Raw genomic sequence first — 56522 nt, forward strand, 5'->3', positions numbered from 1 at the left:
CGCATGGCGGGATCAAAGATCATCGTCTTACGAACCGTCGGCTCGAACGGCGCATTTTCGTGCTGCGCGCCCATAGCGCTGCAAATTTCACCGCGTTCATCACATACAAGCGGCGTTTTTATCGAGGTGTTGAACAATTCGCCCACTTCTGCGAGCCAATTGATGTTGGTGTTCAATCCGCACGGGGTGATACCCAGAACCTGCGCACCACGTTCCTCGAATTCTCCGCGCTGCATTTCCATTCCGACCAGCTCTGTATCGCTCACGCCCGCGCGCTTCAGCGGATAGCTACAGACGACAGTCCACATCCCTTCTGCCCATGTGTGAAAGTCGATACGCCCGTGGGTCGACTGGCAAGTGATGTTTGGTGCGATATCGCCCAGTTTTGGACTCCAGCTTACTGTTTTGCGATAGCTCTTTGGCAGATCGATAACATTGCTGGCGTCATCAGAAGTGTTGTCTTGCGGCATAAAGAGTTCCTGCAAACTCATGATTTCTACCCCTTTTATACCCGATTGCATTTTTTGGGAGACGTTGCACCCATTGGTTGCATCTTGACACGTTCATTGGGGCGAAATTAGGGCAAGTAAACAATTCTGTTCAAAAATCGAAACAATCTTCTCGATTGGCCTACGTCAGTTTGCCACTGGCCAATCGACCCTGCGCTCTGGCATACTCAAACCAACCAAAAAAGCCATGAGCAGCCACATGAACGATCTACTGTCCGCGCAACCGGATCCAAGCGACTACGACGCCTCCTCGATTCAGGTTCTGGAGGATATGGAGCATGTGCGCCTGCGCCCCGGCATGTATATCGGCGGCAAGGATGATCGGGCCCTGCACCATATGGTTGCTGAAATCATCGATAACTCAATGGACGAGGCCGTGGCAGGCCATGCGACGTGGATCGAGGTCGAGCTGCACGAAAACGGGCATGTTTCGGTGCGCGACAACGGTCGCGGCATCCCCACAGGACCGCACCCCAAGGATCCTGAGAAATCGGCACTCGAAATCATCTTTTGCACGCTGAACGCGGGTGGAAAATTCTCTGGTGACAGCTATCAGACCTCCGGCGGGCTGCATGGCGTCGGCTCATCCGTCGTCAATGCGCTGTCGGATCATCTGCGCGTTGAGGTTGCACGCAACAAGGAACTCTTTGCGATGGAGTTCTCGCGCGGCATCCCCCAAGGTAAGCTGACCAAGATCGGCGCAGCCCCCAATCGGCGCGGCACAGCGGTCACGTTCCATCCCGACGCCGAAATCTTTGGCTCGCTCAAGCTGAAGCCCGCTCGCCTGTTCAAGATGGCGCGGTCCAAGGCGTATCTGTTTTCTGGTGTCGAAATCCGCTGGAAAACCGCCATCAACGATGGCGAAACACCACAGCAGGCAACATTCCATTTTCCCGGCGGTCTGTCCGATTACCTGACCGAGGCGATGGGCGGGGCCACCACCTATGCGGACAGTCCGTTTGCAGGCACCGTCAGCTTTGACAAGTTCAAGGTGCCGGGCAAGGTCGAATGGGCAATCAATTGGACCCCCGCGCGCGACGGATTCATCCAGTCCTATTGCAACACTGTCCCCACGCCCGAGGGCGGCACGCACGAGGCCGGGTTCTGGGCCGCGATCCTCAAGGGCATCAAGGCCTATGGTGAGTTGGTCAGCAACAAGAAAGCCGCGACCATTACCCGCGAGGACCTGACGACCGGCGCGGGCGCGCTGGTGTCGTGCTTTATCCGCGAACCGGAATTCGTCGGCCAGACCAAGGATCGGCTGGCCACCGTCGAGGCGCAGCGCATGGTCGAAAATTCAGTGCGCGATCACTTTGACAACTGGCTGGCGGCGGACACGAAATCCGCTGGTGCGATCCTCGATTTCCTCGTGCTGCGCGCCGAAGAGCGCCTGCGCCGCCGGCAGGAAAAAGAAACCCAACGCAAGACCGCGACCAAGAAACTGCGCCTACCCGGCAAACTGGTCGATTGTTCCTCCAACACCCGCGACGGCACCGAACTGTTCATCGTCGAGGGCGACAGCGCCGGTGGATCCGCCAAGATGGCACGCAACCGGGTCAATCAGGCGCTGCTGCCCCTGCGCGGCAAAATCCTGAACGTACTGGGCGCGGCGTCGTCCAAGCTGGGCACCAACGCCGAAATCAGCGACCTGACACAAGCGCTGGGTGTGGGGCTGGGCAGTAGGTTCAACTTGGACGATCTGCGCTACGACAAGATCATCATTATGACTGACGCCGACGTGGACGGTGCGCATATCGCGTCCCTCTTGATGACGTTCTTCTTTACCCAGATGCGGCCAATGATCGACGCCGGGCACCTCTATCTGGCCTGTCCGCCCCTGTACCGGCTGAGCCAAGGGGCAAAGCGGGTGTATTGCACGGACGAGGCAGAGCGCGATGTCTGGCTGGAAAAGGGCATCGGCGGCAAGGGCAAGATCGACGTCAGCCGGTTCAAAGGTCTGGGCGAGATGGATGCGAAAGACCTGAAAGAAACAACTATGGACCCCAAGTCACGGAAACTGATCCGGGTGACGATCGACGAGGACGAACCGGGCGAGACCGGCGATCTGGTCGAACGTCTGATGGGTAAAAAACCCGAACTGCGGTTCCAGTACATTCAGGAGAACGCGAGGTTCGTGGAGGAGTTGGACGTTTGAGGGATTAACTATATGTTGATCTAATGCTCCGAATTTGTTCTACATGCGGGACACCGGTATGAAAGCAGATATGGCACACGAAGCTTCACAAGATCTAAGCGAGTTTCTGGATAGCCAAAAATTTGCGACCATCATGGCCGATCCGCCTTGGCGATTCACGAATCGGACGGGTAAAGTTGCGCCCGAGCACAAGCGACTATCGCGCTATCCAACCATGAACCTGGACGATATCTGTGCGTTGCCGGTCGCCGATCACGTCGAGGACACCGCACATTGCTATCTCTGGGTACCCAATGCCCTTTTGCCTGATGGGCTCGCTGTTTTATCGGCGTGGGGGTTTCAATACAAATCCAACATCATCTGGCACAAGGTGCGCAAGGACGGCGGATCTGACGGGCGGGGCGTTGGTTTCTATTTTCGTAACGTAACCGAAATTCTGCTCTTTGGCGTTCGGGGCAAAAACGCTCGCACCCTTGCCCCCGGTCGTCGGCAGGTCAATCTCTTTGGTACCCGCAAACGCGAACATTCGCGCAAACCCGACGAGCAATACGATATTATCGAATCGTGTAGCTGGGGGCCGTACCTCGAACTTTTCGGGCGTGGCAAACGCAAGGACTGGACCGTTTGGGGCAATCAGGCCGATGACGATTACAAGCCGACCTGGGATACCTACAAATACAATTCCGGCGTCGCGGCGGAATAATCCGTGGACAGCCCAGAAGAAGGCATATCAAGCGGGATTGTCGCAGACAGCCGTTCCGTTTTGGATTTGGCCCTTCCTGCGGACATCCTCGAAAAATACGAAGTGTTCAGCTACCGCAATGCTGCTGGCATTCTGAAATCCAGCTTTCCGGACCAATATGATCAGCTTCTCTCGGCGCTCAGAAAGTTCGAGATCACAACCACGATGATCAAGAGCCCCGGGGGCAGCAAGAGCGATATTGCGTTCTATGTCGATACCTTGCTCGACGAGCAGTGGAACGAAACCCGCATCACCGCTGATTTACACGTCAAGCTCCTACATGCGAAACAGAAGAACCGTGTTCTGTCAGAGTACACTCGCGCCGGGTTCCTCGATGGGCACAGAATAGACTTTGTGAATGGCAAGGTCGCCTTCGATTTCGAATGGAACAGCAAAGACCAGACATACGACCGTGATCTGTACGCATTTTCAGCGTTCTACGAGGCCGGTGCGATTGATATTGGCGTAATACTGACGCGAGGTAGCAGCCTCGACAATCAGTTCTTCCGAAGCATGGGCAAGGTTCTGAAAAAAGATGGCAGCACTGGAATGGAAGATGTTTACAAAAAATACGGCGCGTCGACAACGTGGATGGGGAAGCTGCTCTATCGTCTTGACGCAGGACGCAATGGCGGTTGCCCCGTGTTGGCAATCGGAATTACGCCGGAATGCGTCACAGACCGTTGAGGGAATGAAACGAATTCAACCCACGCCATAAACCTATACATGACCGCCCACCCTTTCACCCTCGCCGGTGCGCAACTGGCCGCCCTGCCCTCTGGTGCGCTACATTGGCCGGATCAGAACCTGCTGGTTGTCTCTGACCTCCACTTGGGAAAATCCGAACGCCAAGCGCGACTCGAGGGGCGTACGCTGCCACCGTACGAAACGTACGATACCCTGACCCGGCTAGAGGCTGACCTGAAGGCGACACAGGCCACCTCCGTCATCTGTCTTGGCGACAGTTTCGATGACAGCGCGGCGGCAGGTGCTCTTGGCGAGGATAACACTCTTTGGATCAAGACACTGCAAGCCGGGCGGCGCTGGGTCTGGATCGAGGGCAACCATGATCCCGGCCCGCTCGATCTTGGGGGTACGCATTTGGCCGAACTGCCGATCCCGCCGCTGACGTTTCGCCATATCGCACGGGCGCGTGCGAGTGGCGAAATCTCGGGGCATTACCACCCGAAGGCAACGCTGCGCGCGCGTGGCCGCAGCGTGACGCGCCCGGCGTTCCTGATCGACAGTGACCGGGTGATCCTGCCCGCCTATGGTACCTATACCGGGGGGTTGCGCGCCACCGATACCGCCCTGCAATCACTGATGCGCAAAGAGGCGATTGCGGTTCTCACAGGTCGTTCTGCGCGCGCCATCCCGATGCCGCGTTAGCTGATCAGCCCTGCTGCCTCCAGCTCTGGTCGATATTTGCGGCTGACAGGCACGGTTTCCTCGTTGGCCAGCACCAATACCACCTTGTGCGGGGTTTCGCGCTTTACGTCTTGGATCGCTGCCTCTGCTACCCAATGCGACCGATGCGTGCAATGCCCGCGAACGGGGTCCGTCTCTGCAATGGCGTCGGACAGACGCAGACGTAGGGTCATGGTGCCGCGTGACGTCGTCACTTCGGTGAAATGCCCGTTGGCCGAGAGGCGGATCAGGTCGCCATGCAATTCGGTCGGCAAGCGGCGCATCAGGCGCGGCTGGGGCGGGGTTTCTTTAGGTTTCGGCACTGTGCTGTGGCGCTGCCGTTCGAACCCTGGAATCAACCTCCGCAAGGCAAAGATCGGCCCGGCGATGACCAACACATAAAGTGCGATGCGCGGCAACGACGGCACGGGCGCGCCGTATTGTGTCTCGATACCGGCTCCGACAATCAGCACCACGGGGGAAAAGACCAAGACAGTTACCCCGATGGCCACAAGATCGAACAACCAAGGTCGATCATACTCGACTGCAATCGCTGCAATCGCCCGTGCCGTATATCCGATCAGGACCGCGCTCGTGACGATCACCAACCAAAAAAAAGTCCGTACTCCAATCGGCATGCTCTCGAACGTTCCGAACGGACCAGCAACCGATCCAATCAACCACCCCGCCGCCCAAACAAACAACGTCAGCGGTGAGGTCAATTTTTCTACGGTTTCCGACAGAACCGATTTCAATTTCGGAGGGAGTTGCATTCTATTCCGGTTTTATTCTCTCGCGTAAGTATACTCACGGTCATTGCAGCTTGACCAACCATTCCACGATTGGTTGATAGTTTCCACAAACGCGAAAATGACGCTGCGTAACATGGGAAAGGTGCCCGATATGTCCCCGGAGACAGAGCAGAAAATCCAACGCAGCTTTGCCGCACAGGCAATGATGGAAACACTCGGCGCACAGATTACCCATATTTCAAAGGGGACCGTGCAGATCGAGGCCCCGATCCTGCCCGGCAGCCTACAACAGCACGGCTTCGCCCATGCCGGTCTGACCTTTGCCATAGGGGACAGTGCAGCGGGTTATGCGGCGCTCAGTATCATGCCCGACGATCACGAAGTTTTGACCTCGGAGATGAAAATTCATCTGCTGGCACCCGCAAAAGGCGATCTGCTGGTGGCAAAAGGGCGGGTGATCAAGCCGGGGCGGCGGCTCGTGATCGTGCAGGCCGATGTCTACGCACGCACAGGCGCGCAAGAGGTGCATATCGCGTTGCTGACCGGCACAATGATTCCCGTGCCGATCGCATAGTTCAAACCTGTCAGGCGGTCAGCCCTTCGGGCTCTGCCAGACCATTGGCGCGCGCACAGGCCGTCACCGTATTGGCCAGCAGACAGGCAATGGTCATCGGACCGACGCCGCCCGGCACTGGGGTAATGGCCCCCGCGACACCACTGACACTGGCATAGTCCACGTCACCCACCAGCTTGTTCTTACCGTCGCGCTCGATCCGGTTGATGCCCACGTCAATCACAGTTGCACCCGGCTTGATCCAATCGCCCGGCACCATCTCGGGGCGACCGACAGCCGCAACGACGATATCGGCGCGGCGCACCACGTCTTCGATATCCTTGGTACGGCTGTGGGCGATGGTCACGGTGCAGCTGTCACCCAGCAAAAGCTGCGCCATCGGCTTGCCCACGATGTTACTGCGTCCGATCACAACGGCATCCAGCCCGCTGAGGTTGCCGTGATGGTCGCGCAGCATCATCAGACACCCCAAAGGCGTGCAGGGCACCATACTCTTCTGGCCTGTGCTCAATAGCCCGACATTCGAGATATGAAACCCGTCCACATCCTTGGCCGGGTTGATCGAATTGATCACCAGATCCTCGTCCAGATGCTTTGGCAGCGGCAATTGCACCAGAATACCGTGAATCTCGTCATCATTGTTCAGCTGATCAATCAACGCTAGAAGGTCGGATTCCGAAGTTTCCGCGTCCAGTTTGTGTTCGACCGACTTCATCCCGACCTCAACGGTCTGTTTGCCCTTGGAACGTACATAGACCTGGCTGGCCGGATCTTCGCCGACCAGAACCACGGCGAGGCCGGGGGTAATCCCATGCTCTTCCTTCAAGCGTGCGACATGGCCCGCCACTTTTTCGCGGACATTAGCGGCAAAGGCTTTGCCATCGATAATCTGTGCCGTCATTGGCCTAATTCCTTCCGATAATCAGTGACCGCGTCAAACGTCTCGGCGAAGCCCGCCAAGGGTACGGTCAATTGTCCTGTGCCCCAATCCCAGACCAACGTTTGCCCAGATTGCATCTGTTCCACGAGTACATCCACGACAATCGGCTCGCCGATCGAAATCATTCGAACCGCACCGTCGGGTTGATCCCAAATAGCAAAGTAATCGCTTTCAGGCACGGCGATAACCGCGTCGTCTATCGTCATCGACTGTTGTCCGGTAATCTGATCGGGTGCATTTGTTGCAAAAAAGGTAAATGAGTAACCTTCGTCGCCCCATGGTTGCCACAAGAGGTTTATTTGGCCCGGGCCTGCGTCGTCACGCGCTCCGATGGTGGCGACCGCCGTGCAGGCATAGGGTTCTACCTCTTGGCAGGTGCCGGTCCAATCCGCCGAGAAATAGGTGCTTTGTTCTGGCGTCAGCGCAAACCAATCCTCTGCCATCGCTGGGATGGCAGAGGCAAAGATCATTGCCACGGCAATTCTGAACATCAGAACAGCCCTTCGATCGCACCCTCGTCGTTCAGGCGGATCGATTCTGCCGCCGGCGCGCGTGGCAGGCCCGGCATGGTCATTATTTCACCACAGACCACAACGACGAACCCGGCTCCGGCGCTCAGGCGCACTTCGCGGATCGGAACAGAATGGCCAGTTGGAGCGCCGCGCAGCGTCGGGTCGGTAGAGAAGCTGTACTGCGTTTTCGCCATACAGATTGGCAGCTTGCCATATCCTTGCTCTTCCCACAGTTTCAGCTGGTCGCGCACCTTGCTGTCGGCCAAAACCTCGTCAGCGTGATAGATCGACTTGGCGATGCGGTTGATCTTGTCCCAAAGGCTCATGTCGTCAGGATAGATCGGCGAGAATTGCGAACGACCGCTATCGGCAATCTCGGCAACGCGGGTGGCCAATGCTTCTGACCCTTCGCTGCCCAGTTCCCAGTGGCGGCTGAGGATGGCTTCTGACCCTTGGGTTTCCACGTAATCCTTGACCGCCTGCACTTCTGCATCGGTATCAGTGACAAAGTGGTTGATCGCAACCACCACCGGCACACCAAAGGATTTGAGGTTGCCAATATGGCGCCCAAGGTTGGCACAACCATCTTTGACTGCATCGACATTCTCTGCGCCCAGATCGGCCTTGGCGACGCCGCCATTCATCTTCATTGCGCGCACCGTGGCCACCAGCACCACGCAATCGGGTGCGAGGCCCGCCTTACGGCATTTGATGTTCATAAATTTCTCAGCGCCGAGGTCAGCACCAAAGCCCGCCTCGGTCACAACGTAATCAGCAATCTTCAGCGCTGTCGTCGTCGCAGTGACAGAATTGCAGCCATGCGCGATGTTAGCGAATGGCCCGCCATGTACGAATGCAGGGTTGTTTTCCAGCGTTTGCACTAGGTTCGGCTGCATTGCGTCCTTTAGCAGAACGGTCATTGCGCCTTCGGCCTGAATGTCGCGGCAGAAGACCGGGCTGCGGTCACGACGATACGCCACGATCATGTCACCCAGACGTTTTTCCAAATCTTTCAGGCCACTGGCAAGGCACAGGATCGCCATGACCTCGGACGCCACGGTGATGTCAAACCCGTCTTCGCGGGCGAAGCCGTTGGATACGCCACCCAACGACGATGTGATCTGACGCAGCGAACGGTCATTCATGTCCACGACGCGCCGCCAGACGACACGACGGGTGTCGATGCCCAGATCATTGCCCCAGTAGATATGGTTGTCGATCATTGCGCTCAGCAGGCTGTGGGCCGATGTAATCGCGTGGAAATCGCCCGTGAAGTGCAGGTTCATGTCCTCCATCGGCACGACCTGAGCGTAGCCACCGCCGGCCGCGCCGCCCTTCATCCCGAAGTTCGGGCCGAGCGATGCCTCGCGGATGCAGACCGCGGCCTTCTTGCCAATGCGGTTCAGACCATCGCCAAGACCCACGGTCGTGGTTGTTTTACCCTCACCGGCGGGTGTCGGATTGATCGCTGTCACGAGAATCAGCTTGCCCGATTTATTGCTCTGAACCGAGTTGATGAATTCTTGGCTTACCTTGGCCTTGTCATGGCCGTAGGGCAGCAGATGCTCTGTCGGGATGCCCAACTTGTCACCGATTTCCTGAATCGGTTTCTTTTTGGCTTCGCGTGCGATTTCGATGTCGGTTTTATAGCCCATGATATCTCTCCCCGAGGCGGCGGCCACAATAAATCTTGGACGGTGATAGCTTGTCGGCCACGGTATACGGCAAGTGAATCCGACATTTCCGACGTGTGATGCGTCTCGGGACGCAGGCAAAGTTTCGGATCGGAAACTCGGATTGTCACATATTGGGCGTGGTATCAGCCCGCAGCCTGCAACGCTTTCATCTCTGGCTGCCATGCCCGTTGATCCGGCGTATGCAGGCGAAGCGTATCACCAATCCGCAACGATCCCTCGCGCTGAACCCAGCCGGTCACCCCGCGCCGGTTCTTGGCCGCAGACAGAAACGCGCGGCCAAATCCGGGCCGTTCCTCCTCGATCACCTTCCCGGGATAGATGCAGGGCCGATTTTCCATATCGATCACCAATGTCACCCCGTCTGGTCCTTGCAGTCGTGAGCCGGGTGGAACATAGGTGAAATCCGGGATACCTTTGATCACGAGGGACGCGCCCAGCCAACTTGGGTTTAACGCATCCAGCCCCATATCCGCCGCCACCAATGCCAGTTCTTCTGCCGATAGGATTGACAGCTGTCGCTCGTTGCGAATCTCGGTGCCCTCGGCGTGCTGCGCGCTGACGCGGCTGCACGCCGGGCGCGTCAATCCACCATGAGATTCACCGGGAACGCCCGCATAGGTCAGTTGAACGGCCTCGCGGGCCACAGCGCGCAGACTGGTCTCACGATCATTCACACAACCGAGCCATGTAACGACGGCGGTATAGTCTGTGGGTTTGAGGGCAGGCATGAGGGCGGCTCCGTATCCAGCTAGGGTTGCCACGCACTCTCGCGGTTGCGGGGCTATGCTGTCAAACCGCAATCCGTGAACACATCCATCAAGGGACGTGGCCGGGTTACACTGTCAAAGTAAAAAAGAGACGCCGAAACGGAAACAGGACAGATCCATCAGCACGCACCGGATATGCGCTGTGCATAACCTCTTCGTAGCGTTTGATCAGTGTCGCACGCCGCTTGGAATCAAGCGCCGTAAGAATCGGTCGCGCATAAGTGCTTTCCGTATAGCGGCGCACCGGGTGACTACCGGTTTCGGCTGTCAGGCGTTGGTAGTATTCCGTTTCCCACATCCGAAACCGCCCCTTGGACGCAAGCAACTCATCATACTCGATCGGTGTCAGGACACTCGGCGTACCATGTTGCTCGGCAGATTGTTCAGGAAACAGTTCTTCTGCCAGCGTTAGCCAGACCCGGTGCGAGGGCGCATTGTTCTGATGCGGCAACTGCACCGCAAGTGTTCCGCCCTTGCCCAGCATCGCCACCAGACGCGGCATCAGCTTCGTATGATCTCCCAACCAGTGCAATGCTGCATTTGAATAGATCAGACCGGGTGCGCGACGTGGGTGCCAGTCACGAATATCGGCCTGCTGCAGACTGTCGTACCCTTTGGCTTGACGCGCTTTATCCAACATAGCAGGCGACGCATCAACGCCAATCAGTTGACGACCCGCCGCACGGGCCGCAAGCGCTCCGGCCATCTGCCCATTGCCGCACCCCAGATCGATGATATCCCCGGCGCCCATCTGGCCGACAGCATTGAGTAGGTCCATTGCCGGTCTCAGGCGCAGGTCGCGAAACCTGTTGTAGGCGCCGGGACTCCAATCGGGTGTCTTTACTGTCGTCACGTCGAGGGTTCCGGCTCCATCCCGCCATCTCCGGCGCGCGGCGCCTTGGGCTTGGTTTTCGGGATCGCCGTAACCGAGGGCGCGCTGCCTTCGTCCGACCCATCTGCATCGTCGTCCATCTGGGGTGGATCTCCACGTGCCACGCGGATGATTTCTTCGCCCGTCAGCGTTTCGTATTCCAGCAAGCCTTGCGCCAGACGCTCCCAATCTTCTTTCTTCTCGGTCAGGATCTTGAACGCCGAGTTATACGCTTCGTCGATCAGGCGTTTTACTTCGTCTTCAATCAGTTCCTTGGTCGCCGCCGAAATAGAAAAGCCGCCAGCCCCGTTACCCATGTAACCTTCATGGGCCTGCTCGTAGTCGATATTGCCGACCTTATCGGACATGCCCCACCGCAGAACCATCGCGCGGGCCAGCCCACTGGCCTGCTGAATATCACCCGCCGGTCCATTGCTCACATCGTCGGGACCGTATTTGATGATTTCCGCAGCCTTGCCCGCCATGGTCATCGCCAGCTTCTGCTCGCATTCCGATTTGTGCCAGTTCAGGCGATCAATCTCGGGCAGGCTGACCACCATACCCAGTGCGCCGCCGCGCGGGATGATCGTCGCCTTGTACACCGGATCACATTTCGGCAGTGCCAGTCCGACGATTGCGTGCCCAGCCTCGTGATAGGCAGTTTTTTCTTTCTGATCTTGCGTCAAGACCATGCTGCGGCGCTCGGCGCCCATCATGACCTTGTCCTTGGCCGTCTCGAAATCTTCCATCGCCACGAAGCGGCGGCCAATCCGCGCAGCCATCAGCGCCGCTTCATTCACGAGGTTGGCCAGATCGGCACCAGAAAAACCCGGTGTGCCGCGCGCAATGATACGCAAATCCACATCCGGACCCAGCGGCGTTTTGCGCGCGTGTACAGCGAGGATCTTCTCACGACCCTTGATATCAGGGTTCGGCACCGTAACCTGCCGGTCAAAGCGACCCGGACGCAGCAGCGCGGGGTCCAGAACATCCTTGCGGTTCGTGGCGGCGACGATGATCACACCTTCATTCGCCTCAAACCCGTCCATTTCGACCAGCAATTGGTTCAACGTCTGTTCGCGTTCGTCATTGCCACCGCCATAGCCAGCACCACGATGGCGCCCGACGGCGTCGATCTCGTCGATGAACACGATGCAGGGGGCGTTTTTCTTGGCCTGTTCGAACATATCGCGCACCCGGCTTGCACCGACACCAACGAACATCTCGACAAAATCAGAACCCGAGATGGTAAAGAACGGCACCCCGGCCTCGCCCGCGATCGCCCGCGCCAACAGCGTTTTACCGGTACCCGGAGGGCCAACCAGCAGCGCGCCTTTGGGGATCTGACCGCCCAGACGGCTGAACTTCTGCGGGTTACGCAGGAATTCGACGATCTCTTCCAGTTCCTCCTTGGCCTCGTCGATGCCCGCGACATCGTCAAAGGTCACCCGGCCATGCTTTTCGGTCAGCATCTTGGCCTTGGATTTGCCAAATCCCATCGCGCCGCCCTTACCGCCGCCCTGCATGCGGTTCATAAAGTAGATCCACACACCGATCAGCAGAAGGAAGGGCAGCAGCGATACTAGGAACGTCTGGAAGCCCGATTGCTCCTGACTTTCGGCGGTCACTGGAATGCCTTCGTCAATCAGGATTTGCGTGATCTCTGCATCCTCTGGCTTGACCGTGACATAGTCCTGACCGTCAGAGCCGCGGAATCGCACGCTCTCTCCATCCAGGGTCACATTTGTCACTTTGTCATCCTTAACGGCGACAACAAACTCGGAATAGCTGACCGGTTTGCTCTGTAGCGTGCTGCCAGAGCCGCTGAACAGGTTAAACAGCGCCAGTATCAGCAGGAACAGAACCAGCCAGAAGGCGATGTTGCGTGCGTTGCCCAAGGAAACTCTCCTAATTCAGTCGATCCCGCATCTATCACAGGGATCACCTGTCATAAATAGAGATCATGTCTCTTACTTCAATGCGATAATAGACCGCTGTGAAAATCATCCGGTGTCCGACACAGTTCTGCCGTCCAGCCGTTCGCGGCCCCGGCCAGCGGCGCAGCGATCAGCGTGTCACGCTGCCAGACCCCTGGACCGGCCTCGATCGAGCCGCGCGGCAATCCTGTCTCGCGCCAATCCGGGCAAGCGATCCGCCCTTCGGAACCGAGCGCGCGGATTTCGGCACCCGGCAGATCAGGGCCAGTTAACCGCCAGCGACCGTCCCACAATGCGCCCGGCGTGGCCTGCAGGGATTTCACAGCCTCCAGCTCGCGAATGATCCGCACCTGATTGCTGCCCGCCATGATAACACAGCCATAGAGCGTGGTTTGCTGCCCCGCGTTGATGGCTTGCAACGCGGTGTCGATTTCGCGACCGCGCGCCCCATAACCGGGCCCCGCGACCCAGCCCAATGCCGCGCTCAGAATGCGGCGCGCAATATCGGGTCGTAGCGCAGCCATGCGCGCCCTGTCCAAAAGAACATCGCCGCTGTGGAAGTCCACTGCGTTGCGCGCCTCAATCGCCGCGTAATATGCGAGGGTCGCGCGAGCTTCTGCCAGATGATGTGCCGATTGGGTCAGCCCCTCGGCGGTCAGGCCCAGAGGCACCAGAACCTCAAGCGCCCGGCGCGCACGTACTCGTCGATAGGCACCGTCAGCATTGCTAGGATCATCAATCCAGCTAACGCCACGCTGCGTCAAATCTGCCCGCAACGCCGCCCGCGTCATCCGCAGCATGGGCCGGTGGAACGTCACCCTGTCCATCACACGGCGCGACGCCATTGCGGCCAAACCATCAATACCGGCGCGACGCGCCAATCGCATCAGCAGGGTTTCGGCTTGATCATCTGCCGTGTGACCCAATGCGATGTCATCTATCCCATTGTTCCGGGCCCATTCGGCCATCAGACAGTAACGAGCCTGCCGCGCCCGGTCCGGCAAATTGCCCTGCCCGTCCCAGCCATCCCAGTGCAGCGTATCATGGCGCACCCCGAGTGTTTCACAAACCTCGGCAACCTGCTGTGCTTCGGTCGCAGCTTCAGGGCGCAACCCATGATCGACGGTTACAACGCGCAGCGATGCGCCCCGCCACGATGCCAGTAAATGCAACAAAGCCAGCGAGTCACTGCCGCCGGAGACGGCAACGCCTAGCGTGTCGGGGACGTGGGGTAGAAAGTGACCTGCGATCCGGTCCTGCAATGACAGCCCGTCTTGCGTCACTGGCATCCCAAATTCTGCATTGCACTGTTTGCGTCAGCGACCGCCGTCGCAGAGGGGTAGCGCACCTCGACTTCTGCCAAAGTCAGACAGGCCTCTTCGGTTTGACCCAACCTGCCCAGCGCACGGCCCAGCCGGAACAGTGCGTCTGCCGCCAACGGTCCCTGTGGTGCGGCCGAGAACAGGTCAAGATAGGCGCGCGCCGCATCGGCCAGTTCTCCGGCACCCTCCAGTGCTTCGCCGCGTTTCAGCCCGGCATCATCCGACAGCGGTCCGCCGGGATAATTCTCGCGGAAGGTCGCAAACAGGGTTGCGGCCTCGGCATAATTGCCCGCCGTCAGGGCAGCGGCGGCGGCATCGTAGTCAGCTTTTTCCCCTACGGCCATCTCGGCTGTATCGCTCTGTTCGGGTGATGTCGTACCGGGCACAGCGGAAACGGCACTGCCTTCGGGCAGTGCGCCGCCGCCCAATGTGCTGGTTTCTCCCAACGTGCTGACATCGCCACCTTCCAGCTCGACCAGCCGGAACTCCAGATCGCCCAACCGATTGGTGCCATCCGACACGATCCGGTTAACGCGCAGTTCCAGTTCTTCGGTCTTGGCCGTCAGACGTTGCAGCTCGCTTTCAATCGACGCCACACGATCCAGCACCGAGCCAGATGTCGAAATCCCCCCGGCACCGCCCGTTGTGCTTAACTCGCGCTTCAGCTTTTGCACCTCGACATACAACACTGTCATCTCCTGACGGATATCGGCCAAGGTTTCGGCCCGTGTTTGGGCCAAGGATGGGCTTGCCATGGCGAGCAAGCATGCGGTTACCAGAGGCAGATAATGGCGCATTCAGGGCTCCTGTCAGGTCAGCGTATCAGCTTGTCGGGCCAACCGAGATCACGGTAACGGCACGGCGGTTCTGAGCATAGCAGCTTTCTTCGCTGCAAATCTCGATAGGGCGTTCCTTGCCATAGCTGACGGTGCGCAAACGCGCGGCCGGTACACCTCGGCTTAGCAGATACTCCTGAACCGAGTTGGCGCGACGTGCGCCCAGTGCCAGGTTGTATTCCCTTGTGCCCTGCTCGTCGGCGTGACCTTCGATCACTGCGTTATAGTCCGTGTTGGTCATCAGCCAGTCCGCCTGTCCATCCAACGTGACGCGCGCCTGCGGTGTCAGCGTATACTGGTCAACAACGAACAGCACGCGGTCGCCCACGGCCTGCTGAAAATAGGCAGGCGACGATGGGTCGCTGGCAGATCCGGCAATGCCGCCATTTCCGCCATTCAGGTCGACGGTATTCGTATCATCGAACCGCCCCGGATCGGTACAGGCGGCCAGCGCGAGACCCGCGCACAATATCAAAAGTCTGGTCAGGTTGGTCATTGGTTTGCCCCGCTCAATTTGCTCAATATGTCGTGTTCACTGCTTTTTTCAACACTTCTACCACAGGCACCGCGTCAAGGGAAACGCCGCCTTACTTACTGTAAGGGCGACCATGACGGATCACTGGCCCCGGTTGACGTCGACACCCGGCGCAGGTTCCGCCCGGTGATATCCACCGAATAGAGGCTCGCCGCACCCTGCGCGCCCTGCGTTTCGCGGGTGAACATGATCACCCGTCCGTTGGGGGACCACGTCGGTCCCTCGTCCAGAAAAGAGGCGGTCAGCAACCGCTCTTCGCTACCATCGGTGCGCATCACTCCTATGTGGAACCGGCCCTTTGATTGTTTTGTAAACGCGATCAGATCGCCGCGTGGGGACCAGACCGGCGTGCCGTACTGACCCGTTCCGCTGCTGATGCGCTGCGCCTCGCCGCCGCTGGCATTCATAACATAGATCTGGTTCGATCCGCTGCGGTCGCTCTCAAAAACGATCTGCTGCCCATCCGGGCTAAAGCTTGGGGCGGTCTCGATGGAGGGCGCATTGGTTAGCTGAGTCCCACGCCCGCTGCCGACATCCATTCGGAAAAGATCGGTGTTGCCGCCCCGGCTGAGTGAATAAACGACTGTATTACCATCCGGCCCAAAGCGCGGCGCAAAACTCATCGTGCCGTCCTGACTTTCCAGTACCCGGCGGCGGACGCTGGCCACGTCCAGAACATAGATGCGCGGGAAGCCCGTCTCGTAACTGGTGTAGAGAATGCGATCACCGGTGGGTGAAAACCGCGGTGCCAGAACGATCGACGAACTGTCCGTCAGATAGGTCACGTTCGCACCGTCATAATCCATGATCGCCAGTCGTTTGGCCCGCTTGTCCTTGGGACCGCTTTCGGCAACAAACACAACCCGGCTGTCGAAATATCCGCCCTCACCCGTGATGCGGCTATAGACTTGATCGGCGACCTTGTGTGCGATCCGCCGCCAGCCGTCCTGCGTTCCGACCAGTTGCAATCCACTGCCCAGTTCTTGGCCCGCGAACACATCCCAGATGCGAAACCTGACGACCAGCTTGCCGCTGGCATCGACACTGACAGCCCCTGTCACAAGTGCCTGAGCATTGACCGCCTTCCAGTCAGCGAACTGCACCGGACTATTAAAGCTGGTGATCCGGCTGATAAACGCTTTGGCCGGGATCTCGCGAAACAGCCCCGTTCCCGTGAGATCAGCCGCGATCACACCCGCGATGTTGCGCGCCGCCTCTTCGCCGGCGGCGTTATCGGCGACGAATGCGGGCACCGCAAATGGCATCGGCTCGATCACGCCTTCGGTGATCTCGATCCGGAGCGGTCCGTCCTGCGCCACAGCGGGTTGCATGACCACCGTAGTCAGAAGGACGGTCAGAAGGGTCAGGAAACGATGCATCATTTGATCCTCATTTTCTCTGGATTGAATGTCATTTCAATATCGCGCCAAGCGCCATACTTCTCGGCTGGCAGGTTAAATCCTCGTGACCCACACCGGATGATCGCGCGCCGCGCGGCCTCGTAGGCCTGTTTTGCTGCACCGGACGAGCCGCCCGACGCGCTGATCATGCGTATCGAACCGGCAACAGGTTTGGCGTCTTCTGTCATCTGAACTGCGACGATCACAGTGGTATTCAAGGCCTCTGAGCTAAGAGAACCCACATTCCAGCATTGCTGGACCGCCACACGAAGCGCGTCTTTCTCTCCCGCATTAAGCGGTGGACCACTGGCGGCGGGCGCTGGTTTCGGCTCTGTCGTTTCTGCCGGTGCCTCTGTCGCGCCACCCAGCGCGGCGGCCAACGCCGCCTCAACGCCCGTGGGCTCGTCCGGTGTCTCTGCCGTCTGGATCGGCTCTGACGGAGGTTCGGGTGCGCGGGTGGGTCGGGCTTTGGGACGCACTGATTTCGAAGGCGCGGCCTGCTCCGCCTCGGTCACAATCTCGGTTGCAGCCTCTTCGGGCGCTGTCGCTTCGCTCTCTTCTGCGGGAGTTTCCGCAGCTTCATCAGGTCGCACCTCGTCGCGCTGGACATCATCCACAGCAGTGTCCGGCTCCGGCGGCGCAACCTGTTCGGGCGCGACGCGCTCTACCGGGCGTGGTTTGGGTCTCAGGGTCGTCTCCGGCAACAGTGCCGCCATGTCCTCTTGTGGCGGCTCCAGCACGGGTGGTTCATCCGTGACCTCAGCCGGGGTCGGCGGTGCGGTTTGCGTCAGTTCCGGTGTTGCGTCAGGATCGGCGGATTGTGCGGCATCCGGCGCAGGCTGATCTGGGGCTGCATCCACCTGACTGCTAAGTTCAGGCGCCTCTTGCGGCACGTCCGGGGTCTCTGGCGCCGCGATTTCTGCAGCCGTGTTCGGCGGACGCTGTGTCGCCATTACGGCGGCAAATTCCTCTTCGGTAATGGCGGTCACTTCGGTCACCTCGAACGGAATCGGATCAGACGCCAGAACGTTGCCGAACAGCGCCCAGGCGATCAGACCGAAATGCCCCGCCCCCGATATGATCTGACCGGTATTCACGCCCGCAGTGCCGTCAGCCGTCCGGCGCGTCCAGCGCCGGACCGCCCGTATCCGTCACAAGGCCAATATTGTCGAACCCGCCCCGATTGAGCGCACCCATCACCTGCACCACATCGGCATATGGCACAGCCCCATCCGCGCGCAGATAGACACGACGGCTCTCACGCTCGGCCGCAATCGCACGCAGCTTGTTCACCAGTTCGGCGCGGGGTACTTCGGTCGTTTGGATCATTACCGTACCGCTTGCCGTGATGGTAATCGCCAGCGGCTCCTCGGGCTCGCCGGGCAGCGCGTTAGCTGCCGTTTTCGGTAATTCCACCGGCACACCGACCGTCATCAGTGGCGCCGCCACCATGAAGATGATCAAGAGCACCAGCATGACATCCACGAACGGAGTCACGTTGATCTCGGACATCGGCCGCGACCGACCCCGCCCGCGCCTGCGCCGACTGCCATCACCGGACTTTTGAACAACCCCGCCGCCCATCTAGATCACGCCTCGCTCTGCAAGGACAATTATGCGCGCCCGGTCCGAAACAACGATTGCATCGCAATCGCGTTCGGGCCGGATGCGCGATGCAATATTGCGAAGCATGATCAACTATCCAACTGACGGCTGAGAATCGTCGCGAACTCATCTGCGAACGCCTCGTAGCTGGCGACGAGCCGATCCGCGTCCGCGCTCAGCTTGTTATAGAAAATCACCGCCGGGATGGCGGCCAACAGGCCCAATCCGGTCGCCAAAAGTGCCTCGGCAATCCCAGGGGCCACAACCGCGAGGTTGGTATTCTGCTCTTCTGCGATACCGATAAAGGCATGCATGATGCCCCAAACCGTCCCGAACAGCCCCACGAAGGGCGCAGTCGAACCAACCGTCGCCAGCACCGACAGGCCCCGTTGCAGGTCTTCTGATTCCTTCGCGATCGCCACATCCATGCTGCGATCAATCCGCGCGGTGGCCCCGGCGATCATACCGCCGTCCCCCTTGTGGCTGCGCCGCCATTCCATCATTCCCGCCGCAAAAATACGTTGCGACTGGCCATCTGGCTCTGTTCCGATCTGCTCGAACAATTCATCCAGCGGCTCACCCGACCAGAACTGTTGATCGAATTTGTCCGCCTCGCGCCGGGCCTTGCGATACATGATCAGCTTTTGAATGATGATCGACCACGCCCAGAAGGACGCGATAATCAGCATTAACATCACCAACTTCACGACGATGGTGGCGCGTGCGAATAGGGCCCACATGGAGAAATCAATCTCCTGTGCCATGGCCAGGGTTTGTGCTTCCATACTGCCTGCTCTTTTGCTCTGCGGCCTATTTGCTGACCTTATTGCAGAGGAAACTACGCGATTTCCAAGGGGAAAGCCAATAACATCGCGTCATCGGCGACAAAATTCGCAGCCTAGTGCAAAAGACGGCGGATATTCGCCGGGAGGCGCGCAGGTTGCCCGTTTGATCCGATACACACAACTGTGACCGTGGCGGAAAACACCAAATCCTTGCCACGCCAGACTTGCTGTTCCATCACCAGCCGCGCTGCGGTAGCCGATTGCGCGGTTGTACGCACTTCCAACCGGTCATCGAATCGAGCCGCCATGAGATAGTCGCATTCAATCCGCCGCACGGCAAAAACAATGCCGTCCTCGCGCATGGCGTTCTGATCAATCCCCATATCGCGCACCCAGTCGCTGCGCGCACGCTCGATGAACTTGAGATAATTGGCGTGATAGACGATTCCACCCATATCGGTGTCCTCGTAATAGACGCGTATCGCGAAATGATGGCTCATGCGTGCACCCTATTCTGCTGCTATTGCGCCGACAAGACGCCACGCCGGACTGCTCCTCCTGATGCGCCCTAGCGCAACTGCTGCTCGAATATTTCCAGATGCCGTGCCACGATCTCCTCGTATCGACCCGACGCTCGCAATGCCTCCAACCCGGCATTCAGTCGATAGAGATGTGTCGTCCCGCGCCAATGCTTCTTGGAGATGATCACATGCAGCGCCTCGCGCGACAGCGGTGTGTCCAGTGGCACGACTTCGCCGCGCAGGCCCATCTTGACGATCTTCGTCGCCCCCAGAAACACGTTCAGGGTAACCGCATCCACCTCACCCGCCATTAACATTTCGAAACAGACCTCAGGGCTTTCGGCCTGAACCAGTGTGATATGCCCCTCGCTCAGCCAACGGCGGTCGGCACGATCCAGATCATGGGTGAAATAGCCCGCCGGGCGGCACAAGCTGCGCCCGATGACATCCGCATCGCCAGAATAGTTAAAACTACTGCCTGCCGCGACAAACAGCATGATCGGCAAGTCCATCAGCGGCGCGGAAAAGTGGAAATTGGCACAGCGTTCATTCTCTGGCGTGGCGTCACAATCGGGCCGCAACCACGGAAAGCCCATGTCATGGACCTTATCATTCAGAAGCGGGAACAGGTGCTTTGACCAGTCATCCTCCCAAGTGATCGCATAGGGCACCGGTGCCGGTGTCATCTCTAACGCGGCATTCACCAGCTCCGTTACCATGCCGTTTCCCGGCCAGTTGCGATCCGTAAAGGGCGAATAATTCCCCCCCGTCAACAACGTCATCTCGGCATTGCTGTCCTGACGCAGCGGGGTGGGGTCCGGCTGCACGCTGCCTGCCGGGCATGGGATGAATATATCCGCCCCCGCTGGCACGTCCTGCGTTCCGCCCCCTACAACCGCAAGGTTCGAATAATAGATCAGGGTCCACTGATCCTGACTGCCGTAATGCAGGTCAGCTATGGTAAAGAGGGTATCACCCGGCTGTACCCGGTACGTTACATCGCACAGCGCCATCGCCCACCCCGGCAACAGGGTGACAATGCCTGCCAGAACCCATTTCACGAACATCTGCATCCCGGCCGCCTCAGAACTCGGCCCAGATGCGGGTCATGTGGGTGTCGATGATCGACTGATAGGTGCCATTTTCCTTGATCCCGCGCAGCCCGGCATTGATGGTCGCCAGCATTGCGTCGGCTTGGGGGTGGCTCTTGTGCACCAGAACATGCAGGCCCTCTATGGACACAGGACGTCCCTGCACGATCTCGATCCGGTCTTTCAGTCCCAGATCTTTCATCGCGGTACGCCCGACAAACTCGTTGATGGCCACTGCATCCACCTCGCCGTCCATCAGCATCTCGAAACAGTCCTTGATGGTCTGCGGCTGCTTCAACGTGATCTTGCCGTCAGTGATCCATCGACGGTCAGCCCGATCCAGATCGTGGGTAAAATAGCCTCGTGGGCGACATAGCGTTCGTCCCGCCATATCGGCGTCGCTGACAAAAGGTACCGGGTCAGCCTTGTCCGTGAACAGCAGGATCAGCATCTCGAACATCGGGTCAGAGAAGTGGAAGTTGGCGCAGCGATATTCCTCGGGCGACGACTCGCAATCTGGCTTGAACCATGGAAACCCCAGATCCAGCAGCGCATTGGACAACAGCGGATCAAGATGCGACCCCCAATCTTCGACCCAGTGGATCGCATAGCCCTCACCGGGATCAGCCTTGGCCATCGCGGAATTGACCACATCCGTCAACAATCCGCCGTTTGGCAGGTCTGGTGAGGTAAACGGCGCATAATCGCCCGCCGTCAGCAGGTTGATCTTGGATCGTGTCGCATACGTGCCCGACGCCTCGACCAAAGGCGCGGCAGCCGATACTGTCCCCACCTCGACACCTCCGGGCAGCCCCGTCGGTAGCCCGTCGATACAGCTCAGCGCCAGCTTCATTCCGACACGGATTGCGTTCGGGCTGTCACCGATGACGCCTAGATTATTGGTATGAACCGCAGACCACTTGCCCGCGTCCTTGTAAAAGCTGTCTGCGATGGCCGACAGGCTGTCGCCTGATTTGACCGTATAGATACCGCCGCATGTTGCCGCCGCTGCCGATGATCCAAGAACCGCTCCGCCCAGCCCCCCCAACACAACCAAACCACTAAACATAGTGTTGCGCATCCAAATCTCCCCCAAGATTTTGCGCGAAATAACGATACTCCAACCGTTCAGGTCAAGCGATTAGATCGCTAGGCAACCCGTTTTCTCTTACCTGTGGCACGGATTGGGGCAGGCATGGTCTGTTGAAAGTATCTCAGCCCGCCCTGAGACGCGCCGACAGGCGCAGGGCATGCGATGGGTCCGCCGCGTGTCCCGGCATCACAGGATCATACGCCGCTGCAATCAACGCCGCGATATCCGGTCGCAAGATTACCGTCTCTTCGCCCGGTACTTTTGCCAGAGGCGCGCGATCGCGAAACGCGGCATCCGACCACATCAGCACAGACTGCACCACTTGGCCCAGCGCGAGCGTCTCGGCAGGCATCTGGCTTAGCTGCGCATCCATCCGCAAAAACACGAAGCTCGCCTTGATCCCGCCCGCATCATCAAACCGGAAAATGCGGTACTGGTTGGCTTCCGCGTCTTTCAGACGCTTAACCAGTGATGCCAGATCGGGCACCAAATGGTCCAGATCGGGCACCTCCAGCAGCTCATCCCACTCGGAAAAGAAGAAGAACATCAGGTTGGCACCCAATTCGGGGTCAGTCTCTACCATCTGATGACCCGCCAACTGCACCATTGCCTCGATCGCGCCCTTCACTACGCTGAGCGTCGCATCGTCGACACCAAACACGATCGGCGCGATGGGGCGGCCCCAGCGCGCAAACGCATAACTGCCGTCCTGCCGGGTGAAATACGCTTCTATCTCTTGCGGTGTCATGGCGGGCCTCCTCGATCCGCGCCCCCATATCAAACCGATCCGCGTACGCCCAGCCCTTCTTGTTTGCGAAAACTACTCACCCGCGGCGGCGCTCCGGCGGGCTATCCCTCAAACAGATCATTCTGGCCCACGGCGCGCGGTGCTGCCAGCCCCAGATGCGCCCACGCCCGCAGCGCCAGCATCCGCCCGCGAGGCGTGCGCTGGATCAGCCCTTGCTGCAACAGATACGGCTCGATCACCTCTTCCAACGCATCACGGGACTCGCTCAGCGCGGCACTCATCGTCTCGATCCCGACCGGACCGCCCTGATAGGCCTCGGCGATCAGTCGCAGATAGCGCCGGTCTGCCCCATCAAGGCCCAGATGATCTACGCCCAGCCGGGTCAATGCCGCATCGGCCAGCGCGCGGGTGATTGTGCCGTCGCCGTCGATCAGGGCAAAATCCACAACCCGACGCAACAACCGCCCAGCGATGCGCGGCGTGCCACGGGCTCGGCGCGCGATCTCCATCGCGCCATCGGATGCGCACGGCACGTTCAGCAATGCGGCGTTGCGCACCACGATCTCGTGCAATTCCTCGATCTCGTAAAACTGCAACCGCGTCGGGATGCCAAACCGATCCCGCAGCGGCGTCGTCAACAGTCCCAATCGCGTCGTCGCACCGACCAGCGTAAAAGGCTGCAATTCTATCCTTACGGTGCGTGCGGCGGGCCCCTCGCCGATCACCAGATCCAGTTCAAAATCTTCCAATGCCGGGTAAAGCACTTCTTCCACCGCCGGATTAAGTCGGTGGATTTCATCGATAAACAACACATCGCGCGGCTCCAGATTAGTCAGGATCGCCGCCAGATCACCCGCTTTGGCCAATACCGGCCCGGATGTCATACGAAACCCGACACCCAACTCGCGCGCCATGATCTGCGCCAGCGTTGTTTTGCCCAAACCCGGAGGCCCGTGAAACAGTGTATGGTCCATTGCCTCGCCACGTTGGCGGGCAGACTGGATAAACACGCGCAGATTGGCCCGCGCCTCGGCCTGACCGATGAACTCGCTGAAGGCCTGCGGGCGCAAGCTGCGGCTTTGGTCCTCGGGCAGCGGCTCGGGGCGCAATGTAGGATCAGGCTCGCTCATGTTTTCGGCGCCAGAAGTTTCAACGCCGCACGGATCAGCGCGGGCGTTTCAGCCTCTGGCGCATCACCTGCCGCCTGCGCGACCGCACCCGCCGCCTCGCCCGGGCCGTAGCCAAGATTCGTCAGCGCCGACAATGCCTCTGCCTGCGGCCCGGGGCCGGTTGGTTGCGACGCAGCCTGCGCCGTGGGGATCGCTTCGATCACGTCTTCCTCTACGATCTCTGCCACCCCGACGCCCGGCGCGGGTCCGGTGCCCATCGCCATCACTTCCGGGGCCTTGTCTTTCAGCTCGTTCACGACACGTTGCGCTGTCTTGGGACCAATTCCCTTGGCCGCCTTAATGCTGTTCCAATCACCCAGAGCAATCGCCCGCCCGACCCCTTCTGGCCCCAGTGCGCCCAAGATCGCCAGCGATGCCTTGGCGCCGACCCCCTGCACGCTCATCAGCAACCTGTGCCATTCCTTTTCGATCAGTGTCGTAAACCCAAAAAGCTGTAGCAGATCTTCGCGCACCAGCAGTTCTGTATAGAGCGCCGTATGCTCGCCCACAGCGGGCAACGCGCGCAGAGTCCGGTCCGTGCAATAAACCAGATAGCCCACGCCGCGCACGTCCAGCAGCACATGGTCGGTGGCCCGATAATCAATCCGGCCTGCCAAGCGGCCGATCATGCGCCCATCTCCACTCGGGCAGAACCCGCGGCGACGACCCGCTTCGAGGACCAGTGATGCGCGTGACAGATCGCTATGGCCAGGGCATCTGCCGCATCCGCACTGTGTAGCGCCACACCCGGTAACTGAATCTTCACCATATGGGCGACTTGGTCCTTGTCGGCATGACCGACACCGACGACCGTCTTCTTGACAGTGTTCGGGGCATATTCACCAACGCTCAGCCCGGCCTGAGCGGGCACCAGCACGGCAATTCCGCGCGCCTGACCCAGTTTGAGTGTTGCCGCACCGTCCTTGTTTACGAATGTCTGTTCGACCGCGGCGGTATCCGGGGCGAACCGCGCCAACACAGCACTCAACTGCTCATGCAGCGACAGCAGCCGTTCTGGCAAAGTCGCGCCGACCGAACGGCAAGTACCATTGCCGACATGGTTCAGACGGCTGCCCTGCATGTCAATCACGCCCCACCCAAGGTTCCGTAAACCCGGATCAATGCCCAATACCCGCATGATGGCTACCCTGCTCTTTGCTGTTTTCCCAACGCGTAGCACGAAACAGGAACACGAGCCAAGAAGTTTACGCGCAGATCGGGTGGAGCAGAAAACAGCAGTCAATTTTTGCTGCGTTGCAGCATTGCAACGCCTACACATCCTCGCCGATGGGGGGATTTTAAATAATATTCAATATAAACGGCAGCTTGACCCTCCGTTCGACCTATGCACCCATCGCATACTGACTATGCAATTACTAATATTGCATGCGCGAATTGAGCCTCCTATCTGCAGTGCAGAAAGAGAAACACACACGGCTGAAAGCCAAACACCGCAATACAAAAGGATGACACCCATGTCCGCAATCGACACCACCCGCACCGCCCACACCTCAGCCAACCCGTTTGCTGGCACAGTGGCCCGCCTGATCGCCAACGTCGCCGCCTGGAATGATGCCCGCGCAACGCGCAAGGCTCTGGCGGCGTTGTCAGATCGCGCACTGGAAGATATCGGCCTGTCGCGTGCCGAGATCGACACATTCGGCGCCCGCCGCTAAGATTCGTTAGGCATCACTCCAAGACAGAACTGGCGCGTCGCGCCTGTCGGCCTTGGTAGGAACGCAAAAGAGAACACCCCTGCACCGGGACCATGGTGCAGGGGTGTTTTCGTTTCACGTCTCCCAGAAGGGAGAAAACTCGTACCGAACAAAACCGAGAGAGGCTTATCGTTTCGCGGCAGGACGTCGCAGCACCCGGAGGCGATAGGTGCCGCGTGTTCCTACCAAAAGAGCGGGGCCGCCTTCGTGGCGATCGCCTGAGTAACCGGGTCAGCATACATCAGCACCGCACCAGCCTGCTCTAGGACTGTGCCCTGTTCCAGCACGGCAATTCGTGCGGCATAGGCATCTGCGCCGGACTGGGCCATGATCAGACCCTTAAACAGCAAAACACCCATAATCATCAGAACAAAGCCACGCAGCGGAAAGGACATCTTGCGCCGTTTGGGGCGGAATACGATGAGTCCGTCAGCACCAACTTTGCTGTCGTAACCGCGCGCCATGCGAACATGCGTGCGCTGTACTTTTCTGAGGCGGGTTGAGAACCCATTTTGCGAGTAAGTCATAGCAGCTTCCAGTTTTCCGGCCCCCGCCAGATCACATGGTTAAACTACGTTTGAATTGTGGCGAATTTTAGGCAGCTGCCTTGGAATAGCTGCTTTTAGACAGATTTTCCGCATATTTTACAGAGCGTTGTTGTCGTCCACTCGCCAATCTCCTCTCGGCGGACCACATTGTTTCCGCAGCGTGTATAAACGTCGATCACCTCATCAGCTTGGCTATTCAAAATGCCCGACAGAATCACAAAACCGCCATTTTCGAGTCGCGCAGTCACTTCGGGCGCCAATGCGATCAGCGGTCCCATCAAAATATTAGCGCAGATCAGATCAAAGGGTGCCGCATCCGCCAGCACCGGATGATCCAGACCCGTCGCCTCGATACACTCCACGCGGTTCTCTAGCCCATTGGCGCGCACATTGGCCAATGCCACCTCGACTGCAACTTCGTCGATATCGCTGGCCAGCACGCGGCCGGGCCATAACCGGGCCGCGGCCATTGCCAGCACCGCGGTGCCACAGCCGATATCTGCCACCGTGTCCGGGATGAACCCATCTTCGGCCAGCGCGTCGATTGCCCGCAGACAGCCCAGCGTTGTGCCGTGGTGTCCTGTGCCGAATGCCATTGCCGCTTCGATCAGCAGCGGCTCGCACCCGTCAGGCAGTTTGTCTGCGTCATGGCTGCCATAGACAAAGAACCGGCCCGCCTTAACCGGCGACAGTTCACGGCGCACCTTGGCGACCCAGTCAGTGTCTGGCAATTCCGAAACGGCAAATGGTCGCGCACCATGTATCTGCGCCAACAGCGCCAGCCCCGCCTGATCCGGCGCATCCTCGAAGTAGCCTCCGATCTCCCAGGTGCCGCTGCCATCCTCGACCTCTGTCGTGCCGACACCTGTCGGTTCTGGAACCAACCGTTCCATATCATCGGCAAGCGCCTCGGCGGCAGTCTGACTGCTCAGCAACGTGAGGGCAGTATATGTCGGCATAGGCGCGGTCCTTTCGGTGCGCTATTCCGCCGGGGCGGCGGCAAGGCGCGACAGGATTGTTTCGTTGCCCGGCTCAGGATGGCGCGGGATCAACAGCGCCAATAACAGCGAAGTCCCCGCCATGCCAGCGGCCATGAAGAACACCGCAGCGGGCGACACCAGCCACAGATACCCCAACAACGCGGGCAGGAACACGGCCGCGATATGGTTGATCGTAAAGGCGACAGCAGCCGTCGGTGCAATATCGCCCGGATCGGCGATCTTCTGAAAATAGGTCTTGAGCGCCAGCGCCAGCGCAAAGAGCATGTGATCGATCACATAAAGGGACGCCGCTAGCAACAGGCCCCAGCCAAAGAAGTAGATGCCCCCATAGGCCAAAAAGACGACCATCAATCCGATGTATTCGAATATCAGCGTATTGCGCTCACCGAACTTTGCGACAGCGGCCCCCATGAACGGTGCAAAGATCATGTTGGCGACGAGGTTGATTAAGAAGAGTGCTGTGATTTCATGTACGTCAAAGCCGAATTTCTCAACCATCATGAACCCGGCAAAAACGACGAATATCTGTCGCCGCGCGCCAGCCATGAATTGCAGACAGTAATACAGCCAGTAACGCCGCCGCAGGATCATTTTCTTGAGCTGCGGATTGGGTGCCTCGAACTGCGGATAGGCGAACATTGCAAAGATCGCGATTGCCGCACAGACCCCGCCAGACAGCATATAGACAGTGGTATAGGTCAGGCCCAACGGCTCCCACAGCAGGACGATCAGACCATAGGACAGCAGCGTGGCCGCAGATCCCGCCGCAACCAGCCAGCCCAGCACCTTTGGCGCGCGCGCCTTTTCCAGCCATTGCAATTGCAACGACTGGTTGACCGTCTCGTAATAGTGAAACCCGATCGAGCTGAGCATCGTGATCGTCAGAATGCCACCCATGGTAGGAAAATACGCAGTGATCGCGGTGGCCGCACCTAACAGCACCAGCGACACGAGGCCCAGAACCTGTTCGCGTACGAAGATGATAATCGCGATCACCCCGATGGCCAGAAATCCGGGGATCTCGCGCACCGTATGCAGCCAGCCAATGTCAGAACCATCGAACTGCGCCACTTCGATGACAAAGTTATTGAGCAGCGCCGACCACGTGGAGAATGCAATCGGCATCGCCGCCGCCATAAGAAAAAGCAGCGTGATAGGACGCCGCCAGAGCGGCAGACTGCGCGCTTCGGCAAGGGGAATGAGCTGTGTCATAGGATCGCTTTACGCCTGAACGGCGCGGTTGAAAAGATCATTGGCCACACCATCATGGCCGGACGTCTGTCGGGCTTGCCAACTGCCCCCATAGTATTGCTAGACTGCGTTGTGTCTCGACGCCCCGGCGCAGGAGATCCTGTTGCGGCTGTGAGCGCGTTATTTCGGCTTCCGACTGCAAAGGATTTGATAGTTGACTGATTTTTCCTTCTCTACCTCAATATCCCTGATGCGCCGCACGGCTGCATTCGTTCTCTTTCGCATGGCCGTCTATTTCGGCATCGCCGTCGCATATGTCCTTGCCACTGGTGCCGGCGCGGGGATCGGTTGGGGTGTGGGCGCGTTCGGCGATGCAGAGTTTCGCGCAGGGGCCACCTTCTGGGGTGGCGGGATCGGATTCGCCGCCACGGCTGCCGTGCTATATTTCCTGCGTGAATACATTCTCTATACGGTCAAGGCCGGCCACATAGCCGTGATGGTAGAGCTTTTGGACAATCAGACACTGCCCCAAGGGCGTGGCCAGATTGCTCATGCCCAAAACGTGGTCAAGGAACGCTTTGCCCAGTCCAGCACTCTTTTTGGCCTCGACCAACTGATCAAGGGCGTGTTGCGCACCATCACCGGCCTCATTCAGGGATTGGCGTCAATTCTACCCATCCCGGGTACGGATGGCCTGATGCGTATCGTGCGCGGTTATCTCAAAGTCGCCGTGGGGCTGATCGACGAAGTGATCCTCGCGCATCTCATCCGAACACGATCAGTGAACCCCTGGAAAGACGCGCAATCGGCGCTCGTCCTTTATGCGCAAAACGCCAAACCGATGCTGATCAATGCGGCAGTGATCACGCTGGTCAGTTGGCTACTTGCCTTCGTTGTGTTCCTGATCATGCTCGCGCCTGCTGGTGCTGTCGTCTACATGATCCCCGGCGCATGGTCGGCTGGTGGTTTCGTCTTTGCCATCCTCTTTGCATGGGCGGTCAAGGTGGCCCTGATCGAGCCATTCGCCATTGCATGTCTGTTGCAGGCGTTCTTCAAGGTGACTGACGGCCAAGTGCCAAACCCAGAATGGGAGGCAAAGCTAGAAAGTGCATCCACCAAATTCCGCAAGCTGGGTGAACGGGCTGTGAACTGGGCCACCGGCGGGCGGGCGGCGGAACAAGGCGCTGAGCCACCCACCTGACGATTCAGTAAAAACTCTGCGGGTCGATATCGACGCTCAGTCGCAGCGTGTTTGGCGCGCGGACGCTCTTGACCCAACGCGCAACCGCGCCTTGTAGTGGCGCGCCCTTCGGGGCCTTGACCAACAGCCGGACCCGATGACGGCCCCGGATACGCGCGATGGGCGCAGGTGCAGGCCCATAGACTTGTGCCCCGATCTGGCGCAGCGGCCCATCGTTGTTCGCCAATGTGTTGCCCAGATCGAACGCGTCCTGCAATTCGGGCGACGATAGAATGATCCCCGCCATCCGACCAAAGGGCGGCACGCCAGCCGCTTCGCGTCCCGCCGCTTCGGCGCGCCAGAACCCTTCTTCGTCACCACTCAGGATCGCACGGATCACCGGATGCTCGGGCTGGAAGGTCTGCAACAATGCCGTACCGGGCTTCTCGGCGCGCCCCGCACGCCCGGCGACCTGCCGCATCAACTGAAACGTGCGTTCTGCCGCACGCAGGTCCGACCCCTGCAGGCCGAGATCCGCATCAATCACCCCCACCAGCGTCAACAAAGGGAAGTTATGTCCCTTCGCAACCAGTTGCGTGCCGATGATAATATCCGCACCACCCTCTGCGATCTTGCCGATCTGCTCCTTCAGCGCACGCGCAGAGCCGAACATATCCGAACTCAGCGTCGCGATCCGCGCCTCGGGAAACAGCGTCGCGGCCTCTTCGCCCATGCGTTCCACCCCTGGCCCGACAGCCGCCAGCCGACCTTCTGCCGCGCAGGACGGGCAAGCCTCCGGCATCGGTTTGGTCTCGCCGCATTGATGACACATCAGGCGTTTCAGAAAACGGTGTTCGACCATGCGCGCGTCACACTGATCACAACCGATCTGGTTTCCACAGGCGCGGCACAGCGTGACAGGTGCATATCCCCGGCGGTTGAGAAAGAGCAGCGACTGTTCACCCAACGCCAGCCGCGTTTTGATCGCGGCTTGCAAAGACGGGGAGATCCAGCGATCGCCGGGCAATGTCTCGGCCCGCATGTCGATACAACGTATCTCGGGCATGACCGCCGCGCCAAAGCGCGCTTCGAGATCAAGCCGTTTGTACTTTCCGGCCTCCGCGTTGGACCATGATTCCAGTGACGGTGTCGCCGACGCAAGGATCACTTGTGCGCCACATATCGACGCGCGTAACACTGCCATGTCGCGGGCGTTGTACATCACGCCATCTTCTTGCTTGTAAGAGGTGTCGTGTTCTTCATCCACGACGATCAGTCCCAGATCACGAAACGGCAAGAATAGCGCTGAACGTGCACCCACCACCAGTTGCGCACCGCCCTGGCCCACCATCTTCCAGATGCGTCGCCGCTCGGTCATCGTTACGCCGGAATGCCATTCGGCGGCGCGCGCACCGAACCGCGCCTCGACGCGGGACAGGAATTCTGCGCTCAGCGCTATCTCTGGCAGCAGCACCAATGCCTGACGCCCCTGCCGCAATGCCTCGGCCACTGCCTCCAGATAGACCTCAGTTTTGCCCGACCCGGTGACGCCACGCAGCAATGTCGTGCCGTAATCGCCTGTGCGAAGTGCCGCGCACAGCGCGTCAGCACAATCCGCCTGATCCTCCGTCAGCGCCTTGCCTGCATGATCCGGATCCAGCCGCCGAAAGGGCAGATCGCGCGGCGTGTCTTCTTCTGCGACCACGCCTTGCTTAACCAAGCCTTTGATTACGCTGCTGCTGACACCGGCTTCTTCGCTCAGTTCCTTGAGTGTGAACAGGGTGTCGCCATTGCCCTCCAACACATCCATCACCCGCAAACGGGCGTCGGTGATGCGGTCCGGGCTGCCGTGGCCCAGCCGGAACACCTTGCGCATCGACGGTGGATCACCCAACCCCGGGGCGCGTGTGGCCAGACGTAACATCGCCGTCATGGGCGTCAGCGTATAGTCGGCTGCCCGGCGCAGGAATATCTGCATCTCCTCACGCATCGGAACGACATCCAGCACACGGATGACGCTGCGCACCTTATTAATGTCAAAATCACCCTGCCCCGGCCCCCAAACAACGCCCACCACCTTGCGCGGGCCCAGCGGCACTTCGACGAACGCGCCGATTTGGCAACCACCCTCGGGTGCCTTGTAGTCCAGCAACCGGTCCAGCGGCTGTGTTGTCAGAACGCCCACCAGCGCACCTTGGTCAAAGAAATCAGCAGTGGGCGAGGACAATGGCAGGCTCCGGGAAAAGGGTTTCGGCAGGTCAGTCTATGAGGTAATGGAGGAGCCAACAAACTCCAATCCCGCCAGAGAGGGCAAGCCAATGAAATTTTTCGTCGATACCGCAGAAGTCGATCAGATTGCCGAGTTGAACGACCTTGGCATGGTGGACGGGGTTACCACGAACCCGTCGCTGATTATGAAATCAGGCCGCGACATCATCGAAGTCACCAAAGAAATCGCCGAGATGGTGGATGGCCCCGTCAGCGCAGAAGTGGTGGCGTTAGAGGCCGATGCGATGATCGAAGAAGGTCGTAAGCTGGCCAAGATCGCGGACAATATTGCGGTGAAAGTGCCGCTGACTTGGGCGGGCCTGAAGGCATGCAACGTGCTGTCGAACGAGGGCAACATGGTTAATGTCACACTCTGCTTCTCGGCCAATCAGGCGCTGTTGGCGGCCAAGGCCGGGGCCACGTTCATCAGCCCGTTCATCGGTCGACTGGATGACATCAACCTTGATGGGATGGAGTTGATTTCGGATATCCGCCAGATCTATGACAACTACGGCTATGACACCCAGATTCTGGCCGCCTCGATCCGTTCGGTGAACCACGCATATCAGGCGGCGATGATTGGATCGGACGTGATGACTGCGCCGCCTGCCGTGATCAAGAAGATGGCAGAGCATCCGCTGACCGATGCCGGACTGGACGCGTTCATGAAGGACTGGGCCAAGACGGGTCAGAAGATCGTTTAAACCCACTCGGCAGCATATCGCAAAATGTTTCGCCGCGCGCTGCGTGGCGACGGGCTGGGGGTTTTACCCCCAGACCCCCGAGGATATTTCTGCAAGAAGAAAAACCGGGCGGCATTAATGCCCGCGTATGTGCAGACCCTAAACCCAGATCGTAAATTTTGCCGCGTTCCTGAATTCAGATGAAGATTTCCCCGCAACGCCATGCTATACCACCGCAAAACCAAAAAACGAGACGAGCATGAGCAGCAGCACTAGGATCGACGACACTCTGCGCGAGCGGATCATTAGCCAACCAGATGTTATTCTGGAAGATCAGGATCTTATGCGCGCCCTCATTGCCGCGAACGAGCGCGCAATGGGTAGCAATATCGTCGATCTGCGCGGTATTGCGATGGACCGGCTGGAGGCGCGGCTGGATCGGCTAGAGGATACCCATCGCAGTGTGATCGCCGCAGCCTATGACAATCTGGCGGGTACGAATCAGGTCCACCGCGCGATTCTGCGTATGCTTGACCCCGGCGAGTTCGAGACTTTCCTGCGCGATCTGGGGGGCGAGGTGGCTCATATCCTGCGCGTCGACGCGATCCGACTGGTGCTGGAATCGGTACAAAACGACGAAGACCCGGCTGTTAAACGGCTGGGCGATGTGCTGAGCGTGGCAGAACCGGGCTTTATCGAGCGTTATCTGACTGGCGGGCGCGGCGCACCGCAGCGTCAGGTTACGCTGCGCCAAGTCAACGACAGCGACAACCGCCTTTATGGGGAGGAGGCCGGGTACATCCGCTCCGAGGCGTGTCTGCGGCTCGATTTCGGAGAAGACCGGCTGCCGGGCATGTTGGTTATGGGGGCCGAAGATCCGCATCAGTTCAGCCAGCAGCAGGGCACTGACCTTCTGACCTTCTTTGCCGGCGTGTTTGAGCGCAGCATGCGCCGCTGGCTGGCATGATATCGCCCGCCGCCCGCGATGCGTTGCAAAGCTGGTTGGCCACGGAACGCGCGCTCAAAGGTGCGGCAGAGAATACCATCACGGCCTACACGCGCGATGTATCCGATTTTCTGACCTTCATGACCCAGCACAAAGCAGAGCCTCAAGGCCTGCGTCCACTTGCCCAGATCGGTGTGAGTGATATGCGGGCATGGATGGCGCATACCCGCAGCGACGATGTCGGCCCTCGCAGTCTGGCACGAAAACTATCGGCGGTGAAATCCTTCTATCGTTGGCTGAGCGAGCGTGAAGGGTTCGAGCCGACCGCGGTTCTTGCGACCCGCTCGCCCAAGTTTCAGCGCAAACTGCCCCGCCCATTGAGCGAGGACGCCGCCCGTGCGGTCATCGACACGGTGGATATGCAATCGCAAACACCATGGATCAGCATCCGTGATCAGGCCGTCATTACCCTGCTCTACGGCTGTGGTTTACGGATATCAGAGGCATTGTCGCTGACCGGCGCTAACATACCGCTGGGCGAGGCGCTGCGCATCATCGGCAAGGGCGGCAAGGAGCGCGTCGTACCTGTATTGCCCGCCGCACGCGCCGCCGTCGCGGCCTATTCGCGCCTCTGCCCTTATCCGATAGAACCGGACACGCCGCTTTTCCTTGGCGCACGAGGCGGTAAGCTGTCGCCACGCATCGTACAAAAGGTGATGGCGCAGGCGCGCATGCAGCTGGGCCTGCCCGCCACCGCGACCCCACACGCCATGCGGCACAGCTTTGCCACGCATCTGCTGAATGCTGGTGGCGATCTGCGTGCAATTCAGGAACTACTGGGACATGCGTCCCTGTCGACCACCCAAGCCTACACCGGGGTCGAGACCGCACGGCTGATGGAAGTTTACCAGCGCGCGCACCCCAAGGCGTGACTGAACGGCATCTCAGTGCTGGATTGCACCGCATCCAGTTTTGCGCCATGAAGCGGCCATGACAAAAGAAATCAAAGCCCTGTCCGTGCATCTGCTGACAGCGACCGGTGCCGTCTTTGCCATGCTCGCAATGCTGGCCGCCGCCGACGAGAAATGGAGCCTGATGTTTCTCTGGCTCGTTGTCGCATTTGCGGTGGACGGTGCCGATGGCCCGCTGGCGCGTAAATACGATGTGAATACGAACGCACCGCGCTTTGACGGCAATCTGCTCGATATGATCATCGACTACATCACCTATACGTTCATCCCGGCCTTTGCCCTGTTCAAATCCGGGTTGCTCCCGGGTTGGACGGGTTGGGTGGCGATCATCCTCATCACCTTTGCCAGCGCGATGTATTTCTGTGATCGCGGGATGAAGACCAAGGACAACTCATTTGCCGGCTTTCCGGGTTGCTGGAACATGGTTGTGCTGGTGCTGTTCGCGACCGAGCCGAATTTCTGGTTCAGTCTGGCCTTGGTCTCCGTGCTGGCAGTGGGCATGTTCCTGCCACTGAAATTCGTACATCCGGTGCGGACCGAGCGTTGGCGGGCTGTATCATTGCCAATGTGCTTTGCCTGGACATTCTTTGCGGGCTGGGCCGCGTGGGTCGATTTTCATCCTGAGAGCTGGGCGCATTGGGGGCTGGTTGTAACCTCGATCTACCTACTATGCGCCGGGATCGCACAACAGATCATTCCGGCACGACAAAGCTAAGTAAGCGACGGCTCGTATCGAACGGCGCATGCTGCTAGATCAATAACCCAGCGGCACCCTCGTGCTTTAGCAGCCACACTTTGGTTTCCACCCCTCCGCGCGCCGAAAACCCGCCAAGCCCATTGGCACCCAAAACACGATGGCAGGGTATGATCACGGGGATCGGATTCCCGCCACAGCCGCTACCCACCGCCTGCGCGGGCACGCCTAACGCCGATGCGATCTCGCCGTAGGTGCGTGTTTCACCGTAAGGGATCGCTGAGATCTGATCGCACACGTCGCGCTGGAAATCGGTGCCGCCTACGCGCAGCGGCAGATCGAATACCGTCAGTGTTCCGTCAAAATACGCCGTTATCTGGCGTCGCGCCTCTTCCAGTTCCGGCGTGCTGTCACTGGCGTTGGTCCGCCGCCAATCAATTGCAGTGATGTCTGCATTTTCGCTGACGACGGTCATAGGACCAATAGGCGTGGAAAACGTGACCGCAGGCATCGCAGATCAGGCCGAATGCGCGCCGTCTGCCAGTCCTTTGACGAACTCCAGAACCTCAGCCGGGCTGTTCCCATCGGCCATTTTGGCGACGATCGCCGACCCGACCACCGCGCCATCTGCAATACTGGCGATCGCCTTAGAGGTTTCGGGCGTGCGGATACCAAAGCCGACGATAACCGGCAGATCGGTCTGTGCCTTGATCCGGGCCACTTCGGGCGCCACGTCACCTGCCTCGGGGGCCGCCGCACCGGTAATCCCGGTGATCGAGACGTAATACACAAAGCCCGACGTGTTCTCCAACACCTTGGGCAGACGTTTGTCATCCGTCGTGGGGGTGGCCAGCCGGATAAAGTTCAACCCGGCGGCTTGGGCGGGAATGCACAGTTCGTCATCCTCTTCGGGCGGCAGATCAACCACGATCAGCCCGTCAATTCCAGCCTCGCGCGCATCGCTCAGAAACTTGTCCACGCCGCGACTGTAGATCGGGTTATAATACCCCATCAGGACGATGGGCGTCGTGTCATCACCCTTGCGAAACTCTGCCGCCATATCGAGGGTGCGCTGCAATGTCATCCCGCCGCCCAAGGCACGCTGACCGGCTAACTGGATTGTCGGGCCATCCGCCATCGGATCGGTAAAGGGCAAGCCCAGCTCGATGATATCAACACCTGCGCCGGGCAGGCCTTTGATTACCTCCAGAGAAGTGTCGTAATCGGGATCACCTGCCATGACATACGACACGAAAGCTTTCTTGCCCGCGGCTTTCAGTTCTGCGAATTTAGTGTCGATCCTGGACATTGGCATCCCCTCTTGCATGCTGCCTCTCCTTTGCGGCTTTGTGACGCGAAAATCAATGGCGCACAGGTGATTTTCCGTAGGGTGCATCGCCGAGGCTGATGCAGGCGATCACAAATGCGCATTTGCGCCGCCAGCACATGCGCGGCAAACTTCCTGTCTGCGCCGCAAAGGACAATCCAATGACCGTTCAGAAAATCGCCTCCTTCACGCTTGATGGCGCTGGTGGAAACCCGGCAGGCGTTTTAATCGCGGCAGTTCTCCCGCCTGACGACGAAATGCAACGTATCGCCGCCGAAGTCGGATTCTCCGAGACCGCCTTTGCCGCGCCTCAGGGTGACGGGTTTCGGGTTCGTTACTTTGCGCCCGAGGCCGAAGTGCCGTTCTGTGGACATGCCACCATCGCGCTTGGCGCGGCTCTGGGGGCGGCCTATGGGGCGGGGGCATATGATCTGACACTGAACGAGGCGATGATTTCGGTCCTTGCCTATGAGGACGCTGGCGCTTGGGGTGCGCGGCTGACCTCGCCGCCGACATCCTATCGCGCTGTCTCTGATCAAACTCTTGCTGCGTTTTGCACGCTATTCGGGCTGAAAATCGGTGATCTGGCTCCTGATCTGCCGCCTGTGCTGGCCAATGGCGGGGCAGAGCATCTGATTTTGCCACTCGCACATGCTGCGTTACTGCAGGACATGGCCTATGACTTTGACGCTGGCGCTGCATTGATGCAGCAGCACGGATTGGTCACGGTAGACCTGATCTGGCGCGAACGCGCGGATCTCATCCATGCCCGAAATGCCTTTGCCGGGCACGGCGTCTACGAGGACCCCGCAACCGGGGCGGCTGCGGCTGCATTGGCGGGCTATCTGCGTGACAGCGGCGTACATGCGGACCTGTTCGAAGTCATACAAGGCGTGGGCATGGGTATGCCATCGCGCCTGCATGTAGCAGCGTGCGCAGGTTCCGGCGCGCCGGTCGAGGTCGCAGGTTTGACGCGCTTGTTGGGCTAGCGCCGTATGCCGGGCTGAACTGCGGCCTACATCTGCGGCTTTTGCGGCTGCAATGCGCCCCCACCCTTGCGCCCGCCCGCGCCAACCCATAGAAGCGGCGCTGCTGTCATAAGAGGTGCGTTATGGGCTTTAAAATGGGAATCGTGGGTCTGCCGAACGTCGGTAAATCAACGCTTTTTAACGCGCTGACGCGCACCGCTGCCGCGCAGGCCGCAAACTTTCCGTTTTGCACGATCGAGCCCAACGTAGGCGACGTTGCCGTGCCCGACGCCCGGCTGGATAAACTGGCGGGAATCGCAGGCAGCAAACAGATCATCCCCACCCGGATGACCTTTGTGGACATTGCCGGGCTGGTAAAGGGTGCCAGCAAGGGTGAAGGACTTGGCAACCAATTCCTTGCGAACATCCGTGAGGTGGACGCCATCGCCCATGTGTTGCGCTGCTTTGAGGATGGCGACGTCACCCATGTGGAAAACCGCATTGATCCCGTGGCCGACGCCGAAACGATCGAGACCGAGCTAATGTTGGCCGACATCGAAAGCATCGAAAAACGCCTGCAAAACATCGTGCGCAAGGTACGCGGCGGCGACAAGGAAGCCGTGCAGCAGGAACGTCTGCTGCGCGCTGCTCTGGCCGCACTAGAGGATGGCAAGCCTGCGCGCACTGTCGAAGTCGACGACGAAGACATTCGCGCTTGGAAACTGCTTCAGCTACTGACCACGAAACCGGTCCTGTATGTCTGCAACGTCGGCGAAGGCGATGCGGCGGACGGCAATGACCTCTCTGCCAAGGTTGCCGAAATGGCCGCGGCAGAAGGCAACGCCCATGTGATTATCAGCGCCCAGATCGAAGAGGAAATCAGCCAGCTCGATCTGGAGGAGGCGCAGATGTTCCTCGAAGAGATGGGCCTGCACGAGGCCGGGCTGGATCGCTTGATCCGCGCGGGGTATGAATTGTTGCACCTTGAGACCTATTTTACCGTTGGTCCCAAAGAGGCGCGCGCCTGGACGATTAAATCCGGTACGTCGGCTCCCAAGGCGGCAGGCGTGATCCACGGCGACTTTGAAAAGGGCTTCATCCGCGCCGAAACGATTGCCTATGACGATTTCATCTCGCTGGGCGGCGAACAACCGGCCAAAGAGGCCGGCAAGATGCGTGCAGAAGGCAAAAGCTATATCGTCAAGGATGGCGATGTTCTGCACTTCTTGTTCAATACCTGACAAGCATTTCGAGCACCCCGGTAGCCGACCAGAAAGGGCGCGTTCTCAGAGCGCGAACTTACCGCAGGCCGCCATAACCAGTGTTTCAAAAGCCAGCGTCGCGGCCAGAAAGGCCGACATACCACCGACATCGTGCGGTGGGCTGATCGTGTTTATGTCGACCGAGACAACGTTCAACCCAGCCAACGCCTGAAGCACAGCGAACCCCTCGCGCGCGGAAGCGCCGCCCCAAGCGGGCGTACAGACGCCCGGCGCCACCGCTGGATCGAAAAAGTCCATGTCAAAGCACAAATAGACCGGTCGACCGTCAATCCTGTCACGCACCTGACCCATGGTCGCGTCGATCCCGTCTTTGATCAACTGGTCCATGCCGATAATGCCATAACCCAGTTGTCGACCGTAATCGTAGACGCCCGGCACCATATGGCTGCGCCGTGTGCCGATGTGAATCGACCCGCGCGGATCGATCAAACCTTCTTCGAATGCTCTGGCGAACGGTGTGGCATTGTTCAACCCGTCAATGGGATAGGCGTCTGTATGCGCATCCAGATGCACCACACAAAGCTCCGGGTACCGCCGGGCCAGCGCGCGCATCTGCGGCAAAGCGATGGCACCGTCCCCCCCAAGAGCGATGGGCAACGCGCCTCCGCTCAGGGCTATATCCATCGCTGCCTCGATAATGCCCATTGCGCCATCTACGTCCCCCGGTGTCACAGAGGCGTCTCCCAGATCAACCAACCCGAGCTGTTCCAGCGGATTTATCCCGCTGTCCCCATCCCATGGTCGCAGCAACAGCGACTGTTCGCGGATTGAAAATGGCCCCAGCCGCGCCCCAACACGTGTCGGATGTGCACCGCAATCAAAGGGTAATCCCAATATGACGCCCCGTGCCGCACCGGGGTCGGTGACATGCGGCACCCCCATAAAGCTCAGCGGAGCACGAAAAGGATGTGTCATATCAATCATCCCGCGAAAATATGCAGCGTCCGCCAATATAGGTTTCCGCGACCCGCAACTCATCCAGCCGTTCTGGAGGCATGGAAAAGATATCCTCTTCCAGTATCGCAAAATCCGCCAACATGCCGGGGGCAAGGGTCCCTTTTATATGCTCCTCTTTTCCTGCCCATGCGCCCAAAACCGTATAGGCCTGCAAGGCTTCATAGACGGTGACCGCCTCTTGGTCGCCCAGATCGGCACCGCTTGCTGTGCGGCGGTTGACCATCGAATGGATGCCGCGCATAGGGTTGGGATGACATACCGGCGCATCTGAATGTCCCGGCGCAATGACGCCAGCATCTATCATGGTACGGTGCGGCCACATGTGGCGCATCGCTTCGGCCCCACGATTGCGGATATAGGCGTCCCCCAGATCATAGGCAAAGCCGGTTGCCGACGAGCAGATGACCTTCAATCGCTGCAACCGCTTCAGAATGGCGGGGGTCACATTGCAGCAATGCTCGACCCGCATCCGATGATCGTTGGTCGGGTGTTGGGTCAACGCGTGTTCGAACCCGTCCAAAACAAAGTCTATCCCGCGATCTCCGACCCCGTCAGCCCCCACGAGAAGCCCGGCGCGATGCGCCCTAAGCACCTTTTCGTTGAAATCCCCGGCCTCGTATAGCAGCATACCGCGATTGTCGTCCGGTTCCCCCAGAACCTTTGGCCCGATATAGGGGTCATAATAGGCCGCAGTGCGTCCGCTGGTAGAGCAATCCGGACACCATTCCACGCCAGTCAAGCGAACCCATTCATCGCCAAACCCCGTTCGCCATCCCGAGCGGATGATCGCCTCGATCAGGTCGTCCTCTCTCCCGCTGGCCAACAGACCCACGCGCATATGCAGATCGCCTGCATCGCGCATCCGCTGATAAGCGGCGATGCCATGGGTTGAACACAGGCTATTGTGGACAGAAGTGATGCCGTAACTGGCGAAGTTTTCGAAAACGCGGCCCAGCCCGGCCATGAAATCCTCAGTTTTGAAGTCGCGCTGGCAATGATTGACAATCGCATGTGCAGCCGTTTCGCGCAGAAGGCCGGTCAATTCTCCGGTCTTTGGGTCGCGGTCCAGCCGTCCAAACGGGGGGTCAATGCTGTTGCGATCAAAGCCGACGATTTTCAGGGCTGCGCTGTTTGCCACCCCTAGATGCCCATCGCGCCGATACAAGAACACTGGCCGATCTGCCGCCGCCGCATCTAGCGCCCCGCGCGTCGGATACCCACCCATGCGCAGATCGTCATAGCCAAAGCCGACGAACCAATCGTCTTGCGGTCGATCCTTGGTCTTTTGTCGGATCAGCGTCATTAGGCCGTCCATATCGTGGGGGCCTTCCGACAGGTCCGACCATCGACCATAGCGTGCACCATGCATGTCTGGATGGCAGTGGCTGTCAATAAAGCCCGGGATCACACAGCGCCCGCCACAGTCTATCACTTGCGCATTGGGCGCGAGGGCGCGAATGTCGGCTGTACTGCCTGTCGCGACAATGCGACCGGCGGATATGGCGATAGATTCGACAAAATCTCCGGGTGCGGTCATGGTGGCGATCCGTCCGTCAATAACAATGTAATCTATCGATTGCGTTTGCATTCTGACCTCTCTCTGCGTGGATTGGACGCGATGTTGCATCAACATCTGCGGTTTGGAAAGCCTACCATTCTACGACGGTCATTGGTTTTGGCTCGGCTCCATTTCCTGCACCAGCCATTCAATGAAGGTGCCCGCCGCTGCTGATGTCGCGCGTTCCGGCGCGGTTACTAGGTAGTATGCCATGCTCTGACGACGGACCATTTCGGGCAGTGGCCGAACCAATCGCCCTGCGGCCAAATCGTCGCCCGTGGTCAGGTCATCCCCGATAGCAATCCCCAGCCCCGCTCGCGCGGCAGAAAGTTCGTGGTTGAAATCCTGAAATCGAAGGGTGCGCCGAATAGCAGTGGTATCCTTACCCTGTGCCAGCAGAAACTCCTGCCAATGCGTTCCGGTTGGATTGTCAATCAGCACATGTCGACTCAGATCGTCTAATGTGCGCACAGGATCAGGCCCTGACATTACTTGTGGGCTGCATACGGGAAAAATTTCCAATTGCCGCAACAATCGCACCCGGCGGCCGGGCCATTCGGGGCGGCCATACAGGATTTCCAGATCCGTGATATCCTGATGCAAACCCGGAGCGCGCACAGCCGATAAAACGGTCAGGGCGATATTCGGATAGGCGTCCATGAACTGAGCAAGCTTAGGGATCAGCCAGGTCGCAGCCAGTCCGGGCATGCAGGAAATGATCAGCGATCCTTCGAAACTGCCACTGTGAACACTACGCACCGCAGCCCCTAGGTCATCAAACGCCTTGGTGAGGTATGGCAGCATATGCCGCCCCTGCGGTGTCAGCTCAATCCCGCGCCCAGTGCGCCGGGTCAATTGCACCCCCAAACTACGCTCTAGTCCCTTGACCTGTTTGCTTACAGCGCCATGCGTCACATAGAGTTCCTGCGCCGCCAGACTCAATGTGCCATGACGCCCTGCCGCCTCGAACGCACGCAAGGCACTCAGGGGGGGCAGTTTCCGCATGGTTTTCGCACTCCGTTAGCGCCCTGTCGACATGGCAGCGTGAATTAAAGTCGACTCTAGGCGAAAATTTATGCACTTGCTCGCGAAAATTTCACAGCCTAGCCTTTTCTTACAACAAACCCACCGGGAACGGGATGTCAGAAAAGATTCTTCAAAAAGATACGACCGTTTACAGCGCCACGATCAAGCTGTTCGGATCAGAACCCGATCCTGCGTTTCATGACCCTGATCGCATGGCGCGGCTTTGGGGCAGGAACTGGGGCTGCGACAATGATGTGGGCCAGCTGCGCGCGGTGCTGATGCACCGGCCGGGCACCGAATTCGATGTTATTGACCGACAAAAACACATCACCGCCACAGGCGGCTATGGCGATATCGATGCTGGCTGGTATTGGCAGAGCAGCACCATTCCTGACCTGTCCGAGTTACAGGCCCAACACGATGGGCTGGCCGATCTGCTGCGCGCCGAAGGCGCCGAAGTGATCTATCTGGACGGAGTGACCGACGGGCGATTCAAATCAGTTTACACGCGCGATTCATGCATCGCGGTCAAAGGCGGTTGCATCGTGACACGTCTGGCACCGCGAATGCGGCATGGCGAGGAGCTAGCAGTGACACGCGCCCTTGCGGATGCTGGCGTTCCGGTGCTGCGTACCCTGCATGGGCAGGCAATGGCCGAGGGCGGCAGCTTTGCCTGGCTCAATGCACAGACAGCCGTGATTGGCCGTGGCATTCGCATCAACGACGAAGGCATCGCACAAATCGCTGACGTTTTGAAATACATGGGCGTTGAACTGATCACCGTTGATCTGCGTGGCTACGACATTCACATTGATGGGCATTTCCTGATGGTCGCCCCGGATGTAGCGCTGGTCTGGGCGCCGGGCCTGCCATTCACCTTTCTGGAACGCCTGAAGGAACTGGGCATCCGTACTGTCGAAATGAACCAACATGACAACCGCTGGATCGTCAACGGACTGGCGGTGCGACCGGGGCGCGTCATCATGCCAGAGGGCATATCAGATGAAACGCATACCGCGCTGGAGCGTGAGGGCATCGAAATCGTGACCACCCCTTACGACAAGGTGCAGCTGAACGGAGGGGGGATACATTGCTCAACTTCGCCGCTGGTTCGTGATAGTGTCTAAACAGGCGAATTCAAGAAACCTCAACAAAATCAACAGAATCAACAAGGGAGTATAACTATGAGGAACAATCGCATTGCAATAACAGCCATCGCTGCGGCCGCTGTCCTGTCCGCGCCAATGGCGATGGCGCAGGATACGCTCACCGTCGCGTCCTGGGGCGGTGCCTACCAAGAGGCGCAGCGCAAGGCCTGGTTTGACGTCGTCGAAAAAGAACTGAACATCAAGATCATCGAAGACACCACCTCGGGTGCGGCTGATGTCCGGGTGCAGGTGGCGTCTGGCAGCCCTACATGGGATTTGACACAGCAAGGGAACTACAGCTGCGCCATCCTCGAACGTGAGGGCAACGTCGAAATGCTCGATCCAGAGATTCTGGCCGTTAAGGGAATTCCCGACAACATGAAAGGCAAGGGCTGGATCTCCAACCTCGTTTATGGTGCGGTGCTGGCACGCAACGACGAGAAATTCCCTGACAAGAAGCCTGAAACCTGGATGGATTTCTGGGACACCGAAGCGTTCCCCGGTCCGCGCAGCCTGCGCCGCAATCCGGTCTATAGCCTCGAAGCGGCCCTGATCGCCGACGGCGTCCCGATGGATGAGTTGTACCCGCTGGACACCGAACGCGCGTTCAAAAAGCTCGGCGAGCTTAAGGACGAAATCGCAGTCTGGTGGAGTTCTGGCGCTCAGTCGGCGCAGATTCTGCAGGACGGAGAGGTAGATATGGCGCTGGTCTGGAACGGGCGCGCGCAATCCATCGCCGACCAAGGCGCACCTGTCAGCATCACCTTTAACGAGCAGATCCTGCTGACCGACTGCTGGATCATTCCGAAAGGTGCCAAGAACAAAGAACTGGCGATGAAAGCCATCGAAATTATGAGCCGTCCAGAAGTGCAGGCACGGATCGCCTTGTTTATCAACTACGGACCGGCAAACGCTGATGCGTTCGATACGGGTGTCATACCAGAAGACGTGGCAAAGGGCCTGCCAAGCCACCCCAGCAACGCCTCCAAGGGGTTCGTGCTGGATGCGAACTACTGGGCCGAAAATCTCGATACCCTGACACAGGAATTCGACTTCTTCATCCAAGAATAACAACACAATGGCGGACCAACACGCGTTGGTCCGCCTGCACTTTCCCCTATTTCTCAGGGGTGCAGACATGAGGTGACAAGATGCTGCATTTCGATCGCTCAGATTTCGACGACAGGATCGCTGCCGCACGACGCCTCATGAAGCGGGACGGTCTGGATGCACTGCTGATCTTTGCGCAGGAAAGCCACTTTTACCTGACCGGGTTCGACACAAAGGGCTTCGTCTTTTTTCAATGCGCTGTGCTGACGTTGGACGAGACACCTATCACGCTCCTGACACGCCGCCCCGATCTGGAACAGGCGCGCCGCACCTCTATCATCGAAGACATTCGGCTGTGGTACGATGCGCCGGGCGCTGACCCGACAGCCACATTGCACGACATCCTGAACGAAAAGGGCCTGAAGGGCGCACGCGTCGGCGTGGAATTGCGCAGTTTCGGCCTCACCGGAGACAACCATCAACGGTTGCGGCAGCGGTTCGACGACTGGTGTACTCTGACCGACGCATCGCATCTGGTGCGCGAGTTGCGACTGGTCAAGACCGAGGCAGAGATAACCTATGTGCGACGCGCTGCCGAATTGGCCGATGCCTCGCTTGACGCGATGATCGAGACCTCTGGACCGGGCGTGTTCGAAGGTAACATCGCTGCAGCCGGGATCAAACCGATATTGGAGGGCGGTGGCGATCTGGCCCCATCAGGGCCGGTTTTGGGTTCTGGCGACCGGGCATTGCTGGTCCGCAGCGCCACGGGGTTTCGCCATCTGGACGACGTTGACCAACTGACAATCGAACACGCAGGCAGCTACCGGCATTACTGTGCCTGTCTGATGCGCACGATCACTGTCGGGCACGCAAACGACCAACAGCACAAAATGTTCGACGCCACGCGCGATGCCATGGCCGCGATGACCGAGGCCGCAAAGGTCGGTAACGTGATCGGCCAGATCGACGATGCTCATCGTGCTATCTATGACAAGGCAGGGTTCGAGGACGCGCGCATGTCGGCCTGCGGCTATTCCCTAGGCGCAACCTATTCACCGTCCTGGATGGATGTGCCGCCGATGATCCATTCGGGCAACGACACCCCCATCGTCCCCGGAATGGTCCTGTTTCTGCATGCGATCCTGATTGACGCCCCGCGCAATCTGGCAATGTCTGCGGGCTATACCATCGTCACGCGCGAGGATGGTCCCGAAATGTTGAGCCGCGCGCCGCTGGAACTGGTGGTGCGCTAACCCGCTATCGGCCTTCTAGCCGGTCGCGCAGACGCGAGATACCGATCGCCACGGACATCGCCGGTTTGCGCAGCGCGTGAAACGGCACCGGGCGTACCGGCGTGATCGGCAGCGGCAGATCGCGCGGGCTCTGCGCCAGTACCGCATCGGCTACGGCGCGCCCCACTGCCGGTGCGATGGCAACGCCCCGCCCGCTGAAGCCGATAACCGACCAGAGGCCATGCTCGTCCCAATGGATTCGCAGGCGGCGGTCCACGGTCAGATCGACCTGCCCCGCCCAATGGTGTGTGACCGGCGCATCTGTAATCTGCGGGAAGCTGCGCCGCATCGTGCGCTCCAGCATGTCCACATGGCCCGCGCGGATTGCCTCGCCACCCAGTGCCCCGCGCCCCCCGAAAACCAACCGCCCCTCTTCAGTCACACGAAAGTAAAGCAAGAGCCGCCGCGTGTCGCTGACCACATGCCCCTCCGGCATCAGAGTACCGCGCACATCCGGAGGTAGCGGCGCAGTGGCAATCTGAATGGATTGAACTGGCAGGACGCTGCGCTGCAAGGCCGGAGTAACTGCGCCAGAATAAACGCCCGTCGCCATCACTACCTGCGCTGCATGCAGCGTTCCACGCGGAGTGGTAATACACCAGCCGCCCTTTGCATCGCGTGTGACCGCGGTGGCAGGGCTATCCGTATGGATGCGCGCCCCCGCACCCTGCGCTGCCTCTGTCATGCCCCGCGCCAACGACATGGGGTTCAAACCACCCCCATCTGCATCCAGGTATCCGCCCGCATAAATGTCTGTGCCTGTCAGCGCCGCCACCTCGGTGCGGTCCAGCATCTGCACGTTCTGGCCGCGTGCGCGCATCTGACGGGCACGGTTTTCCAGACGCGGCAACTCGCTCTCGGTGTGGATCGCCTGAATCCAGCCATGTCGGTGAAAGGCGCAGTCGATACGGTGTTCTGCGATCAGATCGGCCACCATATCTCCGGCGCTGACGCCCAACCGGGCGATGGCCTCTCCCCGCTCGGGGCCGTGTAACGCGATCAATGTCTCCGGGTCGTCCTTGAATCCGGAAATGAGCTGCCCGCCGTTGCGCCCGGATGCGCCGAACCCCGGCGCTTCGGCTTCCAGCAACACCGTATCGGCACCGCCCGATGCCAGCCGCAATGCGCAAGAGAGGCCGCAGAATCCGCCACCGATAACCGCCACGTCAGCCTGTGTCGTGCCCTCCAGCGGCACGGACTCCGGCGCAGGCCGGGCTGTCGCCTCCCACAACGACAGGTGTGGAATGAGGCCGCTCATCCCGCGGGGGTAGAAAGATAATCCCACGCCGACAGGACATGCGTACGCACAACGTGCAAGAATTCCTCGATGTCCACATGCTCGTCGTGCGATCCCATGCCATAGGGATACGGACCATAGACATAGGCCGGCACACCAGCATGCCGCCAGAGCCGCGCATCTGTCCCCCCGAGGCTGACGATTGGCGTCGGACGTGGGCGCCCAAATGCCTCAACGTTTCTTTGCAGGATACCAACCATCTCGTGATGAGGGTCACACCATGACGGCGCATCACCGCCAACCACCTTCCAGCTTACCTCATCATAGCGGCTGGCGATCTCTTCGATCTTCGGCAGCAGATCGGAATGTTCCATCCCGACGGGCAACCGCAGATCAGCGGTAAAGCTGCATTCGGACGGGATCATATTGGCCTTCTCGCCCCCTTTAATCAGCCCGATGTTCAGCGTTACGTTCGAAACCAGATCACCGGCCCCCTGCCCCATCATCCGATCCATCGTCTCGCGCCCCGCGTCGATGGCGCTGGCCACGTTGTGTGGCGGCGCGCCCTCGATTTCGGTCAATTTCTCCAGATCCCGCGCCACGGCCATCGCCTTCTTGGTGGCGCTTTCGGTGATATGGACATAGGCCCCATGTGCGCCCTCGGCACGCACGCTGAACTCTACCCATAGCGGACCACGTTCGCCGAACCGGATGGATTCCGGCCCGCCCGGCTCACCGTTCAGCAGGCAATCGCCATGCACTTCCGGATGATGTTCCATCAGGTATCGGGCCCCCCACGGGCCAAAGGTTTCTTCATCCGAAACGCAAGTGAGGGTCAGCCGCCCCTTGATCCGGTCACGCAGTCGATGCAGCAGGCAATAGGTGATGATCGACGCGGTTGTGCCCGGCTTCATATCACAGGCGCCCCGGCCAAAAATCTTGCCGTCCTTCTCGGCGCCGCCCCATGGGTCTTGGGTCCAGCCTGCATGGCTTTCGGGTACGGGGAACACGTCGATGTGGCCATTCAGAACAAGATGCCGACCGGCATCGCCCCCGTCGAAGGCAGCGACGATATTGGGCATTTCAGGGTGCGGATCGATGACGCGATGATCCAGCCCCTCGCTGGTCAAATAATCGCGTACGACCTGCGCCGCTTGCAATGTGTTGCCCGGCGGGTTGGGGGATGGCGCACGCAGGAAGGCCTGCAACAACGCGACAATCTGATCGCGTTCCTCATCCAGCCACTGCAGAATCTGCTGGCGGCCTTCCATGTTTGTATCGGCCATGATGATCCTCTTCGGTTGGTCGGTTCAGTCCCTCTTGCGCTGCAAAAGTTGCGACACCAGCAGCATCAAAATCGAAAATCCGATCAACAGGGTAGAAATCGCCGCGATGGTCGGATCGATCTCGTCGCGCAAGGCCAGAAACATCCGCCGGGTCAGCGTTGCCTTGTCCCCACCCGCAATGAGCAGCGCGATCACCACTTCATCCAGCGATACGATAAAGGCCAACAGCGCCGCCGACAGGGCCGAATTGCGAATCTGCGGCAGCGTTATCGTCAAGAACGCCCATGGGCGTGATGCCCCCATGGACCGCGCGACCATTTCCTGATTGATGTCAAAGTTGCGCATACCCGCTGTGACAGTAATCAACACCAACGGAATAGCCAAAACCGAATGGGCCAGCACCAACCCCATAATCGTACTGTTGAGACCTACGGGTGCGAAGCTCAGAAAGATGCCGACGGCAAGCAGGATCACCGGGATAATCATCGGCAAGGTCAACAAGATGCTGATATAGCGGCCCGCCTTGGCCCGTGCCACATGCAGCCCATAGGCCGCCAGCGTCCCGACAACCGTAGCCACGACCATTGTCAGGCTCGCAGCCTGAAAGGATACCGCCGTCGCGCGCCGCCACTCGAGCGATGAGAAATACGCGCGGTACCATCGGAACGACCATTCCTGCGGCGGAAACTCCAGATAGCGAGAGTTCGAAAAACTCATCGGCACGACCATCAATGTCGGGCCGACGAGAAACAAGACCACAAGCCCGCAGAGTATATAGAGCCACAAGCGTTGCAGATGGGTGACTTGGGTTTCTGTCGCAGGTCCTCTTAGCATATCACTTTGCCCCCGTCGCAGCAGAGGCACCAGTCAGTTTGGCAAACGCCCAAAGGATGCTCAGCGTCATTACCAACAACACCACACCCAGGGCACTCGCCGCGCCCCAATCGGCATAGACAGCCATCGATCTCTCGATCTGCATCGCCCACATCATCACGCGCCCCCCGCCCAGCAAGGCCGGCGTCACATAGAAACCCAGTGACAGAACAAAGACCAGAATCACCCCTGCACCCAGCCCTGAATAGGTCAATGGCACATAAATCTGCCAGAAGGCCCGCGTCGGCGATGCGCCCAGATTTGACGCTGCTTTCATCAGGCCGGTATCGATTGCCTTCATGTTGGCATAGAGCGGCAACACCAGAAACGGCAGCATGATATGCACCATGCCGATGGCCGTGCCGGTAAAGTTATGGACAAGCTTGAGCGGCGCGTCGATCACCCCCCATTCCATCAACCATGTGTTTATCACCCCCCGACGTTGCAACAGCACCAGCCATGCATAGGTGCGCACCAACAAAGAGGTCCAGAACGGAAAGAGTACGCAGAGCATCAAAAGACTCGCCATGCGCGGCCCTAGCTGCGCACCGATATAAGCCAACGGATAGCCCAGCAGGATACAGATACCTGTGACCAGAAAAGCCAGTTCGAACGTCGTGATCAGTGTCAGCCTGTACGAAGGATGCAGCATGCGAGTGTAGTTTTGCAGCGTAAAACCGTCATTGCCGTAGATTGACAGCCAGAACAGCCACGCGATGGGGACCAATACCAGTGACCCGACCAGAATGAAGGCCGGCAACGACAGGGACAGCAATCCCGCCTGTTCCTTGCGCGCCTGACGTTCCAGCGCGCGCTTGTTGCGCGGTTCTGCCTCCGCGGCACTCATGACGCTTCCTTTGATACGATCACAGTGTCCTGAACCAGCCACCCCAGACGCACTTCACTTCCGGGTTCGGCCAAAACCTCATCGCTACGATGCTGGCGCCGCACCGCGATCTCGTGGTTGTCCTGAATGGTCACGTAAGTAACGATGCTGTCGCCCTGAAACACGTTCTGGCGGACAATACCGGTGATCTCGTTCATCTTCGGATCGACCGGTCCTTCTTGAATGTGCAGGTTTTCTGGCCGCAAAACCAGAGACTGTTGTGGTTTGCTGTCGTTCAGGGTCTCATTGGTTTTCAGTGCTTTTCCAAAAAGAGTGGCCTTACCGCCCGAGATCTCGACAGGCAGGGCATAGGTTTCACCGATGAAATTCGCGACGAAATAGGATTTCGGATGCTCATACAGGGTTTGCGGGGCGTCGATCTGTTGAATCTGGCCGTCGTTTATCACCGCGATCCGGTCCGACATGGTCAGCGCCTCACGTTGATCGTGGGTGACATAGACAGTGGTGATGCCCAGTTGATCATGCAGGCGGCGCACCTCGAATTGCATCTGTTCACGCAGGTTCTTGTCCAGCGCCGACAGAGGTTCGTCCATCAGCAGAATCCGCGGCTCGAAGATGATCGCACGGGCCAGTGCAACGCGTTGTCGCTGACCGCCCGATAACTCATCGATGCCCCGGTTCCCCATACCCGCGAGCTGCACCAGATCGAGTGCGCGCTCGACCTTTTGCGCAATCTCAGCCTTGGGAACGCTACGCAGCTTCAGCGGATAGGCGAGGTTTCCCGCAACCGTCATATGCGGAAACAACGCGTAATTCTGGAACACCATCCCGATGTCGCGCTTATGTGGGGGCAGTAGCAATATCTCACGATCACCAAAGCTGACCGAGCCGGAATTCGGGCGGACAAATCCCGCCAACACCATCAACAGCGTTGTCTTGCCCGATCCTGACGGTCCCAGCAGTGTTAGAAACTCACCGCTTCGTATGTCGACGCTGACATCATCGAGCGCACGAAACGCACCGTACGTCTTGACCACGTTCTGAACCGTGATTGGCAGCGCATTCGCGCGGGTTGCCGGTTCGGCCTGCGAGACCGAAGATGTCGTTTCTTTCTTATTGCTGGTGACTGCCAAACCTTTACTCCTGCGCGTTTCTCTATCAAGACGTTATCGCGCCCTAGTAAGCTGTCAACCCGTAGCTTCGCTGCTGAGTTGCTCCTCAGTCGATGGTCAGTATCTCGCGCTATTTAAGCGACAGGTTGAGCCGAATAGGAGACCTGTCACGGGTTTGTACCGCTCTAGGTGCTCGTTTAAGCACCTTCCGCCAGAATGTGACTGGGCTTTTCCAGCCTATACCAGAGTGCCGTCGGCCGGCGATCGCGCCGAGGTCAACGGCATGCAGATGTATTACGATGTTTCAGAGGTCGGCGATTTGCTGATCGTATTGCACGGTGCCTGCATGAACATCCCGTCGATGGGCGAGATCATCCCGAACAGGTCGATCACTCGTGGCGGCCTCCGTCGCCTACGATTGTGAAGGTTGGCAGCCAGCGTTCCGGGCGTTCGTCCCACAGGTGAATGTCAGGATGTTCTTGGAGGTGCCGCCTGCCGCCGCTCCGAACGGATTTCCGGCGCTCGTCAAGAAATTGATCGCGCTGGAACATTCGGTCGCGTTGTTTCGCCTGCTAGGCGGCGGCATGGGCGACACCGGCGACATGGGCCAGCCACTGCCGGGCTCGCGCCTTGCGGTCTTGCCGACGGCGTCCCACACTGCGGTCATCGCCCAATCCAATCTGATGCACACCTTCATCGAGTCCGTCTTTCAGCGCGAGACGCCCCAGGAATTGTTCGAGTAGGACTGCGCCAGACCGGTTGCCGACGCGAATGCAAAGGCCAGAACAAAGACAAGGAGGAATACGATGACCGACATTATCAACTGCCTGTGGTTTGACCATGGCGAAGCCGGGAAAGCGGCGGAATTTTATGCCGCCACTTTTCCCGACAGCCATGTGGACCGCGTGAACCCCGCCACCTCCGATTATCCCGGCGGCAAGGAGGGCGATGAACTGACCGTCGAGTTCACCGTTCTCGGTCGCAACTTCCTCGGGCTGAACGGCGGCCCGACCTTCACACCGAACGAGGCCGTCAGCTTTATGATCGTGACCGAGAATCAGGAAGAGACAGACCGATACTGGGATGCGATTGTCGGCAATGGCGGACAGGAGAGCGCGTGCGGCTGGTGCAAGGACCGCTGGGGGCACTCGTGGCAGATCACGCCGAGGCTACTTCTCGATCTGACAACGGGTTCAGACCGCGACAAGGCCAAGCGCGCCTTCGAGGCGATGCTGACCATGCACAAGATCGACATCGCCGCACTTGAAGTGGTGGCGAAAGGAGAGTGACCTGATGGCAAAGCGCTACGAGGGTCGCTGCCGGACGGGTCCGAAATCGCGGCGATCAACGTCAATACGATCGATGTAGTCGAACCCAGAGCGCTGTCCCCGACGCAAGTCAACGGACGTTCAATGTAAACGAAACCCGAACAGGAGGATAACATGTCATATATAGATGGCTTCGTGATCGCGGTACCGACCGCGAACAAGCAGAAATTCATCGACCATGCCAAGCAGGGCGACAGCGTGTTCATCGATCTTGGCGCAACGCGCGTGGTCGAATGCTGGGGGGACGAAGTGAATGACGGCGAGATCACCGACTTCCGCAAGTCCGTGAAGGCCAAGGAGGACGAAACGGTCGTCTTTTCCTGGGTCGAATGGCCCAACAAAAAAACCCGTGATGCAGCCATGCAGACTATGACCGACTGGATGGAACATCCGGAAAGGGCCGACCCGCGCATGGACCCCGAAAAGAACCCGATGCCCTTCGATGGCAAACGGCTGATCTATGGTGGTTTCGCACCGATCGTGGAGGTCGGAGACAAGGCATAAGGAGAGGAAATCTGATGCTGCTAAACACGGTAAAACTGCACCGCGTTGTTGCCGTCAAACCGAAGAAGGTCTGTCGCGCCTTTCTGGTACCCGATGCCGTGGCGAGCTGGCTGCCCAGCTGTCCGCCCGCCTCGGCGAAGAAATGCCGGAGGGGCGTCAGGTCTGGCTGAAACCTGATGTGGTCGACATAGCCGTCGGGCGACACGTTCATTCCGAATACGAGTTTCGCCGTTCCCTTTCTCTCTCCACAAGGTTGAACGGTTACTTCAACGGCCATACTTCGACGACGCCGTGCGCGACAGCGCAAGGAACCTGAGAGACCTTCTCGATGGCCTCTTCCAGACTGGCCGCCTCGATCACCGCGAAACCGGCGATCGGCAGATCGGCGGACATGAATGGGCCATCGCGTGTTTCCACGCCTGTGGCGTCCGGATTACGCACCTGCACAGGTGCGCAGGCAATGCCGACCAAAGCACCTTTCGAAACCAATCTGGTATCCTGAGCATGCGCGGCGTCCCTGACGTCTTGAGGCGTGCGGTCGTAGCCTGCCTGATCGCCATAGCCGATGGTGATGAATTTAGGCATGTTCCGGTCTCCATCTTCTATCGGGTGCGCACGAGGTGGGTGGCTGCTTCGGTCGCAACATATATCTCGTCGACCAGTCCGACCTGAGGATATTGCCGCACCATCGAGACACCGCCGCCGATCTTGACGTTCTTGCCCCCGGCTTCGGACCGGGCCTGTTCCATCGCGGCTTCGATCCCTCCCGTGACGAAGTGAAAGACCGTGCCGCCCTCCATCTCGATGGGGGCGCGCGGATAGAGCGTGAGCACGAAGGTCGGGGCGTGATACGGTGGGTTGCCGCCCCACCAGCCTTTCACATCTCGTCCGGCCAGTCGCCTCGGACCGGGCCGACCATGTTTCGGCCCAGTATGAAGGCGCCGAATCCCTCCATCGAGCGGGCCGCGAAATCGTTGTCGATTCCCTCTGATCCGCCTTCCTTGCCGATCATCTCGTGGAACCTCTTGGTGCCGAAATGCCATCCATGCAGTTCCATGCCGCGCTAACCGAGTGGGCTTTCGAGGTTCTGATCCGGCCCGGCGCCGTAGCCGTCGATCGAAAGTGATGATCCCGAAACGATCACCTTGGCCATGCCATCTTCCTTTCCGTGTGCGTCTGCCGTGTGGCCGCGAAACGGTCCATCGGGTTCATGCCCGCCCCGGCTCTGCCAGAACGACAGCATTGCCGTCGGGATCGGAGAGCTTTACGAGGCTCGTCGAGGTCGCCGGTTCAACCGGCCCCGGGGCAAGCCCGGCGACGTTCAGGCGGCCCCGTTCATTGCGCAGGCCGTCGACGATAAGGGTGAGGGTGCCATGACCGGCGTCTTTCTCATTCTGGAACAGTTGCAGGCCAGCATGGTCGCCATGGTGCCATTCGGCAAGCCCGTCCATCGGTCGGGCATCGGGTGCGCGCCCGAACAATTTTTCGTACCATAGCAGGCTTTTTGCCAAATTGGAGCAATTCAAGTGGGCGTAGATCCTGACGATCGGCATCTCGGTCCTCCATTCTGTATGCATTTTGCAAGCAGTTGCGTTCTAGCAAAACCGTATCTATGTTGCAAGCAGTTTACGGAGAGCCGCATGACCAAGCCCGCCCGGTCCGGATGCCCGATCAATTTGACGCTCGAAACGCTTGGCGACAGTTGGAGCCTGATCGTCATTCGCGACATCATGTTCGGCGATCGGAGGCACTATCGCGATCTGCTCAATAACTCACTGGAGGGTATCGCCTCGAACATTCTGGCGGACCGGCTGAAAAAGCTGGTTGCGGCTGGGCTGCTGTCGACCCGTCCCGATCCCGACCATAAACAAAAGACGATCTATAGCCTGACCGAAGCGGCCGTTCAACTGGTTCCGCTACTCGCCCAAATGGGCGCATGGGGTCGGCGTTTCACCCCGGCGACACGGGAATTGTCGATCCGCGCACAGCTGCTCGAAGAGGGTGGGCCAGAGATGTGGGAGACATATATGGCCGAACTGCGCAGCATCCACCTAGGAGAAAAGATGCCTGAACGTTCCGTCCTGGCGGAGTTAAAGACCGCCTATGCGGCCGAAGTCGCAACGACCGATGATTGCCAGACGGATTAGGCAATGACCTTTACTCGCGCTGGTTTCCATGATGCTGAACTGCACCAGCACACTGGCCACTCCCGCATCGGAATCGTCACGGTGCGTAGGCGGAATGAACAATGAACAGGCCGTCTGATAGGATTCGTTGATTTTCACGCGTGGCCATGCTGGCGGTCATATTTGGCGGCTAATGATGAAAAGAGCGCCAGACAAGGCAGACGGATTGCTGCGTCAATGGCGGCAGGGGCGTCAGCGGCCTTGGCTCTCCGTCGTCGCGCCACGTAAACAGTGCGTTCCCGGCAGATTTTCGACCTTGTGCAGCATCCGGTTCAGCCACCTCTCATTCTGCTTACGCCCGAGATCGATAGACGTTCCGCCCGCCCGGACCCGGCACCTGGCAGGGCATGGAACTTTCCCCGGCAACCCGACGTTGATGCTTGGGAGATATCATATGACTATGCTCGACTTTCGCCGGGAGCGGCTTACAAAACCCATTCATCGATGGGCGAGGGCTGCGCTTCCATCGCTGTCAGAGACCGAAGCAGAGGCACTGAAATCAGGAGAGGTCTGGTGGGAGGCGGAACTGTTTTCCGGCAACCCCGACTGGCAGAAACTGCGCGACGTGGCGCCGCCGAAACTGACCGATGAAGAACAGGCGTTTCTGGACGGCCCCTGCCACACGCTTTGCGAAATGGTCGACGACTGGAGCGCAAACCGTCTCACAGCCGATCTGACCGACGAGGCGTGGCAGTATCTGCGCGAAAATGGATTTTTCGGAATGATCATTCCGAAAGAACATGGAGGGCTGGGGTTCTCCGCGCTGGCGCATTCCGAAATCGTCAGGTTCATTTCGACCCGCTCTTTGGTGGCCGCAGTGACGGTCATGGTGCCCAATTCGCTAGGTCCCGGAGAACTGCTGCACCAGTTCGGCACTGACGCGCAAAAGAAATACTGGCTGCCCCGGCTTGCCGACGGGCGCGAGCTACCAGCGTTCGGGCTGACCAGCGAAGAGGCGGGATCGGATGCTGCGGCGATGGTCGACACCGGTATCGTCTGCCACGGCGAATGGAAGGGCGAAAAGGTTCTGGGGCTTCGGCTAAACTGGGCAAAGCGGTACATCACGCTGTCGCCAGTCTGCACCGTGCTGGGGCTGGCATTCAAGATGCACGACCCCGACGGGTTACTGGGCGGTGCCAAGGATATTGGTATCACCTGCGCGCTCGTGCCCGCCGATCTGGAAGGGGTCGAAATCGGTCGCAGGCATATTCCCGCAGGACAGATGTTCCAGAACGGTCCGACCACTGGTTCGGATGTGTTCATCCCGCTTGATCACATCATCGGCGGGCCGGATTATGCCGGTCGCGGCTGGATGATGCTGATGAGCGCCCTTGCCGCGGGGCGAGGCATATCGCTGCCATCCCTTTCGGCC

The 56522-nt window shown here is 59.2% G+C and carries 62 protein-coding genes (2 of these 62 only partly in view); 22 read left to right on the forward strand and 40 right to left on the reverse strand.

Annotation, left to right across the window (positions count from 1 at the left end; translation table 11 throughout):
- On the reverse strand, positions 1–491 hold the 5' portion of the coding sequence (locus N7U68_RS08715; RefSeq protein WP_263048859.1) for a redoxin domain-containing protein. Its footprint begins 241 nt before the window's first position; the window shows 491 of its 732 coding nt (coding positions 1–491); it begins with the start codon at positions 489–491; its stop codon lies beyond the left edge, outside the window.
- A gap of 217 nt (positions 492–708) precedes the next feature.
- On the opposite strand from N7U68_RS08715, the gene N7U68_RS08720 reads away from it, so the two are divergent.
- The 4 genes from N7U68_RS08720 to pdeM all read left to right on the forward strand — a co-directional run bounded on the left by N7U68_RS08720 (position 709) and on the right by pdeM (position 4795).
- Positions 709–2664, forward strand: a complete 1956-nt coding sequence (locus tag N7U68_RS08720; protein ID WP_165196348.1) for a DNA gyrase/topoisomerase IV subunit B — start codon at positions 709–711, stop codon at positions 2662–2664.
- Positions 2665–2734: 70 nt separating this feature from the next.
- On the forward strand, positions 2735–3367 hold the full coding sequence (locus N7U68_RS08725) for an MT-A70 family methyltransferase (protein ID WP_165196346.1): 633 nt from the start codon (positions 2735–2737) through the stop codon (positions 3365–3367).
- 3 nt (positions 3368–3370) lie between these two features.
- A complete protein-coding gene (locus N7U68_RS08730; protein ID WP_206295706.1) occupies positions 3371–4093 on the forward strand; it encodes a BglII/BstYI family type II restriction endonuclease in 723 nt (240 codons plus the stop codon).
- Between the two features lie 39 nt (positions 4094–4132).
- A complete protein-coding gene (gene pdeM, locus N7U68_RS08735) occupies positions 4133–4795 on the forward strand; it encodes a ligase-associated DNA damage response endonuclease PdeM (RefSeq protein WP_263048860.1) in 663 nt (220 codons plus the stop codon).
- Here the strand turns inward: pdeM and N7U68_RS08740 are convergent.
- On the reverse strand, positions 4792–5535 hold the full coding sequence (locus tag N7U68_RS08740; RefSeq protein WP_263048861.1) for a LytTR family DNA-binding domain-containing protein: 744 nt from the start codon (positions 5533–5535) through the stop codon (positions 4792–4794). The two genes, pdeM and N7U68_RS08740, sit on opposite strands and share 4 nt — an antisense overlap.
- 181 nt (positions 5536–5716) lie before the next feature.
- On the opposite strand from N7U68_RS08740, the gene N7U68_RS08745 reads away from it, so the two are divergent.
- Positions 5717–6139, forward strand: a complete 423-nt coding sequence (locus tag N7U68_RS08745) for a PaaI family thioesterase (protein ID WP_263048862.1) — start codon at positions 5717–5719, stop codon at positions 6137–6139.
- 10 nt (positions 6140–6149) lie between these two features.
- Here the strand turns inward: N7U68_RS08745 and folD are convergent, their stop codons facing one another.
- The 20 genes from folD to ruvC form a co-directional block, all read right to left on the reverse strand.
- Positions 6150–7040 carry a bifunctional methylenetetrahydrofolate dehydrogenase/methenyltetrahydrofolate cyclohydrolase FolD gene (gene folD, locus N7U68_RS08750; protein ID WP_165196338.1) on the reverse strand — a complete coding sequence of 297 codons (891 nt, stop codon included), beginning with the start codon at positions 7038–7040 and terminating at the stop codon, positions 6150–6152.
- On the reverse strand, positions 7037–7570 hold the full coding sequence (locus N7U68_RS08755; protein WP_263048863.1) for an invasion associated locus B family protein: 534 nt from the start codon (positions 7568–7570) through the stop codon (positions 7037–7039). Before N7U68_RS08755 ends, folD begins: the two co-directional genes overlap by 4 nt.
- Complete coding sequence (locus tag N7U68_RS08760) at positions 7570–9246, reverse strand: formate--tetrahydrofolate ligase (RefSeq protein ID WP_263048864.1); 1677 nt, start codon at positions 9244–9246, stop codon at positions 7570–7572. The genes N7U68_RS08755 and N7U68_RS08760 overlap by 1 nt, the downstream gene beginning before the upstream one ends.
- 164 nt (positions 9247–9410) lie before the next feature.
- The gene (locus tag N7U68_RS08765; RefSeq protein ID WP_263048865.1) at positions 9411–10016 is read right to left on the reverse strand and encodes an MOSC domain-containing protein; all 606 of its coding nucleotides are present in this window, start codon (positions 10014–10016) and stop codon (positions 9411–9413) included.
- Between the two features lie 106 nt (positions 10017–10122).
- Positions 10123–10833, reverse strand: coding sequence for a methyltransferase domain-containing protein (locus N7U68_RS08770; RefSeq protein WP_165196330.1), 711 nt, complete (start codon positions 10831–10833; stop codon positions 10123–10125).
- A gap of 71 nt (positions 10834–10904) precedes the next feature.
- Positions 10905–12824 carry an ATP-dependent zinc metalloprotease FtsH gene (gene ftsH / locus N7U68_RS08775; protein ID WP_165196328.1) on the reverse strand — a complete coding sequence of 640 codons (1920 nt, stop codon included), beginning with the start codon at positions 12822–12824 and terminating at the stop codon, positions 10905–10907.
- A gap of 77 nt (positions 12825–12901) precedes the next feature.
- Complete coding sequence (gene tilS, locus N7U68_RS08780) at positions 12902–14152, reverse strand: tRNA lysidine(34) synthetase TilS (protein ID WP_263048866.1); 1251 nt, start codon at positions 14150–14152, stop codon at positions 12902–12904.
- Positions 14143–14982, reverse strand: a complete 840-nt coding sequence (gene ybgF / locus N7U68_RS08785) for a tol-pal system protein YbgF (protein ID WP_165196326.1) — start codon at positions 14980–14982, stop codon at positions 14143–14145. Before ybgF ends, tilS begins: the two co-directional genes overlap by 10 nt.
- A 25-nt stretch (positions 14983–15007) precedes the next feature.
- Complete coding sequence (pal, locus tag N7U68_RS08790; RefSeq protein ID WP_165196324.1) at positions 15008–15517, reverse strand: peptidoglycan-associated lipoprotein Pal; 510 nt, start codon at positions 15515–15517, stop codon at positions 15008–15010.
- A 95-nt stretch (positions 15518–15612) separates the two neighbouring features.
- Complete coding sequence (tolB, locus tag N7U68_RS08795) at positions 15613–16935, reverse strand: Tol-Pal system beta propeller repeat protein TolB (protein ID WP_263049135.1); 1323 nt, start codon at positions 16933–16935, stop codon at positions 15613–15615.
- Positions 16935–18053: a cell envelope integrity protein TolA gene (gene tolA, locus N7U68_RS08800; RefSeq protein ID WP_263048867.1), complete on the reverse strand. Its 1119-nt coding sequence runs from the start codon at positions 18051–18053 to the stop codon at positions 16935–16937. The genes tolB and tolA overlap by 1 nt, the downstream gene beginning before the upstream one ends.
- Positions 18054–18066: 13 nt before the next feature.
- On the reverse strand, positions 18067–18540 hold the full coding sequence (gene tolR, locus N7U68_RS08805) for a protein TolR (RefSeq protein WP_165196320.1): 474 nt from the start codon (positions 18538–18540) through the stop codon (positions 18067–18069).
- A 110-nt stretch (positions 18541–18650) separates the two neighbouring features.
- Positions 18651–19346 (reverse strand): protein TolQ, encoded by a 696-nt coding sequence (gene tolQ / locus N7U68_RS08810; protein WP_165196318.1) that lies wholly within the window; start codon positions 19344–19346, stop codon positions 18651–18653.
- Positions 19347–19459: 113 nt separating this feature from the next.
- Positions 19460–19846, reverse strand: coding sequence for a tol-pal system-associated acyl-CoA thioesterase (ybgC, locus tag N7U68_RS08815; protein WP_165196316.1), 387 nt, complete (start codon positions 19844–19846; stop codon positions 19460–19462).
- 68 nt (positions 19847–19914) lie between these two features.
- Positions 19915–20940 carry a transporter substrate-binding domain-containing protein gene (locus N7U68_RS08820; RefSeq protein WP_263048868.1) on the reverse strand — a complete coding sequence of 342 codons (1026 nt, stop codon included), beginning with the start codon at positions 20938–20940 and terminating at the stop codon, positions 19915–19917.
- A gap of 10 nt (positions 20941–20950) precedes the next feature.
- A complete protein-coding gene (locus N7U68_RS08825; RefSeq protein WP_263048869.1) occupies positions 20951–22039 on the reverse strand; it encodes a LysM peptidoglycan-binding domain-containing protein in 1089 nt (362 codons plus the stop codon).
- Between the two features lie 133 nt (positions 22040–22172).
- Positions 22173–22799, reverse strand: coding sequence for a hypothetical protein (locus tag N7U68_RS08830; RefSeq protein WP_263048870.1), 627 nt, complete (start codon positions 22797–22799; stop codon positions 22173–22175).
- A 101-nt stretch (positions 22800–22900) separates the two neighbouring features.
- Entirely contained in the window at positions 22901–23929 is a 1029-nt protein-coding gene (gene ruvB / locus N7U68_RS08835) for a Holliday junction branch migration DNA helicase RuvB (RefSeq protein ID WP_263048871.1), read from the reverse strand.
- On the reverse strand, positions 23926–24597 hold the full coding sequence (gene ruvA / locus N7U68_RS08840) for a Holliday junction branch migration protein RuvA (protein WP_263048872.1): 672 nt from the start codon (positions 24595–24597) through the stop codon (positions 23926–23928). Before ruvA ends, ruvB begins: the two co-directional genes overlap by 4 nt.
- Positions 24594–25106 carry a crossover junction endodeoxyribonuclease RuvC gene (ruvC, locus tag N7U68_RS08845; RefSeq protein WP_165196304.1) on the reverse strand — a complete coding sequence of 171 codons (513 nt, stop codon included), beginning with the start codon at positions 25104–25106 and terminating at the stop codon, positions 24594–24596. Before ruvC ends, ruvA begins: the two co-directional genes overlap by 4 nt.
- A gap of 337 nt (positions 25107–25443) precedes the next feature.
- On the opposite strand from ruvC, the gene N7U68_RS08850 reads away from it, so the two are divergent.
- Positions 25444–25644 (forward strand): DUF1127 domain-containing protein, encoded by a 201-nt coding sequence (locus N7U68_RS08850; RefSeq protein WP_165196302.1) that lies wholly within the window; start codon positions 25444–25446, stop codon positions 25642–25644.
- Between the two features lie 221 nt (positions 25645–25865).
- On the opposite strand, the gene N7U68_RS08855 is transcribed toward N7U68_RS08850, so the two are convergent.
- From N7U68_RS08855 to N7U68_RS08865, 3 genes are all read right to left on the reverse strand, one after another.
- A complete protein-coding gene (locus tag N7U68_RS08855; protein ID WP_165196300.1) occupies positions 25866–26210 on the reverse strand; it encodes a hypothetical protein in 345 nt (114 codons plus the stop codon).
- A 95-nt stretch (positions 26211–26305) separates the two neighbouring features.
- The gene (locus tag N7U68_RS08860) at positions 26306–27190 is read right to left on the reverse strand and encodes a 50S ribosomal protein L11 methyltransferase (RefSeq protein ID WP_263048873.1); all 885 of its coding nucleotides are present in this window, start codon (positions 27188–27190) and stop codon (positions 26306–26308) included.
- A 21-nt stretch (positions 27191–27211) separates the two neighbouring features.
- Positions 27212–28444: an MFS transporter gene (locus N7U68_RS08865; RefSeq protein ID WP_263048874.1), complete on the reverse strand. Its 1233-nt coding sequence runs from the start codon at positions 28442–28444 to the stop codon at positions 27212–27214.
- A 193-nt stretch (positions 28445–28637) separates the two neighbouring features.
- On the opposite strand from N7U68_RS08865, the gene N7U68_RS08870 reads away from it, so the two are divergent.
- A complete protein-coding gene (locus N7U68_RS08870; protein WP_263048875.1) occupies positions 28638–29624 on the forward strand; it encodes a hypothetical protein in 987 nt (328 codons plus the stop codon).
- Between the two features lie 4 nt (positions 29625–29628).
- Here N7U68_RS08870 and N7U68_RS08875 read toward each other — a convergent pair whose 3' ends face one another.
- Complete coding sequence (locus N7U68_RS08875; protein ID WP_263048876.1) at positions 29629–31830, reverse strand: primosomal protein N'; 2202 nt, start codon at positions 31828–31830, stop codon at positions 29629–29631.
- A gap of 91 nt (positions 31831–31921) precedes the next feature.
- On the opposite strand from N7U68_RS08875, the gene fsa reads away from it, so the two are divergent.
- The 4 genes from fsa to N7U68_RS08895 all read left to right on the forward strand — a co-directional run bounded on the left by fsa (position 31922) and on the right by N7U68_RS08895 (position 35186).
- The gene (fsa, locus tag N7U68_RS08880; RefSeq protein WP_165196290.1) at positions 31922–32575 is read left to right on the forward strand and encodes a fructose-6-phosphate aldolase; all 654 of its coding nucleotides are present in this window, start codon (positions 31922–31924) and stop codon (positions 32573–32575) included.
- A gap of 238 nt (positions 32576–32813) precedes the next feature.
- Positions 32814–33521, forward strand: coding sequence for a DUF484 family protein (locus tag N7U68_RS08885; protein ID WP_263048877.1), 708 nt, complete (start codon positions 32814–32816; stop codon positions 33519–33521).
- Entirely contained in the window at positions 33518–34432 is a 915-nt protein-coding gene (locus N7U68_RS08890) for a tyrosine recombinase XerC (protein ID WP_165196286.1), read from the forward strand. The genes N7U68_RS08885 and N7U68_RS08890 overlap by 4 nt, the downstream gene beginning before the upstream one ends.
- A 58-nt stretch (positions 34433–34490) precedes the next feature.
- Positions 34491–35186, forward strand: coding sequence for a CDP-alcohol phosphatidyltransferase family protein (locus tag N7U68_RS08895; RefSeq protein WP_165196284.1), 696 nt, complete (start codon positions 34491–34493; stop codon positions 35184–35186).
- Positions 35187–35220: 34 nt separating this feature from the next.
- Here N7U68_RS08895 and N7U68_RS08900 read toward each other — a convergent pair whose 3' ends face one another.
- Both N7U68_RS08900 and trpA read right to left on the reverse strand, forming a co-directional pair.
- Positions 35221–35676 (reverse strand): methylated-DNA--[protein]-cysteine S-methyltransferase, encoded by a 456-nt coding sequence (locus N7U68_RS08900; protein ID WP_165196282.1) that lies wholly within the window; start codon positions 35674–35676, stop codon positions 35221–35223.
- Positions 35677–35682: 6 nt separating this feature from the next.
- The gene (trpA, locus tag N7U68_RS08905) at positions 35683–36474 is read right to left on the reverse strand and encodes a tryptophan synthase subunit alpha (protein ID WP_165196280.1); all 792 of its coding nucleotides are present in this window, start codon (positions 36472–36474) and stop codon (positions 35683–35685) included.
- A gap of 179 nt (positions 36475–36653) precedes the next feature.
- Between trpA and N7U68_RS08910 the strand changes: the two genes are divergently transcribed.
- The gene (locus N7U68_RS08910) at positions 36654–37481 is read left to right on the forward strand and encodes a PhzF family phenazine biosynthesis protein (protein ID WP_165196278.1); all 828 of its coding nucleotides are present in this window, start codon (positions 36654–36656) and stop codon (positions 37479–37481) included.
- Between the two features lie 122 nt (positions 37482–37603).
- Positions 37604–38701, forward strand: a complete 1098-nt coding sequence (gene ychF / locus N7U68_RS08915) for a redox-regulated ATPase YchF (protein ID WP_165196276.1) — start codon at positions 37604–37606, stop codon at positions 38699–38701.
- A 45-nt stretch (positions 38702–38746) separates the two neighbouring features.
- Here ychF and N7U68_RS08920 read toward each other — a convergent pair whose 3' ends face one another.
- The 3 genes from N7U68_RS08920 to N7U68_RS08930 form a co-directional block, all read right to left on the reverse strand.
- The gene (locus tag N7U68_RS08920) at positions 38747–39658 is read right to left on the reverse strand and encodes an arginase family protein (protein ID WP_263048878.1); all 912 of its coding nucleotides are present in this window, start codon (positions 39656–39658) and stop codon (positions 38747–38749) included.
- A gap of 1 nt (position 39659) precedes the next feature.
- The gene (locus tag N7U68_RS08925) at positions 39660–41288 is read right to left on the reverse strand and encodes an amidohydrolase (RefSeq protein WP_263048879.1); all 1629 of its coding nucleotides are present in this window, start codon (positions 41286–41288) and stop codon (positions 39660–39662) included.
- 78 nt (positions 41289–41366) lie between these two features.
- Complete coding sequence (locus N7U68_RS08930) at positions 41367–42263, reverse strand: LysR substrate-binding domain-containing protein (protein WP_263048880.1); 897 nt, start codon at positions 42261–42263, stop codon at positions 41367–41369.
- Between the two features lie 134 nt (positions 42264–42397).
- Between N7U68_RS08930 and N7U68_RS08935 the strand changes: the two genes are divergently transcribed.
- From N7U68_RS08935 to N7U68_RS08945, 3 genes are all read left to right on the forward strand, one after another.
- Positions 42398–43411, forward strand: a complete 1014-nt coding sequence (locus N7U68_RS08935) for a dimethylarginine dimethylaminohydrolase family protein (protein WP_263048881.1) — start codon at positions 42398–42400, stop codon at positions 43409–43411.
- A gap of 57 nt (positions 43412–43468) precedes the next feature.
- Entirely contained in the window at positions 43469–44503 is a 1035-nt protein-coding gene (locus N7U68_RS08940; protein WP_165196268.1) for a polyamine ABC transporter substrate-binding protein, read from the forward strand.
- An 80-nt stretch (positions 44504–44583) separates the two neighbouring features.
- Entirely contained in the window at positions 44584–45738 is a 1155-nt protein-coding gene (locus N7U68_RS08945) for a M24 family metallopeptidase (RefSeq protein WP_263048882.1), read from the forward strand.
- A gap of 4 nt (positions 45739–45742) precedes the next feature.
- On the opposite strand, the gene N7U68_RS08950 is transcribed toward N7U68_RS08945, so the two are convergent.
- The 5 genes from N7U68_RS08950 to N7U68_RS08970 are packed head-to-tail and all read right to left on the reverse strand — an operon-like array spanning position 45743 to position 51153.
- Positions 45743–47035, reverse strand: coding sequence for an NAD(P)/FAD-dependent oxidoreductase (locus tag N7U68_RS08950; RefSeq protein WP_263048883.1), 1293 nt, complete (start codon positions 47033–47035; stop codon positions 45743–45745).
- Positions 47032–48300, reverse strand: coding sequence for a M20/M25/M40 family metallo-hydrolase (locus tag N7U68_RS08955; RefSeq protein WP_263048884.1), 1269 nt, complete (start codon positions 48298–48300; stop codon positions 47032–47034). Before N7U68_RS08955 ends, N7U68_RS08950 begins: the two co-directional genes overlap by 4 nt.
- 24 nt (positions 48301–48324) lie before the next feature.
- Complete coding sequence (locus N7U68_RS08960; protein WP_165196260.1) at positions 48325–49134, reverse strand: ABC transporter permease; 810 nt, start codon at positions 49132–49134, stop codon at positions 48325–48327.
- A 1-nt stretch (position 49135) separates the two neighbouring features.
- Entirely contained in the window at positions 49136–50020 is an 885-nt protein-coding gene (locus N7U68_RS08965; RefSeq protein WP_263048885.1) for an ABC transporter permease, read from the reverse strand.
- The gene (locus N7U68_RS08970) at positions 50017–51153 is read right to left on the reverse strand and encodes an ABC transporter ATP-binding protein (RefSeq protein ID WP_308446177.1); all 1137 of its coding nucleotides are present in this window, start codon (positions 51151–51153) and stop codon (positions 50017–50019) included. Before N7U68_RS08970 ends, N7U68_RS08965 begins: the two co-directional genes overlap by 4 nt.
- A 262-nt stretch (positions 51154–51415) precedes the next feature.
- On the opposite strand from N7U68_RS08970, the gene N7U68_RS08975 reads away from it, so the two are divergent.
- The 4 genes from N7U68_RS08975 to N7U68_RS08990 all read left to right on the forward strand — a co-directional run bounded on the left by N7U68_RS08975 (position 51416) and on the right by N7U68_RS08990 (position 52964).
- Positions 51416–51556 carry a hypothetical protein gene (locus tag N7U68_RS08975; protein WP_263048886.1) on the forward strand — a complete coding sequence of 47 codons (141 nt, stop codon included), beginning with the start codon at positions 51416–51418 and terminating at the stop codon, positions 51554–51556.
- Between the two features lie 49 nt (positions 51557–51605).
- The gene (locus tag N7U68_RS08980; protein WP_263048887.1) at positions 51606–51875 is read left to right on the forward strand and encodes a hypothetical protein; all 270 of its coding nucleotides are present in this window, start codon (positions 51606–51608) and stop codon (positions 51873–51875) included.
- Positions 51876–51938: 63 nt separating this feature from the next.
- A complete protein-coding gene (locus tag N7U68_RS08985) occupies positions 51939–52421 on the forward strand; it encodes a VOC family protein (RefSeq protein ID WP_263048888.1) in 483 nt (160 codons plus the stop codon).
- Between the two features lie 153 nt (positions 52422–52574).
- Positions 52575–52964 (forward strand): DUF1428 domain-containing protein, encoded by a 390-nt coding sequence (locus N7U68_RS08990; protein ID WP_263048889.1) that lies wholly within the window; start codon positions 52575–52577, stop codon positions 52962–52964.
- A 261-nt stretch (positions 52965–53225) separates the two neighbouring features.
- Here N7U68_RS08990 and N7U68_RS08995 read toward each other — a convergent pair whose 3' ends face one another.
- From N7U68_RS08995 to N7U68_RS09010, 4 genes are all read right to left on the reverse strand, one after another.
- Positions 53226–53549: a YciI family protein gene (locus N7U68_RS08995; protein ID WP_263048890.1), complete on the reverse strand. Its 324-nt coding sequence runs from the start codon at positions 53547–53549 to the stop codon at positions 53226–53228.
- A 17-nt stretch (positions 53550–53566) separates the two neighbouring features.
- Positions 53567–53845, reverse strand: a complete 279-nt coding sequence (locus N7U68_RS09000; protein ID WP_263048891.1) for a dihydrofolate reductase family protein — start codon at positions 53843–53845, stop codon at positions 53567–53569.
- Entirely contained in the window at positions 53842–54021 is a 180-nt protein-coding gene (locus tag N7U68_RS09005) for a hypothetical protein (protein ID WP_263048892.1), read from the reverse strand. Before N7U68_RS09005 ends, N7U68_RS09000 begins: the two co-directional genes overlap by 4 nt.
- Before the next feature lie 151 nt (positions 54022–54172).
- Positions 54173–54517, reverse strand: coding sequence for a VOC family protein (locus tag N7U68_RS09010; protein ID WP_263048893.1), 345 nt, complete (start codon positions 54515–54517; stop codon positions 54173–54175).
- Between the two features lie 87 nt (positions 54518–54604).
- Here N7U68_RS09010 and N7U68_RS09015 point away from each other — a divergent pair, with 87 nt between their 5' ends.
- Together N7U68_RS09015 and N7U68_RS09020 are read left to right on the forward strand one after the other, a co-directional pair.
- The gene (locus N7U68_RS09015) at positions 54605–55111 is read left to right on the forward strand and encodes a winged helix-turn-helix transcriptional regulator (protein ID WP_263048894.1); all 507 of its coding nucleotides are present in this window, start codon (positions 54605–54607) and stop codon (positions 55109–55111) included.
- A 433-nt stretch (positions 55112–55544) separates the two neighbouring features.
- Positions 55545–56522 carry the beginning of an acyl-CoA dehydrogenase gene (locus N7U68_RS09020; RefSeq protein WP_263048895.1) on the forward strand. The gene runs 1344 nt beyond the window's last position, so 978 of the gene's 2322 nt are visible here — the first part of the coding sequence; the start codon lies at positions 55545–55547; the stop codon falls past the right edge of the window.

This window comes from Roseovarius pelagicus, from assembly GCF_025639885.1.
Taxonomy (GTDB): domain Bacteria; phylum Pseudomonadota; class Alphaproteobacteria; order Rhodobacterales; family Rhodobacteraceae; genus Roseovarius; species Roseovarius pelagicus.

Coding starts and splice junctions, on each gene's coding strand:
- tolQ (WP_165196318.1), bottom strand. CDS start 19,346: ATGGAAGCACAAACCCTGGCCATGGCACAGGAGATTGATTTCTCCATG.
- N7U68_RS09005 (WP_263048892.1), bottom strand. CDS start 54,021: ATGGAACTGCATGGATGGCATTTCGGCACCAAGAGGTTCCACGAGATG.
- N7U68_RS08940 (WP_165196268.1), top strand. CDS start 43,469: ATGAGGAACAATCGCATTGCAATAACAGCCATCGCTGCGGCCGCTGTC.
- N7U68_RS08760 (WP_263048864.1), bottom strand. CDS start 9,246: ATGGGCTATAAAACCGACATCGAAATCGCACGCGAAGCCAAAAAGAAA.
- N7U68_RS08830 (WP_263048870.1), bottom strand. CDS start 22,799: ATGACACCGCAAGAGATAGAAGCGTATTTCACCCGGCAGGACGGCAGT.
- N7U68_RS08925 (WP_263048879.1), bottom strand. CDS start 41,288: ATGCAAACGCAATCGATAGATTACATTGTTATTGACGGACGGATCGCC.
- N7U68_RS08945 (WP_263048882.1), top strand. CDS start 44,584: ATGCTGCATTTCGATCGCTCAGATTTCGACGACAGGATCGCTGCCGCA.
- N7U68_RS08825 (WP_263048869.1), bottom strand. CDS start 22,039: ATGCGCAACACTATGTTTAGTGGTTTGGTTGTGTTGGGGGGGCTGGGC.
- N7U68_RS08720 (WP_165196348.1), top strand. CDS start 709: ATGAACGATCTACTGTCCGCGCAACCGGATCCAAGCGACTACGACGCC.
- trpA (WP_165196280.1), bottom strand. CDS start 36,474: ATGTCCAGGATCGACACTAAATTCGCAGAACTGAAAGCCGCGGGCAAG.
- N7U68_RS08765 (WP_263048865.1), bottom strand. CDS start 10,016: ATGCCTGCCCTCAAACCCACAGACTATACCGCCGTCGTTACATGGCTC.
- N7U68_RS08860 (WP_263048873.1), bottom strand. CDS start 27,190: ATGCCGACATATACTGCCCTCACGTTGCTGAGCAGTCAGACTGCCGCC.
- tolB (WP_263049135.1), bottom strand. CDS start 16,935: ATGCATCGTTTCCTGACCCTTCTGACCGTCCTTCTGACTACGGTGGTC.
- N7U68_RS08910 (WP_165196278.1), top strand. CDS start 36,654: ATGACCGTTCAGAAAATCGCCTCCTTCACGCTTGATGGCGCTGGTGGA.
- ruvA (WP_263048872.1), bottom strand. CDS start 24,597: ATGATCGGCCGCTTGGCAGGCCGGATTGATTATCGGGCCACCGACCAT.
- N7U68_RS08755 (WP_263048863.1), bottom strand. CDS start 7,570: ATGTTCAGAATTGCCGTGGCAATGATCTTTGCCTCTGCCATCCCAGCG.
- folD (WP_165196338.1), bottom strand. CDS start 7,040: ATGACGGCACAGATTATCGATGGCAAAGCCTTTGCCGCTAATGTCCGC.
- ybgF (WP_165196326.1), bottom strand. CDS start 14,982: ATGCGCCATTATCTGCCTCTGGTAACCGCATGCTTGCTCGCCATGGCA.
- N7U68_RS08950 (WP_263048883.1), bottom strand. CDS start 47,035: ATGAGCGGCCTCATTCCACACCTGTCGTTGTGGGAGGCGACAGCCCGG.
- N7U68_RS08865 (WP_263048874.1), bottom strand. CDS start 28,444: ATGACACAGCTCATTCCCCTTGCCGAAGCGCGCAGTCTGCCGCTCTGG.
- fsa (WP_165196290.1), top strand. CDS start 31,922: ATGAAATTTTTCGTCGATACCGCAGAAGTCGATCAGATTGCCGAGTTG.
- pdeM (WP_263048860.1), top strand. CDS start 4,133: ATGACCGCCCACCCTTTCACCCTCGCCGGTGCGCAACTGGCCGCCCTG.
- N7U68_RS08770 (WP_165196330.1), bottom strand. CDS start 10,833: ATGGACCTACTCAATGCTGTCGGCCAGATGGGCGCCGGGGATATCATC.
- N7U68_RS08995 (WP_263048890.1), bottom strand. CDS start 53,549: ATGCCTAAATTCATCACCATCGGCTATGGCGATCAGGCAGGCTACGAC.
- N7U68_RS08890 (WP_165196286.1), top strand. CDS start 33,518: ATGATATCGCCCGCCGCCCGCGATGCGTTGCAAAGCTGGTTGGCCACG.
- ruvB (WP_263048871.1), bottom strand. CDS start 23,929: ATGAGCGAGCCTGATCCTACATTGCGCCCCGAGCCGCTGCCCGAGGAC.
- N7U68_RS09015 (WP_263048894.1), top strand. CDS start 54,605: ATGACCAAGCCCGCCCGGTCCGGATGCCCGATCAATTTGACGCTCGAA.
- N7U68_RS08895 (WP_165196284.1), top strand. CDS start 34,491: ATGACAAAAGAAATCAAAGCCCTGTCCGTGCATCTGCTGACAGCGACC.
- N7U68_RS09010 (WP_263048893.1), bottom strand. CDS start 54,517: ATGCCGATCGTCAGGATCTACGCCCACTTGAATTGCTCCAATTTGGCA.
- N7U68_RS08955 (WP_263048884.1), bottom strand. CDS start 48,300: ATGGCCGATACAAACATGGAAGGCCGCCAGCAGATTCTGCAGTGGCTG.
- N7U68_RS08990 (WP_263048889.1), top strand. CDS start 52,575: ATGTCATATATAGATGGCTTCGTGATCGCGGTACCGACCGCGAACAAG.
- ychF (WP_165196276.1), top strand. CDS start 37,604: ATGGGCTTTAAAATGGGAATCGTGGGTCTGCCGAACGTCGGTAAATCA.
- N7U68_RS08960 (WP_165196260.1), bottom strand. CDS start 49,134: ATGCTAAGAGGACCTGCGACAGAAACCCAAGTCACCCATCTGCAACGC.
- N7U68_RS08885 (WP_263048877.1), top strand. CDS start 32,814: ATGAGCAGCAGCACTAGGATCGACGACACTCTGCGCGAGCGGATCATT.
- tolR (WP_165196320.1), bottom strand. CDS start 18,540: ATGGGCGGCGGGGTTGTTCAAAAGTCCGGTGATGGCAGTCGGCGCAGG.
- N7U68_RS08985 (WP_263048888.1), top strand. CDS start 51,939: ATGACCGACATTATCAACTGCCTGTGGTTTGACCATGGCGAAGCCGGG.
- N7U68_RS08820 (WP_263048868.1), bottom strand. CDS start 20,940: ATGCAGATGTTCGTGAAATGGGTTCTGGCAGGCATTGTCACCCTGTTG.
- N7U68_RS08980 (WP_263048887.1), top strand. CDS start 51,606: ATGTTCTTGGAGGTGCCGCCTGCCGCCGCTCCGAACGGATTTCCGGCG.
- N7U68_RS08935 (WP_263048881.1), top strand. CDS start 42,398: ATGTCAGAAAAGATTCTTCAAAAAGATACGACCGTTTACAGCGCCACG.
- N7U68_RS08725 (WP_165196346.1), top strand. CDS start 2,735: ATGGCACACGAAGCTTCACAAGATCTAAGCGAGTTTCTGGATAGCCAA.
- N7U68_RS08745 (WP_263048862.1), top strand. CDS start 5,717: ATGTCCCCGGAGACAGAGCAGAAAATCCAACGCAGCTTTGCCGCACAG.
- N7U68_RS08855 (WP_165196300.1), bottom strand. CDS start 26,210: ATGACTTACTCGCAAAATGGGTTCTCAACCCGCCTCAGAAAAGTACAG.
- ruvC (WP_165196304.1), bottom strand. CDS start 25,106: ATGCGGGTATTGGGCATTGATCCGGGTTTACGGAACCTTGGGTGGGGC.
- ybgC (WP_165196316.1), bottom strand. CDS start 19,846: ATGAGCCATCATTTCGCGATACGCGTCTATTACGAGGACACCGATATG.
- N7U68_RS08965 (WP_263048885.1), bottom strand. CDS start 50,020: ATGAGTGCCGCGGAGGCAGAACCGCGCAACAAGCGCGCGCTGGAACGT.
- N7U68_RS08900 (WP_165196282.1), bottom strand. CDS start 35,676: ATGCCTGCGGTCACGTTTTCCACGCCTATTGGTCCTATGACCGTCGTC.
- pal (WP_165196324.1), bottom strand. CDS start 15,517: ATGACCAACCTGACCAGACTTTTGATATTGTGCGCGGGTCTCGCGCTG.
- N7U68_RS08930 (WP_263048880.1), bottom strand. CDS start 42,263: ATGCGGAAACTGCCCCCCCTGAGTGCCTTGCGTGCGTTCGAGGCGGCA.
- N7U68_RS08920 (WP_263048878.1), bottom strand. CDS start 39,658: ATGACACATCCTTTTCGTGCTCCGCTGAGCTTTATGGGGGTGCCGCAT.
- N7U68_RS08850 (WP_165196302.1), top strand. CDS start 25,444: ATGTCCGCAATCGACACCACCCGCACCGCCCACACCTCAGCCAACCCG.
- N7U68_RS08975 (WP_263048886.1), top strand. CDS start 51,416: ATGCAGATGTATTACGATGTTTCAGAGGTCGGCGATTTGCTGATCGTA.
- tilS (WP_263048866.1), bottom strand. CDS start 14,152: ATGCCAGTGACGCAAGACGGGCTGTCATTGCAGGACCGGATCGCAGGT.